The organism is Microbacterium sp. AC215 (genome assembly GCF_979258645.1).
In genome coordinates, this window is the sequence record NZ_OZ409869.1 from 1 (window position 1) to 54072 (window position 54072).

A 54072-nucleotide genomic window follows, 5' to 3' on the forward strand; every position below is an offset into this window, starting at 1 on the left:
GAACCCACGTAACTTATTACTTGTTCGCCCCACAGGGAAGCGGAGGAGCCGAGAGCTTCACCCCCCTCAAGCGGAGAACCACCTCCCGATCCACTCACTTGTGAGAACAGACGCCTGCGTCTAGGATGGGAGATCCACCCCATCTGCGGCTGTCAAGAGCTGCGCAGCGGATCCAAGATCCGCGCGGCGCGCTGATTTGACAAGCGGGACGGGATGGCTAAGATAGAGAAGTTGCCCTTCGGGCCTGGTTGTGATGACTGGGTCGTGGGAGCATCCGATCCTTGAGAACTCAACAGCGTGCACTTGTCAAATGCCAAATAACCTCGATTCAGCTTCGGCTGGATGAGATTCCTTTGGATCAAAGACCAACCTCCTTGTGGGGTTGGCAACGGATAAAGTCAGCAATGATTTGTCTCTTTGGTCAGCATCAAACTCGCTGCGTCACCGTTTTCCCGGTGTCGTATGCATTTCTTTTTTACGGAGAGTTTGATCCTGGCTCAGGATGAACGCTGGCGGCGTGCTTAACACATGCAAGTCGAACGGTGAACACGGAGCTTGCTCTGTGGGATCAGTGGCGAACGGGTGAGTAACACGTGAGCAACCTGCCCCTGACTCTGGGATAAGCGCTGGAAACGGCGTCTAATACTGGATACGAGTAGCGACCGCATGGTCAGTTACTGGAAAGATTTATTGGTTGGGGATGGGCTCGCGGCCTATCAGCTTGTTGGTGAGGTAATGGCTCACCAAGGCGTCGACGGGTAGCCGGCCTGAGAGGGTGACCGGCCACACTGGGACTGAGACACGGCCCAGACTCCTACGGGAGGCAGCAGTGGGGAATATTGCACAATGGGCGCAAGCCTGATGCAGCAACGCCGCGTGAGGGATGACGGCCTTCGGGTTGTAAACCTCTTTTAGCAGGGAAGAAGCGAAAGTGACGGTACCTGCAGAAAAAGCGCCGGCTAACTACGTGCCAGCAGCCGCGGTAATACGTAGGGCGCAAGCGTTATCCGGAATTATTGGGCGTAAAGAGCTCGTAGGCGGTTTGTCGCGTCTGCTGTGAAATCCGGAGGCTCAACCTCCGGCCTGCAGTGGGTACGGGCAGACTAGAGTGCGGTAGGGGAGATTGGAATTCCTGGTGTAGCGGTGGAATGCGCAGATATCAGGAGGAACACCGATGGCGAAGGCAGATCTCTGGGCCGTAACTGACGCTGAGGAGCGAAAGGGTGGGGAGCAAACAGGCTTAGATACCCTGGTAGTCCACCCCGTAAACGTTGGGAACTAGTTGTGGGGTCCATTCCACGGATTCCGTGACGCAGCTAACGCATTAAGTTCCCCGCCTGGGGAGTACGGCCGCAAGGCTAAAACTCAAAGGAATTGACGGGGACCCGCACAAGCGGCGGAGCATGCGGATTAATTCGATGCAACGCGAAGAACCTTACCAAGGCTTGACATATACGAGAACGGGCCAGAAATGGTCAACTCTTTGGACACTCGTAAACAGGTGGTGCATGGTTGTCGTCAGCTCGTGTCGTGAGATGTTGGGTTAAGTCCCGCAACGAGCGCAACCCTCGTTCTATGTTGCCAGCACGTAATGGTGGGAACTCATGGGATACTGCCGGGGTCAACTCGGAGGAAGGTGGGGATGACGTCAAATCATCATGCCCCTTATGTCTTGGGCTTCACGCATGCTACAATGGCCGGTACAAAGGGCTGCAATACCGCGAGGTGGAGCGAATCCCAAAAAGCCGGTCCCAGTTCGGATTGAGGTCTGCAACTCGACCTCATGAAGTCGGAGTCGCTAGTAATCGCAGATCAGCAACGCTGCGGTGAATACGTTCCCGGGTCTTGTACACACCGCCCGTCAAGTCATGAAAGTCGGTAACACCTGAAGCCGGTGGCCTAACCCTTGTGGAGGGAGCCGTCGAAGGTGGGATCGGTAATTAGGACTAAGTCGTAACAAGGTAGCCGTACCGGAAGGTGCGGCTGGATCACCTCCTTTCTAAGGAGCATCTGACTCTTCGGAGTCCAGAACCCAGATCGAAGACGTTCGTTCTTCGCTGGGAGCTCATGGGTGGAACATTTGACATGACATCAGCGCAGCTGAGTCTCGTGAGTACGCTGACCTTCGGGTCGGTTGGAAAGTGGGGCTTCGTGAGCGAGGTGTCTGCACGCTGTTGGGTCCTGAGGGACCGGATGCGATCTTCGGATCGTTTCTGTACCTCTGGGCCTCTTGTTGTTTCCCCTGTGGGGGTGGCGAGAAGGGGTACCGCCCGTACTTTGAGAACTACACAGTGGACGCGAGCATCTTGCAGCCGGCTTCGGTCGGTTGCACAAGATGATCTTAAAGATCATTAGTCAATTTCATGCCAGGCCTTTGGGTCTGGTGTCGATTCTGATTCAAACTCATGTGATTTCAAGTCTTTAAGAGCAAACGGTGGATGCCTTGGCATCTGGAGCCGAAGAAGGACGTAGCAATCTGCGATAAGCCTCGGGGAACTGATAAGCAAGTTTTGATCCGAGGGTGTCCGAATGGGGAAACCCCGCTGGGCGGCGTGCCGACCTAGTGACTCCCGCCTGAATATATAGGGCGGGTAGAGGGAACGTGGGGAAGTGAAACATCTCAGTACCCACAGGAAGAGAAAGCAACCGCGATTCCGTTAGTAGTGGCGAGCGAAACCGGAACAGGCTAAACCTAGCGTGTGTGATAGCCGGCAGGCGTTGCACGTTGGGGGTTGTGGGACTTTTCAGTCATCTCTGCCGAGATGGCGGCGTTACACGATGGTATAGACGAACGGTCTTGAAAGGCCGGTCATAGAGGGTGCCAACCCCGTAGTCGAAATGCCAACCGTGGCGCGAAGAGTATCCCAAGTAGCACGGGGCCCGTGAAATCCCGTGTGAATCTGTCAGGACCACCTGATAAGCCTAAATACTCCCAGATGACCGATAGCGGACAAGTACCGTGAGGGAAAGGTGAAAAGTACCCCGGGAGGGGAGTGAAATAGTACCTGAAACCGTTTGCTTACAAACCGTTGGAGCAGCCTTAGTAGCTGTGACAGCGTGCCTTTTGAAGAATGAGCCTGCGAGTTAGCGATATGTGGCGAGGTTAACCCGTTGAGGGGTAGCCGTAGCGAAAGCGAGTCTGAATAGGGCGATTCAGTCGCATGTCCTAGACCCGAAGCGAAGTGATCTATCCATGGCCAGGTTGAAGCGACGGTAAGACGTCGTGGAGGACCGAACCCACTTAGGTTGAAAACTGAGGGGATGAGCTGTGGATAGGGGTGAAAGGCCAATCAAACTTCGTGATAGCTGGTTCTCTCCGAAATGCATTTAGGTGCAGCGTTGCGTGTTTCTTGCCGGAGGTAGAGCTACTGGATGGCCGATGGGCCCTACAAGGTTACTGACGTCAGCCAAACTCCGAATGCCGGTAAGTGAGAGCGCAGCAGTGAGACTGTGGGGGATAAGCTTCATAGTCGAGAGGGAAACAACCCAGACCACCAACTAAGGTCCCAAAGCGCGTGCTAAGTGGGAAAGGATGTGGAGTTGCCTTGACAACCAGGAGGTTGGCTTAGAAGCAGCCACCCTTGAAAGAGTGCGTAATAGCTCACTGGTCAAGTGATTCCGCGCCGACAATGTAACGGGGCTCAAGCACGCCACCGAAGTTGTGGCATTGACATTATTGGTAGGCCTTCGTGGTCCAGCCGTGTTGATGGGTAGGAGAGCGTCGTGTGGCCAGCGAAGCGGCGGTGTAAACCAGCCGTGGAGGCTACACGAGTGAGAATGCAGGCATGAGTAGCGAAAGACGTGTGAGAAACACGTCCTCCGAAAGACCAAGGGTTCCAGGGTCAAGCTAATCTTCCCTGGGTAAGTCGGGACCTAAGGCGAGGCCGACAGGCGTAGTCGATGGACAACGGGTTGATATTCCCGTACCGGCGAAGAACCGCCCAAGCTAATCCAGTAGTGCTAAGTGTCTGAATCCCAGTGACTGATCCCTTCGGGGTGACGCGTTGGGCCTAGCGCACGACCCCATTCTGGTGCGGTTAGCGTATTAACAGGTGTGACGCAGGAAGGTAGTCCAAGCCAGGCGATGGTTGTCCTGGTGCAAGTGCGTAGGCCGAGAGATAGGCAAATCCGTCTCTCACATAGGCTGAGACACGATGCGGATAAAAAGTGGATGATCCTATGCTGCCAAGAAAAGCATCGACGCGAGGTTCTAGCCGCCCGTACCCCAAACCGACTCAGGTGGTCAGGTAGAGAATACCAAGGAGATCGAGAGAATCGTGGTTAAGGAACTCGGCAAAATGCCCCCGTAACTTCGGGAGAAGGGGGGCCTTCGACGTATTAGGACTTGCTCCGAAAGCGTTTGGAGGCCGCAGAGACTAGTGGGTAGCGACTGTTTACTAAAAACACAGGTCCGTGCCAAGTCGCAAGACGATGTATACGGACTGACGCCTGCCCGGTGCTGGAAGGTTAACAGGACCGGTTAGCCGCAAGGCGAAGCTGAGAATTTAAGCCCCAGTAAACGGCGGTGGTAACTATAACCATCCTAAGGTAGCGAAATTCCTTGTCGGGTAAGTTCCGACCTGCACGAATGGCGTAACGACTTCCCAACTGTCTCAACCGCGAACTCGGCGAAATTGCATTACGAGTAAAGATGCTCGTTACGCGCAGCAGGACGGAAAGACCCCGTGACCTTTACTACAGCTTGGTATTGGTGTTCGGTGTGGCTTGTGTAGGATAGGTGGGAGACTGTGAAGCATGGACGCCAGTTCATGTGGAGTCATTGTTGAAATACCACTCTGGTCACTCTGGATATCTAACTTCGAACCGTAATCCGGTTCAGGGACAGTGCCTGGTGGGTAGTTTAACTGGGGCGGTTGCCTCCCAAAAAGTAACGGAGGCGCCCAAAGGTTCCCTCAACCTGGTTGGCAATCAGGTGTCGAGTGTAAGTGCACAAGGGAGCTTGACTGTGAGACTGACAGGTCGAGCAGGGACGAAAGTCGGGACTAGTGATCCGGCAGTGGCTTGTGGAAGCGCTGTCGCTCAACGGATAAAAGGTACCTCGGGGATAACAGGCTGATCTTGCCCAAGAGTCCATATCGACGGCATGGTTTGGCACCTCGATGTCGGCTCGTCGCATCCTGGGGCTGGAGTAGGTCCCAAGGGTTGGGCTGTTCGCCCATTAAAGCGGTACGCGAGCTGGGTTTAGAACGTCGTGAGACAGTTCGGTCCCTATCCGCTGCGCGCGTAGGAAATTTGAGAGGATCTGACCCTAGTACGAGAGGACCGGGTTGGACGAACCTCTGGTGTGTCAGTTGTTCCGCCAGGAGCACCGCTGATTAGCTACGTTCGGGATGGATAACCGCTGAAAGCATCTAAGCGGGAAGCCGGCCTCAAGATGAGATTTCCATACCTTCGGGTGAGAGGCTCCCAGCCAGACTACTGGGTTGATAGGCCAGATGTGGAAGTGCAGTAATGCATGCAGCTGACTGGTACTAATAAGCCGATGACTTGATAACACACCGTTTGTTGGTGCTACGCGTCCACTGAGTGGTTCTCGATGTACGGTCGAGAACCCTACAGACAACAATGATTTGTCTATAGGTTTGATTGAAACATCAATAGTGTTTCGGCGGCCATAGCGTGAGGGAAACGCCCGGTTTACATTCCGAACCCGGAAGCTAAGCCTCACAGCGCCGATGGTACTGCAGGGGGGACCCTGTGGGAGAGTAGGACACCGCCGGACTTCTTTTAAGCAAATGGCCACCCATCGTTGGGTGGCCATTTTGCGTTAACAACATCTAGAACAGGGAGCATCATGCCGGAAGAGGAAGAGCGCCGTCCGCGTCGCAACAACGACCAGGGATCGCGCAGTAACCGACCTTCCGGAGGACGCTCGGAACAGAATCGCAGCAGCGGTCCGCGTCGCGACGACGCACCCCGCCGCGAGGGCGGTTACAGTCGTGACGGAGGAGCCCCCCGTTCTGGTGGGTACAACCGCGACAACCGCGATGGTGGCGCTCCCCGTTCCGGCGGCTACAGCCGCGATGGTGGTGCCCCCCGTTCTGGTGGGTACAACCGCGATGGTGGTGCCCCCCATTCTGGTGGGTACAACCGCGATAACCGTGATGGTGGCGCTCCCCGTTCGGGCGGCTATAACCGTGATGGTGGCGCTCCCCGTTCGGGCGGCTATAACCGCGATGGTGGTGCCCCGCGCACTGGCGGTTACAACCGCGACGGTGGGGCTCCCCGTTCGGGTGGGTACAACCGTGACAGCCGTGATGGTGGCGCTCCGCGTTCTGGTGGGTACAACCGCGACAATCGCGATGGTGGTGCTCCTCGCACTGGTGGGTACAACCGTGACAGCCGTGACGGTGGTGCTCCTCGCACTGGTGGGTACAACCGTGACAGCCGTGACGGTGGTGCTCCTCGCACTGGTGGGTACAACCGCGACAGCCGTGATGGTGGCGCTCCCCGTACCGGTGGGTACAACCGCGACAATCGTGATGGTGGCGCACCTCGTACCGGTGGGTACAACCGTGACAACCGCGATGGTGGGGCTCCCCGTTCGGGTGGGTACAGCCGTGACAGCCGTGATGGTGGTGCTCCTCGCACTGGTGGGTACAACCGTGACAGCCGTGACGGTGGCGCTCCGCGTTCGGGCGGTTACAACCGTGACAGCCGTGACGGTGGCGCTCCGCGTTCTGGTGGCTACAACCGCGACAACCGTGATGGTGGCGCTCCGCGTTCTGGTGGGTACAACCGTGACAGCCGTGACGGTGGCGCACCTCGTACCGGTGGGTACAACCGTGACGGTGGCGCTCCCCGTACCGGTGGGTACAACCGCGACAGTCGCGACGGTGGTTCTCCGCGTTCGGGTGGCTACAACCGTGACAGTCGCGACGGTGGCGCCCCCCGTACCGGCGGCTACAACCGCGACAACCGTGACGGTGGCGCACCGCGCTCGGGCGGCTACAACCGTGACAGCCGTGACGGTGGTGCTCCCCGCACGGGTGGCTACAACCGCGATGACCGCGCGCCGCGGCAGGACCGCGACTCGTCGCGCTCGTACCCGCAGCGTGGGGGAGTGGACCGTGAGCGTCCGGTGCAGGCAGCGGGCGATCGTCCTCGCTTCAACGACCCGCACATCCCCGATGACGTCACGGCCCGCGACCTGCACACGTCGGCGCGCAATGAGCTGAAGACCCTGAGCAAGGAGAACGCCGACCTCGTCGCTCGTCACCTCGCGATGGCGTCGCGTCTCATCGACGAGGATCCCGCTCTCGCACATGAGCACGCTCTCGCAGCATCCCGCCGTGCCGGCCGCATCGCGATCGTCCGCGAGACCCTCGGGATCACCGCCTATGCGACCGAGGACTTCGCTCTTGCGCTGCGTGAGCTGCGCACGTACCGCCGCATCTCCGGCAAGGACGATCAGATCGCCCTGATGGTCGACAGCGAGCGGGGCATCGGCCGCCCCGACCGTGCGCTCGAGACCGGTCGCGCTGTCGACCGGACCGCTCTGACCACGCCCGTCCGTGTCTCGCTGGCGATCGCCATGTCGGGTGCACGTCTGGATCAGGGCGACCTCGAACTCGCGCTCGGCGAACTCGAGATCCCTGAGCTCGACCCCGACCGCGCATTCGAGTGGAGCCCCGCACTCTTCGCTGCGCGCGCCGCCGTGCTCGAGGACTTGGGGCGCACCGACGAGGCAGAGTTCTGGGCGCATCGCGCCGAGGTCGCTGCGGAAGCGCTGGGCGTCGACGAAGCCGGTGATGAGGAGATCATCATCGAAGACGGTCTCATCGAAGGTGACTTCGATGACGACCATGCTGAAGACGGCCGGTCCGACTCTGAGTCCGACGATTCTGGCTCTGACGATTCTGAGTCCGACCTGGAGCCCGCCGAGTCCGACGAGACCATGGCGGCTGCAGGTGCTGAAGAGGCGGACACCGAGTCCGATATCGAGTCGGAACCGTCGATCGACGACGAGGTGCGTGAGCTTCTCGGCGAGGGCGAGGGCGAGGACGAGGACGAGGACGGCGACCCCGCCGACGCCGACGCGAAGCGCACAGCATCCGAGCCCTCTGAGGAGGCGTAGTGGGGCTGTTCTCCAAGAAGCCCGCGCTGCGCACGCCGCTCGACGGCGTCGACGCCGTGCTCGCTGACCTGGATGGCGTCGTCTATGCGGGCCCTGGCGCGCTGCCCTACGCGGTGGAGAGCCTCAACGCGGCCGGTGAGACCGCGAGACTCGGTTACATCACGAACAACGCGTCGCGCACCGACGCGTCGGTCGCCGAGCACCTGAGCAGCCTGGGTCTCGACGTCGCCCCGGCTGATGTCATCACCAGCCCGCAGGCCGCCATGCGGCTGCTCGCCGGGATCGTGCCCCCTCCGGCGACGCTGCTGATCGTCGGGGGAGCCGGGCTCGTGGACGAGGCCGAGAAGGCCGGGTACACGGTGACTCGCAGTGCAGAGGACGCTCCGGATGCGGTCGTGCAGGGCTTCGCCCCTGAGGTCGCCTGGACGGACCTGGCAGAAGCGGCGTTCGCCCTGAAGCTCCCCGAAGATGAGGGCGGCATCCCGTGGATCGCCACCAACACCGACTGGACGATCCCGCGCGAACGCGGCGTCGCCCCGGGCAACGGGACGCTCGTGTCCGCCGTGCACACGGCGATCGGTCGGCTCGCGACAGTGGCAGGCAAACCGGAGACTCCGATCTTCGAGGAGGCCACGTCGCGCTTCGGCGCGACGAAGCCGCTGTTCATCGGCGACCGTCTCGACACCGACATTCTCGGGGCGGTGAGGGCGGGTATCGACTCCGCGCTGGTGCTCACGGGCATCGACCGGCCGAAGCATGTGCTCGCGGCACCGGAAGGATCCCGTCCGACGTACATCCTGAGCGATCTGCGGGAACTGCACCAGCCGTACCCGGAGCTCACGTCCAAGGACGGCGTCTATTCGGTCAACGGCGCGTCTGTGCGCGTCACCGGTGCGGATGTCGAGATCATCGCCGAGGGCGAGGCGCAGATCGATCTGCTGCGCGCCGGAGCAGCCGCGATCTGGGCTTCCGGGACACCGGTGTTCGTGCTTCGCGTCCCTGAGCGCCTCTACGACGACCCCTTCCACCGGCCCTGACGGGCAGCCGGGCCCTCGCCGTGGCTCCGACGACGTGTCGGCCCTGCCGCGTACAGTAGAAGCGTGAGCGAAGAGACGACGAACGCACCGACCGATGGTCTGTGGAGTCGCCTGCGCCTGATCGAGGGGCAGCCTCTCGCTGCCAGAGCAGACGCGTACTCCGGGCTGCATGACGAGCTGTCCCGCCGCCTCGACAGCGGCGCGAGACTCGATCAGCGCGATGCGCCGGGCGCCCGATGACGCGACTCGACGCTGCCCTCGCCGCGCGAGGACTCGCCCGCTCACGCACCCACGCCGCAACCCTGATCGCCGACGGTCTGGTGAGCGTCGACGGCCGACCGGTCGTGAAGGCGTCGACGCCTGTCAGCGATGAGGCCGAGATCTCCGTCGCGGGTGCCGACCACTATGTCGGTCGCGGCGCGCACAAGCTGGTCGCCGCGCTCGACGGCTTCGGCATCTCTGCCGAAGGGCGCCTGGCGCTCGACATGGGCGCCTCCACCGGTGGCTTCACCCAGGTGTTGCGTGAGCGCGGAGCGCGCCGTGTGCTGGCCGTCGACGTCGGACACGATCAGATGGCCGCTGCCGTGGCATCCGATCCCGGTGTGGTGCGCGTCGAGGGGTACAACGTCCGATACATGACCCCAGAGAACCTGAGGGACGTGACCGGGGAGGACGCAGCCCCCGACCTCATCGTGGGCGACCTCTCGTTCATCTCGCTCGAGCATGTCCTGCCGGCCGTCGCGAGCGTGGCAGCGGCGGGATCCGACATCGTGCTGCTGGTCAAACCCCAGTTCGAGGTCGGTCGAACGGCCGTGCGCGGGGGACTGGTGACAGATCCCGCCACGCGCGCCGACGCCGTCGCGCGGACGGCGTGGAGCGCTTGGGACGCGGGGCTCGGCATGCTCGGCATCCTGTCCTCCCCGATTCTCGGGACCCACGGGAACACGGAATACCTTCTGCACCTCGCACCGGGCCGCGGCAGTGATCCGTCAGAATGGTCGGACCGCATCAACGAACTGACAGGGAGACGATGAACGAGCGCAACATCCTGGTCGTCGCCCATGCCGGCAGGGAAGACACGGTCGAAGCGGCCCTCCGCGTGGTCGATGCGCTGCGTGGCGCGGGGGCGCGCCCCGTGCTCGCCGCCGACGACAGCCTCGACCTGCGTGCCGTCGATGCCCGCTTCGCGGATGTCGACGTGCTCGGCGAGACGGTGCAGCAGGAGCAGCTCGAGCTCGCGATCGTCCTGGGCGGCGACGGCACGATCCTGCGAGCCGCCGAGCTGGTGCGCGGCTGCGCGGCTCCCGTGCTCGGGATCAACATGGGCCACGTCGGATTCCTCGCGGAGATCGACCGCGATGACATGGATGCCGCCATGCGCCGCGTCATCGACCGCGACTACGAGGTCGAAGAGCGTCTCGCGCTGTCCGTCCGGGTCAAGGACGTCGACGGCGAGGTGGTCTACGAGACGTTCGCCCTCAACGAGGCGACGGTCGAGAAGGCGAGTCGGGAGCGCATGATCGAGGTCGTGCTCGAGATCGACGGACGCCCCCTCTCGAGCTTCGGATGCGACGGAATGGTCGTGTCCACTCCGACCGGGTCCACGGCCTACAACTTCTCCGCGGGCGGTCCGGTCATCTGGCCGAGCGTCGAAGCCATCGCGGTGGTGCCGCTCTCGGCGCACGCCCTCTTCGCCAAGCCGCTGGTGGTCAGCCCCGACGCCGCTGTGGCCATCGAGATGCTCGAAGGCACGTCCGGCGCTGGCATCCTCTGGTGCGACGGGCGACGGTCCCACGACCTGCCGCCGGGGGCCCGAGTCGTCGTGCGGCGATCATCGCGCCCCGTGCGCCTCGCGCGTCTGCACCCGACCGCGTTCACCGATCGTCTGGTGCGCAAGTTCCAGTTGCCGGTCGCGGGATGGCGCGGGCAGGGGGCAGCCTCATGATCGAGGAGATGCGGATGCAGGGACTCGGCGTGATCGCCGACGCCGTGCTGCCTCTCGGGCCCGGATTCACCGCGATCACAGGTGAGACCGGTGCCGGCAAGACGATGGTCGTGACCGGCCTCGGCCTGCTGCTCGGTCAGCGCGCCGATTCCGGAGCGGTGCGTGCCGGTGCCACCCAGGCCTCGGTCGCGGGCGTGTGGATCGTCCCCGAGACCGGCGACGTCGCGGACATCGTGGCAGACGCCGGGGGCGAGCTGGAACCCGCCGGTTCCGGTGCCGCAGAGCTGTACGTCTCACGCACGCTGAGCGCCGAGGGACGCAGCCGTGCGAGCGTCGGAGGACGCGCGGCGCCGGCGGGTGTGCTGTCGGCCCTGGCCGAGGAGCTGGTCGTCGTGCACGGTCAGTCCGAGCAGCTCAGGCTGCGCTCTGCCGCTGCGCAGCGCGATGCGCTCGATCGCTTCGGAGGAGCGCCGATCGCCCGGGCGCTCGACGCCTACGCATCGTCGTTCACCCGGTGGCGCGAGCTGGATTCCGAGATCGCGGACATCACCGAGAACCGTGATCGCCGAGCCGACGAGGCCTCCCGGCTTCGGGAGGCACTTGCTCTCATCGAGGCTGCCGCCCCGGAACCGGGCGAGGACGTCGAGCTGTCGGCACGGGCCGAGCGCCTGGCGAACGCCGAGGAGCTGCGCCTCGCGGCCTCGCTCGCCCACGGCGCGCTCTCGAACGAAGAGGGCGAGCCCGACGCATCCGCATTGATCGCCGAGGCGCGTCGCGCGCTCGAACGGGTCTCCGACGCCGCGCTCACCGAGATATCCGCAGGCCTCGCCGACATCGGCTACCGGATCGCCGACATCGCCGGACAGCTCTCCGCCTACCTCGCCGATCTCGACGAATCGGGACCGCACGAGCTCGCGGCTGTCGAAGAACGGCGCGCGGCACTGAGCACGCTCATCCGTGCGCACGGTTCGCTGGACGAGGCGCTCGAGCTGTGGCAGACCGGATCGACCCGGCTCGCCGAACTCGAAGACGACGGCGAGCGGCTCGCACGCCTCGAGGCCGAACGGGACGCCGCTCGCGCTGAGCTGGATTCCCGGGCCGAGGCACTGACCGCGGAGCGCACCGCAGCCGCAGCACGACTGGGCGTCGCCGTGAGCGATGAGCTGCGCGAGCTCGCCATGCCGGACGCGACTCTCGAGGTCGCGGTCACGCCCGGGGCGGAGAGCGCTCACGGCCGCGACGACGTCGCCATCCTGCTCGCGCCCCACCCCGGTGCCGAACCCCGCTCCGTCTCGAAGGGGGCATCCGGCGGTGAGCTGTCGCGCGTGATGCTCGCCATCGAGGTCGTGATCGCCGGCACCGACCCCGTGCCGACCTTCGTCTTCGACGAGGTCGATGCCGGCATCGGCGGTGCGGCGGCGATCGAGGTCGGCCGACGACTCGCCCGACTCGCAGAGAAGTCGCAGGTGATCGCCGTGACCCATCTGGCTCAGGTCGCCGCGTTCGCCAACAACCACCTCTCCGTCGTGAAATCCCACGACGGAGCAGTCACCGCATCGAGTGTCCGCCGTCTCGAAGGCCAGGAGCGCGAGGCCGAGATGGCCCGACTGCTGTCCGGATTGACCGATTCGGATGCCGCGATCACCCACGCCCGAGAACTTCTCAGCCTCGGCGCCCTCACCTCCTGATAGGATCGAAGCCCGTGATGAACTCTTCTTCTGCGGGGCCCAAGAACGACACGACCAAGCACATCTTTGTGACGGGTGGTGTCGTTTCGTCTTTGGGTAAGGGGCTCACTGCCGCAAGCCTCGGCAACCTCCTCACCGCACGCGGACTCCGCGTCGTGATGCAGAAGCTCGACCCGTATCTCAACGTCGATCCGGGCACGATGAACCCGTTCCAGCACGGTGAGGTCTTCGTCACGGATGACGGTGCCGAGACCGACCTCGACATCGGCCACTACGAGCGCTTCCTCGACATCAACCTGTCGCAGGCGGCGAACGTCACGACCGGTCAGATCTACTCGCAGGTCATCGCCCGCGAGCGTCGCGGCGAGTACCTCGGCGACACCGTGCAGGTCATCCCGCACATCACCGATGAGATCAAGCGCCGCATGCGTCTGCAGGCGACCGAGGATCCTCGCCCCGACGTGATCATCACCGAGGTCGGCGGAACGGTCGGCGACATCGAGTCGCAGCCGTTCCTCGAGGCCGCTCGTCAGCTGCGTCACGAGCTCGGACGCGACAGCGTGTTCTTCGTGCACGTCTCGCTGGTTCCGTTCATGGGCGCATCCGGTGAGCAGAAGACGAAGCCGACCCAGCACTCGGTGGCGGCCCTCCGTCAGGTCGGCATCCAGCCCGATGCCCTCGTGCTCCGCAGCGACCGGCCTGTGAGCGAGAGCAACCGCAACAAGATCGCACTCATGTGCGACGTCGACGCCGAGGGCGTCATCAACACGGTCGATCTGCCGAGCATCTACGACATCCCTTCGACGCTCAACGACCAGGGGCTCGACTCGTACATCGTGCGCCGCCTCGGACTCGACCAGAAGGCTGCCGACGAGGTGGACTGGTCGCGCTGGAGCAAGGTCCTCCACGCCGTGCACAACCCGAAGCATGAGGTCACCATCGGCCTGGTCGGCAAGTACATCGACCTGCCGGACGCCTACCTCTCGGTGACCGAAGCGCTGAAGGCCGGCGGTTTCGCACAGGAGACCAAGGTCAACATCCGCTGGATCCCGTCGGACCGCTGCGAGACCCCCGAGGGCGCCCGCGAGCAGCTCGCCGCACTCGACGGCATCTGCGTTCCCGGTGGCTTCGGCATCCGTGGGATCGAGGGCAAGCTCGGTGCGCTGAAGTTCGCGCGCGAGCAGGGAATTCCGACCCTCGGCCTCTGCCTCGGCCTCCAGTGCATGGTCATCGAATACGCCCGTGATGTCGCCGGCATCGAGGGCGCGTCGTCGAGCGAGTTCGACCCCGAGACGACCGAGCCGGTCATCGCCACGATGGCGGAGCAGATCGAGATCCTCGACGGTGGAGACCTGGGTGGCACGATGCGGCTCGGCCTCTACAAGGCGGCGCTGGCGGAGGGCTCCCTGGCGAGCGAGCTGTACGGCGGCCCCGAGGCGTCGGAGCGTCACCGCCACCGCTACGAGGTCAACAACGCCTACCGTGCGCGTCTCTCCGAGGCCGGTCTGGTCTTCTCGGGTCTCAACCCCGAGCTCGACCTGGTCGAGTACGTCGAGCTCCCGCGGGACGTCCACCCGTACTACATCGCCACCCAGGCGCACCCGGAGCTCCGCTCGCGCCCGACCGACCCGCACCCGCTGTTCCGTGGCCTGGTCGGGGCTGCGATCGAGCGTCACCGCTCGAGCGAGCTCTTCGACGTCGAGGCCGATGCCGAGTTCGGCGAAGCAGTCGCCTGAGCGTGGCGAAGCCCATGTCTGAGTTCGATGAGCTGAGAGACGAGCCCTTCCAGCCGGAGGTTCTGCAGAGTGACCTCGTCTACGAGGGTGCCGTCTGGAATGTGCGCGACGACCGTGTGCGTTACGGCGACGGGGAGATCCGCCGTCAGTATGTCGCGCACACCGGCGCCGTAGCGATCCTCGCGCTCGATGACCAGGGTCGCGTACTGCTGATCCAGCAGTACCGGCACCCGATCCGTCACCGCGACTGGGAGCTGCCGGCAGGTCTGCTCGACATGCCGGGGGAGGAGCCTCTCGCGGCAGCTCAGCGTGAGCTGGCGGAGGAGGCCGATCTCGTCGCCGCGCACTGGGAGCCGCTCGTATCGTCGTGGACGACCCCGGGTGGCAACGACGAGGTCATCCACGTCTTCCTCGCGAGTGGCGTGTCGGCGGCGAACGAAGCGCACGCGCGCGTGGACGAAGAGGCTGACATTCGCGTGGAGTGGGTGCCGCTCGATGCCGCGGTCGCCGCGGTGCTCGACGGGCGGATGCGCAACGGCATCCTCAGCATCGGCGTCCTCGCGGCCGCGCAGAGGCTGCGCGACCGGAGCTGAGCATGCAGCTCGACCGAGCGTTGGACACGTATCTGCGCCACGTCACGATCGAGCGCGGTCTCAGCGAGCACACCATCTCGGCGTATCGGCGCGACCTCGACACGTATCTGGAGTGGCTCGTGTCCGAGGGGGTGACGGACACCGCTGAGATCAGCGCTGCGGTCGTCGGACGCTTCATCGCCGATCGCTCCGGGGCCGATCCGGCTCCTGCGGCGACGAGCCTCGCCCGTCTGCAGTCGTCGGTGCGCGGATGGCACCGGTTCCTGGCGCGTGAAGGGATCGAACCGGATGACCCGAGCGGCCGTCTCCGTCCGCCCAAGGCCCCGCGGCGTCTGCCGAAGGCCCTGACGATCGACCAGGTCGAGAGCCTCCTCGGCGCCCCCAGCGCGGAGGACCCTCTGGGCATCCGTGACCGGGCCCTGCTCGAGCTGCTCTACGCGACCGGCGCTCGTGTGTCGGAGGCCGTCGGGCTCGACGTCGACGACCTCGCTCATGGCGATGTCCTGCGCCTCCGCGGCAAGGGGTCGAAGGAACGTATCGTGCCGATCGGCTCGTTCGCCCGCGCAGCGGTGGACGCGTACCTCACCCGGGTCCGTCCCGGGCTCGCAGTGAAGGGTCGGGCGTCGGCGCGGCTGTTCCTCGGCGCGCGCGGCGCGCCCCTGTCGCGCCAGAGCGCCTGGCTGGTCATCCGCGCGGCCGCGGAGAACGCGCACATCACCGCCGATGTCTCACCGCACACGCTGCGGCACTCGTTCGCCACGCACCTGCTGCAGGGCGGCGCAGACGTGCGCGTCGTGCAGGAGCTGCTCGGACACGCCTCGGTCGCGACGACCCAGATCTACACGCACGTGTCTGTCGACACGCTGCGCGACATATACGCGACGTCGCACCCTCGCGCCCGGTGAGCCGAGCTGCGGCCAAAACGCGGGATCGCCGCGGCCGAGGCGTGGAACCCTCCGGGCGATCGGTAGACTCGATCAAGCACGAAACGAGCAGGAGAATCGGTGGCTGAGAACGCGGCGAAGTCCAGGGCGAAGACGTCGAAGACCGACGACACCCCCATGGGACCCACCGGGCGTCCCTATCACGGCTTCGCGACCCCTGCTCCTCTCGCCTCGCATGGTCCGGCCCGCATCATCGCCCTCTGCAATCAGAAGGGCGGCGTCGGCAAGACCACGACCTCGATCAACCTCGCCGCGGCCCTCGCCGAATATGGCCGGAAGGTCCTCGCGGTCGACTTCGACCCGCAGGGCGCACTGTCGGCAGGTCTCGGCATTCAGACGCACGATGTGCCGACGATCTACGATCTGCTGCTCGACACCAAGCGCGACGCACATGATGCGATCGTGCACTCGGGTGTCGAAGGCCTCGACGTCATGCCGGCGAACATCGACCTGTCGGCCGCTGAGGTGCACCTCGTGAACGAGGTCGCCCGCGAGACGATCCTCGCCCGTGTCCTCCGCCAGGTCGCGGGGGAGTACGACGTCATCCTCATCGACTGCCAGCCCTCGCTCGGTCTGCTGACGGTCAACGCGCTGACCGCCGCTCACGGCGTCATCATCCCGCTCGAGTGCGAGTTCTTCGCGCTTCGCGGTGTGGCGCTGCTGATCGAGACGATCGACAAGGTGCGCGACCGGCTGAACCCGTCGATCACCATGGACGGCCTCCTCGCCACCATGTACGACCCGCGCACCCTGCACTCGCGTGAGGTTCTCGAGCGTGTGGTCGAGGCGTTCGGGGACGACGTCCTGGAGACCGTGATCGGTCGAACCGTCAAGTTCCCCGATGCATCGGTGTCCGGTGTGCCGATCACCGAGTTCGCTCCGGAGCACGCTGCCGCGCAGGCGTACCTGCGACTGGCGCGGGAGCTGGTCGCCCGTGGCGCTGTCGCCTGAGCTCGAGCCGCCAGACACCCCGGCTCAGTCCGTCTCGCCTCAGTCCGTCTCGCCTCAGTCCGTCTCGCCCGTTCAGTCCGTCGCGGACATCGGCTCAGACATCGCTGACACCGCACTGCCGGCGGATCCCGGGTTCCGCGTCTCCCTGTCGAACTTCGACGGCCCGTTCGACCTTCTGCTGAACCTCATCTCGAAGCACGAGATGGACATCACCGAGGTGTCGCTGAGCGCCGTCACCAACGAGTTCATCGCTTACCTCAAGGAGCTCGACGACGACGAGGAGCTCGATCAGGCGTCCGAGTTCCTGGTGGTCGCAGCGACGCTGCTCGACATGAAGGTGGCGGGACTGCTGCCTCAGGGCGAGCTGGTGGATGCCGAAGCCGTCGCTCTCCTCGAAGCACGTGACCTCCTCTTCGCGCGACTCCTGCAGTACCGCGCCTTCAAAGAGGTCTCGGCGTGGTTCGCTCGATGCCTGCAGCGCGAGGACCGTCGGCACGTGCGTGCTGTCCGGCTGGATGAGAAGCACAGGCGAAAGACCCCCGAGCTCGTGTGGTCGCTCAGCGCGGATGACTTCGCCGCGCTCGCGCTTCTCGCGTTCGCGCCGAAGGAGATCCCGCATGTCGGCCTCGATCACCTGCACGCTCCGCTCGTCAGCATCCGCGAACAGGCCGCGATCGTGGTCACTCTGCTGCGCGCGGCGGAGTCCGTGAGCTTCCGCGAGCTGGTCGCGGGTGTGAGCGAGCCCGGGATCGTGGTCGCGCGGTTCATCTCCGTTCTGGAGCTCTACCGGCACGCCGCACTCTCCTTCGAGCAACTGGAACCGCTCGGCGAGCTCACGCTGCGCTGGGCAGCCGACTCCTGGTCGGACGAGACACTGGCATCCCTGGGAGCCGACTATGACCGATGACACCGTTGACGCAGCGACCGGAGCCGTGACCGAGCCGGCCGTGCGTGACACGCCCCTCTCCGAGCGCATCGAGGCGATCCTGCTGATCATCGACGAGCCGATCGGACTCGTCGCTCTCGCCGCTGCCGTCGGATCACCGGTCGCGGCCGTCCGACAGACGATCGAGACGCTGGTCGACGATTACGACGGCAAGGGTCACGGACCGCGACGGGGTTTCGAGCTGCGTGAGGTCGGCGGGGGCTGGCGCCTGTACGTCCGGGAGGATCACGACGACGTCGTCGCGGAGTTCGTCGGGGGACAAGCGCCGGCGCGACTCTCGCAGGCGGCGCTCGAGACGCTCGCGGTGATCGCCTACAAGCAGCCCGTCACGCGCAGCCAGGTGGCGTCGATCCGCGCGGTGAACGTCGACTCCGTCGTGCGGACGCTCCTCGCACGAGGTCTCATCACCGAGCTGTTCGCGGACTCCGAGACCGGCGCCATCAACTACGGCACGACCGACGCTCTGCTGCAGCACCTGGGCATCAACTCGCTCGACGAGCTGCCCCCCATCTCTCCTCTGCTCGACGACGGCGCGGACGGCTTCGACGAAGGGACCATCCGATGATCTCGGTCGTCCTGACGGCGGCGACCGGCCGCGTCGGCACGACGCGCAGAATCAGTTTCAACGAAGGGACCATCCGATGAGCGGCTTCGAGACACCAGAGGGCATCCGCCTGCAGAAGGTGCTGTCGGCGGCAGGCGTGGCCTCGCGACGCGTGATCGAGCAGTACATCGTCGAAGGGCGCATCCGTGTCAACGGCGTGACCGTCACCGAGCTCGGCCGTCGTGTCGACCCCGAGACCGATCTCATCGATGTGGACGGCACCGCTGTTCAGCTCGATGTGTCGAAGCGCTATGTGATGCTGAACAAGCCCACCGGGGTCGTCAGCAGCATGCGGGACGAGAACGATCGCCCGGATCTGCGCCGGTTCACCGAGGACTACGAGGAGCGGCTCTACAACGTCGGGCGGCTCGACGCGGAGACCAGCGGGCTGCTCGTGCTGACCAACGACGGAGACCTCGCTCACGTGCTCGCTCACCCGTCGTTCGGGGTGACCAAGGTCTACATCGCCAAGGTCGAAGGCGAAGTGACCGCGCAGACGATCTCGAAGCTCACCCGGGGCATCGAGCTCGACGACGGTCCGATCGCGGCAGACAAGGCGAGGCTGCTCGACACCTCTCGCGGGTCGAGTCTCGTCGAGCTGACGCTGCACTCCGGGCGCAATCGCATCGTCCGACGGATGCTGGCAGCGGTCGGCCACCCGGTGACCGAACTCGTGCGCCGCCAGTTCGGCCCGCTGCACCTGGGAACCCTCCCGGTTGGGAAGACGCGCGAACTGACTAAAATCGAACTCGGCGCACTCTTGACTCTGTCGCGCCGTGATTCCGGTGTCGCCGAGGCGCCAGGCGAGCAACAGGAGAACGAGTGACCGATACGACGAGTGCGCCCACGGGGGCTCGGAGTTCTGTCGCGCCACGAATCGCGGCGAGACTCTCGGGAACCGTTCGCGTCGTCGGCGCCGGGCTGCTCGGCGCGAGCATCGGACATGCCCTTCGTGCGAAGGGTGTCGACGTGGTGCTCGCCGACACCTCGCCCGCCCAGCTGCGTCTCGCGATCGACTACGGGGCGGGCCGCTCGGCCGCCGAGGACGATTCGCCGGTGCTGGTCGTGGTCGCCGTGCCGCCGGACGTCACCGCGGATGTCATCGAGTCGGAGCTGAGTCGTTTCCCTCATGCTGTCGTCACCGACGTGGCGAGCGTCAAGCTCGAGCCTCTGCACAGCCTGCAGCACCGTGGCGTCGACCTCACCCGCTACATCGGCTCGCACCCCCTCGCCGGACGCGAGCGCGGCGGAGCGATCTCTGCGCGCGCCGACCTCTTCGTGGGTCGCCCCTGGGTGGTGTGCCGGGATGCCGACACAACCGCCACGGATCTCGCGCTCGTCGAAGCGCTCGCCCTCGATGTCGGAGCGATGCCGCTCGAGATGACTCCCGAGGAGCACGACCGCTCGGTCGCTCTCACCTCCCACGTTCCTCAGGTCGTCGCGAGCCTGCTCGCCGGCCGTCTCGCCACCGCCGACGAGGGTGCGCTGCGCCTCTCCGGCCAGGGTGTCCGTGACACGACGCGTATCGCGGCATCCGCACCCGAACTCTGGGTGCAGATCCTCGGAGCGAACGCCGGGCCCGTGGTCGAGATCCTCGACGCTCTGGCATCCGATCTCCGCGAGGTGTCGGACGCTCTGCGCGCGCCCGAGGCCCCCGGGGCTCGGCGTGTGGTCGCCGAGACGATCCGGCAGGGCAACGATGGCGTCGAACGTCTTCCCGGAAAGCACGGGCAGAACCAGCGATTCGAGTCCCTGGTCGTGATGGTCGACGACACCGCCGGCCAGCTCGGTCGACTGTTCGGCGAACTCGGAGAGCTCGGCGTCAACGTCGAGGACCTCCGTCTCGAGCACTCGCCGGGCGCGCAGTTCGGCCTGGCCGAGATCAGCGTCGACCCTGCTGCGCTGCACGGGGCGATCACCGGACTTCAGGAACGCGGCTGGCGGATTGCAGGTACCACCAATGACTGATTTCATCGCGATCGACGGGCCCGCCGGCTCCGGCAAGTCCAGCGTGTCCAAGGCGGTCGCTCGGGCTCTGGGCTTCGGCTACCTCGACACCGGCTCCGCGTACCGCGCTCTCGCCTGGCATGTGCTGGATCGAGGCGCCGACACGGCGGATGCCGCGGCGGTGCTCGACGCCGTCTCCGACTTCCCCGTGCGCCTCGGCCTCGACCCCGACGATCGCACCGTGCTCGTCGGAGAGGTCGACGTCACGGACGCGATCCGCGAACCATCGGTCTCGAGCGCGGTGAGCGGCGTCGCCCGTGTGCCCGAGGTGCGGGACCGGGTCAATCGTCTCTTCCGCACCCTCGTCGCCGAGGCGCCGTACCCGGCGGTCGTCGTCGAAGGACGGGACATCACCACCGTGGTGGCTCCCGACGCCCCGGTGCGCATCCTCCTCACGGCTGCGCCCGAGGTGCGCGCCGCACGACGTGCCGGCGAGCTCGCCGGCGAGAACGCCGAGGCCGTCGCGGCCGCACTGCACAAGCGCGACGCATCAGACAGCGCCGTCGTCGACTTCCTGAACGCCGCAGACGGCGTCGAGGTCGTCGATTCGACGGAGCTCGATTTCACACAGACCATCGACGCCGTCCTCGCGGTGATCGAACGAATCCGAGGAGTACACCATGGCTGACGACGAATACGAAGGCGGCCCCGACCAGCTCGCCGAGAAGATGGAGTCGCTCGACGAGCAGCTCGCCGAGGCGCGCGCCGAGACCCTGCGCGCCGGCCTCGCCGACTACGACCTGGACGATGAAGATGCCGCCCTTCTCGCCGGCATCACGATGGGCGAGGACGGGATCCAGTTCTTCCCGGCCCTGCCGGTCGTCGCGATCGTCGGTCGACCGAACGTCGGCAAGTCGGCTCTCGTGAACCGCATCCTCGGCCGTCGCGAGGCAGTCGTCGAGGACACCCCCGGTGTGACCCGCGACCGCGTGACGTACAAGGCCGAGTGGGCGGACCGCCGCTTCTCGCTCGTCGACACGGGCGGCTGGGAGCCCGACGCCCGCGGCATCGACCGCTCGGTCGCCGCGCAGGCGGAGGTCGCGATCGACCTCGCCGACATCGTGCTGTTCGTCGTCGACGCCATGGTCGGCGCCACGTCGACCGATGAGCACGTCGTGAAGCTGCTGCGCAAGAGCGGCAAGCCGGTCTTCCTCGTCGCCAACAAGATCGACGACGCTCGTCAGGAACCTGAGGCTGCGGCTCTCTGGAACCTCGGCCTCGGCGAGCCCTACCCGGTGTCGGCGATCCACGGTCGTGGCGTCGCCGATCTGCTCGACCAGCTGCTGAAGAAGCTGCCGGATGTCTCCGCGGTCGCGAAGGCCGAGATCGGCGGGCCGCGGCGCGTCGCGATCCTCGGTCGCCCGAACGTCGGCAAGTCCTCGCTACTCAACAAGGCGGCCGGCGAAGAGCGCGTGGTCGTGAACGACCTCGCGGGAACCACCCGTGACCCGGTCGATGAGATCGTCGAGCTCGGTGGCAAGCTCTGGCGCCTCGTCGACACCGCCGGCATCCGCCGCCGGGTGCACATGGCGCAGGGTGCTGACTTCTACGCGTCGCTGCGCACGTCCGCTGCTCTCGAGAAGGCGGAGGTCGCGGTCGTCGTCCTCGATGTGTCCGAGACGATCAGCGAGCAGGACGTCCGCATCATCGATCTCGTGCTCGAGTCGGGCCGCTCTCTCGTGCTGGCATTCAACAAGTGGGATCGTCTGAACGATGACGACCTCGAGAACGCCGATCGACGTCGGTACCTCGAGCGTGAGATCGAGCAGGACCTGGCGCACGTCGCCTGGGCGCCCCGAGTGAACATCTCGGCCAAGACCGGTCGTCACCTCGACAAGCTCGTGCCGGCGCTCGAGACGGCGTTGGAGAACTGGGACCGTCGCATCCCGACGGGCAAGTTCAACGCCTTCCTCGCAGAGCTCGTCGCCGAGCACCCGCACCCGCTGCGTGGCGGAAAGCAGCCGCGCATCCTGTTCGGCACGCAGGCATCGACGCGTCCGCCGACGTTCGTGCTGTTCACGACGGGATTCCTCGACCCGGGCTACCGCCGCTTCATTCAGCGTCGTCTGCGCGAGCTCTACGAATTCGACGGAACTCCGATCGTCATCAACATGAGGGTCCGCGAGAAGCGCCAGCGCTGATCGCACCCGATTCGACAGCTGTGCCCGCGCGAATCCGCGCGGGCACAGCTGTTCCCGCGTATGACCCGGCGGATGCCGACAGCCGGATGCTGTGACAGGCTGAAGGGGTGACTGTCGTACCTCCCGCCGCAGGTGAACCCCGCCGCCCAGATGGGCCGCGAAACCCGGGCGACGCCTGGGTGATCGCCCCCTCGGGGGAGAAGTACTGGGGGCGCTTCGGCGCGGCTGGGCTGCTCGCCGTCGATCCGGAACGCGGGATCCTTCTTCAGCACCGGGTGTCCTGGTCGCACTTCGGTGGGACATGGGGGTTGCCTGGCGGCGCCATGCACGAGGGCGAGAGCGCGATCGTGGGCGCAGTGCGCGAGGCGCAGGAAGAGGCCGGGGTTCCGGATGCGGCCGTGCGACCCCGGTTCACCAGCGTGCTCGATCTGGACGTGTGGTCGTACACGACCGTCATCGCCGATGTGGTGCGTCCGTTCGACCCCGTGATCAGTGACCCCGAGAGCGTGGCTCTCGAGTGGGTGCCCGTCGATGAGGTGGACGCACGGCCGTTGCACCCCGGTTTCGGTAGCGCCTGGCCTGCTCTGCGCACCCTGCTCGATGTGCGCCTGTCGCTCGTCGTCGACGCCGCCAACGTGGTCGGCTCTGTGCCGAACGGATGGTGGAGAGATCGTGCCGGTGCGACGGCTCGTCTTGCCTCGCGCCTCGACGGACTCGCTGTGCCCGCGGCCGACCTCGGGGTCGGGGGAGCGACCTGGTTCCCGGAGATCGCTCTCGTCGTCGAGGGACAGGCGCGCGGGATCGTGACTCCGTCGTCGGACGCCGATGCGGAGGTGCCCGAGCTGCTTCCCGCAGGTGGCGTCTCGATCGTCCGCGCCGAGGGGGCCGGAGACGACGCGATTGTGGCCGAGGTGGAACGTCGAACGCGTGCCGGGCAGCATGTCGTGGTCATCTCGAGCGACCGCGAGCTGCAGACCCGCGTCGACGCAGCGGGCGCGGCGCAAGTGCGCTCGGCGGGCTGGCTGTTGAGCGTGCTCCCGCAATAGTCGGGGCCGCTTTCGTCTCAGTGCGTGCTCCGCTCCGTCTCAGCGCGCGCTCCGCTTCGTCTTGGCTGTGCGCCCCCTCGTCCGACGGTGGCTGCGCTCAGCCTGAGGGGTGTTGCGCTCAGCGTGACGCGTGCTGCGCTCAGCGTGAGGATGCTGCGCTCAGCGTGAGGGTGCCGCACTCAGCGTGACGTGTGCTGCGCTCAGACGAACATCACTCTTCGTCGCGGTGGGTCGACATACTCGCGGCCGAGCGGACTCGTCCACGTGAGCGACCCGTCAGAGGTCTGGCGCGCCGTCCACCGATGCCGCTCATGGATGTCCGGATGCTTGAGCGAGTGGTGCGTCGTGCAGAAGTGGCTGAGATTGTCGACGCGCGTGCGTCCACCACGGGCGTGGTCGTGGTTGTGGTCGATCTCGCAACGATGCACCGGCATCCTGCATCCGGGAAACCTGCAGTGCTGATCGCGCGCTCTGAGGAACCGCCGCATCTGCTCTGTCGGGGAGTAGGAGTCGGTCTCCGTGACCAGTCCCTGCGCGTCGAGGAACAGACGCGCCCACCCGGTGCGATGTCCTGCGAGTCCCCGCGCGACGTCGGGATCGAGCGGCCCGTGTCCGTCGAGTTCAGCGGGACGATCGTCCTCCCCGGCGAGAGTGCTTGCAGCGACGGTGACCTGGATGCGGGCGGAGATGTTCTCCAGCCCTGTGCCTGTCGCTTCGCTCGGATCGGCAGTGAGGGGCAGGTCAGCCAGCACATCGGCGCGCATCTGGTCGAATGTGCGAGCGTCGCCGGAGAGGTGCTCGATGTCAGGGCTCGAGGGGTCGGCCATCGGGTCGATCAGTCCGGCAAGCGGGTCGGTGACGAACGTGCCGTCGGCGGCGATCACCGCTGTGTCGAAGTAGGACTCGTATCGGGGATCATCGGGCGAGAGGTCGTCGAGGTAGAGCGAGCCCTCCGGTTCGTCCAGCGGCTCGAGGATAGGCTCCTGCTCGTTGCGGGTGCGAGTGATGTGCCGGGCCATCTGCGTGAGTCGATCGGAGATCGCCACCGCGACCCACTCGGGCAGGATCGCCGTGAGGGCAGCAAGCCCGTCGCCGACGTACTTGACGGTGACACACCGTTCCGCGGCCGCTCGGCGATGCTGCTCGACGACGGTCTCGCCGACGAGAGCTGCCGCCACCTGACGTGCATGGGTCTTCGTTCTCGGTGCCGTGTCGTTCTCAGCGACCACCAGAACAGCAGCCTCGTAGAGGCTCATCGTCTCGGCGTCCACCCGCCCATCGCGGATGGCGTCGTCGACGATCTCGCTCGCACGCACGATCTCACGGACATGACGCACGCTGATCGACCCGACAGAGAAGGCGGTCTGCACGGCCGGGAGCGTGCGCGTCAATGTGCGTGCAGCGGTGAAGGCGTACTCGACCGAACCTTTCGGGATGTGACCGGCCGCGGAGTACTCTGCGACCATCGAGCGGTAGATCGCCTCGCGATGGTGCGGGCTCTCCGAGACGTCGCTGTCGTGCATGCCGATCCGCTCGACCAGCAGCGCGTAGGACTCGGCCTCGAGCGCAGCGATCTGGCGGCGCGTGGCGACCCATTCGTCGAGCAGGCGGCAGCGCTCCTCGAGATCGAGGTCGAAGTCGGTACGCCGGGTCATAGGTCTACATTAGAACCTATGTTCGACAGCATCCAGGCTTAACCCTGGAATATGCCGTCATCCTCGTATCCTCGCCCGCGCAGCTTGTCGATGTCGCGACGCTCACGCTTCGTCGGTCGCCCCGCCCCCCGATCACGCAGTCCGAGAGCCGCCTGCGGTTCGCGCTCCGGTGTGCGGTCCTCATATGCCAGCGCAGCGAGAGGGGCACCGACGCGCTTGACGAGCAGCTGACGCACGATGAGAATCCGATCGAATCCGGCGATCCGGATGCGCAGTTCGTCGCCGACGCGGATGTGCTGAGCAGCCTTCACTTTGTCGCCGTTCACGCGCACATGCCCCGCACGGCATGCAGTGGTCGCGGCCGAGCGCGTCTTGTAGACGCGGATCGCCCAGAGCCAGCTGTCGACCCGTGCTGCATCCGCCATCAGATGTCTCGCTTTCTCAGTGCGATCAGGGTGCCGGCGATGATCAGACCCTGCCCGAGCGTGTAGGTGGCCATGATGGCGGGGCTGCTCCAGTCCGGCAGGGAACCGGGCAGGAAGAGCCGAAGAGCCAAGAGAGTGTCGCTGGCGAGGAAGAAGGCGCCGCCGATCGACACGAGCCCAGAGCATCGAGTGGCGGTGGCCGCTGTGCTCGCGAGGACGAGACCGTAGACAGCCACCGCGATCAGCAGCCCACCGGCGTGCGGACCGATGAACACCAGCATCGCCACCCACCACGCGGCGTAGACGAGCGCCCACCACGGCATCCGCCGCGCGGCGAGACGGCGGATGAAGAGCGCGATGTATGCCAGATGCGCGATGCCGAAGAACAGGAGCATCAGAGGCACTTCTGGCGCCGCGGGGAAGAACACCCCTGCGCTGTCGCCGAGCCACGAGAACAGGAGCGCCGCGATGGTCAACGCCAGCGCGGAGCGCTCCGCGGCGCGACCCATCGACACGAACACGGGCACGGCGAGCAAAGGCATGAGCAGGAGCTTCGTCGGCCCGGCTGCGGGGCTGCCCACGCTCAGCAGCGCCACGTGAGCCGCCGATGCCGCCGCATAGGGCAGAAAGGCCCAGAGAAGCGGGTCGGACGGACGGCGTCGCTGCATCTCACCATCGTAGGGCGGGATCGAACGCGGTCAGCCTCGCTCAGGATTCGACCGTGACCTGGGTGATCTGACCGTCGGCACCGAGGTGCACGGCGGGCCAGTAGCCCTCGGGGAAGTGCTGGCCGCAGGTGTCGATGAAATGGAGCACGACCGTGCCATCGGACGAAGCTTCGAGCGTCTCGAGGGTGAGGTCGGTCGCCGCGTCGTCGAGCTCGTGCTGCTCCGGGGCCGCATTGCTGAAGGCGGCGACGACCGCATCCGTCGCCAGTCGTCGCAGGACGCCGAGGGCGGCTATGGTCTGATGCACATGGGGGAGCAGTGCGGCAGCCTCATCGGCATCGGTGCCCTCGATCATGAGATCGAGAGGGGCGCCGGCGACGACCGTGCCGCCTGCATACCAGTCATGGGTCAGTACCGTTCCGTCGGACAGCTCGGTCGTGGCGCGCGTGAGGGTGCCCAGTTCGGGATCTTCGATGGTCGGGTTCTCGTCGCTCATGTCACCACGCTAGCGCTCGCTCACGGCCCGAGAGTCGAGCCGCGGGACTCGAGGTGCTCGCGCAGGATGCGAATGGCCTTGGGCCCGACTCCGTGGATGGCGAGCAGCGCCGTCTCGGACGCGCCGTCGAACTGGTCGAGACGCGTGAACCCGTGGAGCGCGAGCCCTCGTCGTGCGACCTTGCCCATGGACGCCGGTAGGTCCGTCTCTTCGTTCATGACGACAGATCCAGTGCGACCAGGGTTCGGCCGCGCTTCATCTCCGCGCGTTCTTCGAACCCCGCCGCCAGGAACGTGGCGAGCGTGCCGTGGAACAGATCGTTGGTGCGCTTCTTCTCGCCACGGGTGTCGACGGGGTACCCCTCGACCAGTCTGGCGCCGGAGCGTCGAGCGAGATCGACGGCGGCGCGCAGCAGCTCGAGGGTGATGCCCAAGCCGCGGTGTTCGCGACGGACCACGAAACATGTCACGGCCCATACGGACTCGTCATCGAAGGGTTCGGTTGATGCCGCCGCGATCATGCGCGTGCGCGGCACCCGCTGCTGCAGGGTTCGCGGACCGATCCTGATCCACCCCGCGGCCTCGCCGTCGATGTATGCGATCAGACCAGGTGGAGGGCCCGCCTGGATCTCATCGTGCAACATCTCTGTGCGTTGCGGCGTGGTGGTCTCATTCCACTCCTTGTTCCTCAGCATCGGCCACATGCACTGGCAGCTGGCACCGTCGCCGCCGCCCGTCAGTGCATGCTGAACGTCATCCCATCGGGCGCTGGTCGCCACCTCGGTCGTGATCGTCACCATGGATGCGACCGTACGCCGGGGCTCCGACACCTCGCAACGCCCGGCGCTCACCCGGTTCGCGGAGTTCCGTCGAGTGGGGCTAAGATAGGGGAGTTGCCTGCGCGAGAGTGCAGAACAACGGGCTGTGGCGCAGCTTGGTAGCGCACTTGACTGGGGGTCAAGGGGTCGCAGGTTCAAATCCTGTCAGCCCGACCACAAAGCCCCGGAGAACCGCAGAAATACGCGGAACTCCGGGGCTTTTTTCATGCCCGGATTCGGGTGGAATGGCGCCCGTCTCACATGCGTCTCACATGGGAAACAGCGATGCGCTCAGATCGCGCGCAGCTGCCCGAGGCCGAGAGCCTCCGCGCGCCGCCGTTCTACAGCGTCGATCACCTCGTCAACACGGTTCGGCCAGAGGTGCGAGTAGGTATTCAGGGTCTCGGTTGCATCCTTGTGGCCGAGCATCAGCTGCACGAGCTTCACGTCTGCGCCAGCCGCGATCGCGTTCGTCGCCGCGACGTGCCGAAGATCGTGCACGGAGTACTCGGAGGCGGATCGCACGGCCCGCCGCGCCTTGAGCCAGACACGGTTGTACCAGTTCCCGCCGTCGACCGCCGCGCCTCGAACCGTTACGAAGACGAAGTCATCCGTCTCGCGACCGGCGATGATCTCGCGCAGGCCCTCGACGACGAAGTCCGCGAGGGGAAGCCAGCGCTTCTCCCACGTCTTCACCGGGCCGAGCTTGCGGATCCCCGTGCGATCGGTCGTCCAGGTGCGGTGGATACGGGCGCGCTTGTTCTCCAGGTCGAGATCCTTGATCTTCAGCGCAGTCGCTTCGCCGATTCGCGGCCCGCTGTGCGCGAGGACGTTGAACAGCACGCCGTCGATGGGGCGTCGGGCGATCGTAGCCACGGCGGATGCCAGGACGTCGAGCTGGACGTACGTCAGCGAGGGGAGGTCGTTTTCGATGTCGCCCTCATCGCGAGGAAACTCCACCTTCGCGAGCGGGTTGCGCCCGATCCACTGCTCGGCGACGGCGTAGCGGAGCGCCCCGCCGAACGTCGCGCCGACGACGTGTCGCAGGTAAGCGGCACTCATCTGCACGGGCTTGCGGCCGCTGCCTGTGAGGTGATTGTTCTTGTCGAACTCGAACACTGCTGTGCCGGCGCGCAGCTCAGAGATCCATTCGTCGATCTGGGGTCGCGTGATGCTGCCGACGGCGCGAGAGCCCCACCGTGGCAGCACGTAGTTGTCGAGCTCTCGTCGGTAGCGGCGCCAGCTCGAGTCCTTGATGCGGTTCTTTGAAGCGAGCCATGCCTCGGCCGCGGCCGAGAATGTGCGCTCGCGCGCGGAGGGGTCGATGTAGCGGTCGGAGCGTATGTCGTCCTCAATGCCGGCGACGAAAGATTCTGCATCGCTGCGTCGGGCGAAGAGCCGCTTCTTCTGGATCCCGTCCGGGTCGTACCATCCGGCTTCCCATCGCGAGCCTTTGCCGAACTTTGCGGTTCGGAAGTGCTCGGGGAGGGTCTTGAGCGACTTCATCTGCGCGCTCGTTGGACTGATCTTGGTGGCGGTGCCGTCGGGCATCGTCACCTTCGCATCCTTCACCCACCGGTCGGTGATCCAGGCTTTCGCCATTAGCCGACCTCGATGCGGTGGGTGAACTGTCCGGCGCCCATGCGGGGATCGACGTAGACGGCGCCGTCGGTGCGCAGCAGCAGGCTCCGGAAGACGACGACGAGCTCGTCGGGGACGTTGAGTGCGATCGCGATCGACGTGACATGTCCGTTGTGGTGTTGCTCCGCCTCCGCGTATGCCGCGGGCGTGATCAGCGTCTGCGCAGCCCACACGTTCGCCGCGGCTTCCTGCCGCTTCCGGATCAGTCCGAAGTCGGTGGGACGGTGCCCGAGCACGTGGTGCGCAATCTCATGGCACATGACGCCCCGGAGAACGCGACCTCGCATGCCAGGCGTCAGGTCGATGTGATTCGCGTCAGGTGCGTAGCCACTGCGGTGCACGCCGCGGCGTTCGCGGACGGTCAGCCCTAGATCGGCTGCCAGGTTCCAGATGTCCATGCGGGACCCCCTCGGTTGAGCATGGTTATGCGTGGTCGTAGTCCGCGTCGTTGCCTTCGGGGAACTCGTTGATGGATTCGTTCGCGACCAGTTCGTAATCCTGTCGCTGGCGTGCGACATTCTCTGCTCGCTCGACGAGCTCGGATGCTGAGAGACCCACGGCAGAACCGAGGAGGCCGATCTCGCCGAGCGTCGCCGGCGGGGACTCCTGTCGCAGAATGATGCCGATCCGATTGATCGACATCCCGGTGTCGGAAGCGATCTGCCTATAGGTGAGGCCGGAGGCCTGAATGGCCTCGAGCAGGTAACCGGCGATCAGCGCGTCCATGGGGAGCAAGTTTTTAGCCACCTGGCGAGTGTACCCATTTCGGTTCACTTGGTCTAGCGAACTTGACATTGAACCGAGATCGGTTCACCCTGAGTCTATGGACATGAACCGAATTGGGTTCACCGGACTCGACGCCGGTGTAGCCGCAGAAGTGCGTTCTGAGATCGCACGTAGTCGAACGGTATCGGTCAAGGGGATCGCAGAGAAGCTCGGAATCCGGCGCGCGACATTGTCGTCGCGTGTCAATGGACACGCCCCCTTCACGCCGTCCCTTCTCGCGGCGGTGGCCGCCGAACTGGGAACGACCGCGTCTGCGATCATCGCGCGTGCTGAGCGCAGGATCGCGGCATCTGATGTGGCGGTTGCATCATGAGCATCATTGCCTTCCCGGGGGAGGCTGAAGCCGAGGCTCAGGCTGAAGCGACGTGCGTCGGCTTCGAGCAGATGCCGATGATCATGTCGCCGAAGGTGCTCGCCGAGATCCTCGAGGTGAGCATGAAGACGCTCGAGCGCTGGCGAATTGCTCGTGAGCGTGACGGGGAGACGGGGCCGGCATGGCACAAGATCCCCGGTTCTAGCCTGATCCGCTACTCGCGCACCGACGTCGTCTCGTGGTTCGCTGCCTGCCGTGAAGCCGAGGCCGCCTCGTGAGCGAGCATCTCCTCGATAGCGTCCCGCATGATGATGGCCGCAGCGGTGATCCGCTCCTCGCGCGTCATGGTCATGTGGCAGAGCCTACGACGCTGAGCGTCGACACCAACTCCCGGTCTGGGGACCGGGTGCCCGCTGGGGTATCGGGCCAGGCGGGTCGGGGCGCCGTGGGGACGGCTGCCCCGACCACGCCGAGACACTCGCGTCTGCGCGACGGACTTATCCAGGAGATCGACGACACGCACCCGAACGCGGTGTCGCGTCTCGACCGCCTGGACGGCGTCGGCCGCAAGCACCGGGCGATCGTTGAGGGCGAGATCCGCGGACGGCAGCTGCGCGCTGCGTGCATCTGTGGATGGCGCGGAGAAGACCTCGAAAGGTACGGCACCGCGGAGAACGCCGAGGGCCGCACGGTCACCGCCCGCGAAGCTTCCCTGCAGATCGCGCGCGCAGAGATCGCCGCGCACCTTCGCGACGTCGGGGAGCTCGCATCATGAGCGCGCTCGAGACGTTCGCGTTCGGCGACCTTCAAGTGCCGCTGCGTGTCGACATCCGCGACGGCGAGCCGTGGTTCATCGCCGCCGACGTCGCCTTCCTCCTCGGCTACTCCGAAGCATCCGCAATCACCCGCACACTCGACGACGACGAGAAGGGTCTGCAGATTGTGCAGACCCCCGGCGGCCGGCAGCAGATCGCCGTGATCTCCGAAGCCGGACTGTTCTCCGCGATCCTCCGCTCTCGCGTCCCCGGTGCGAAGGCGTTCAAGCGCTGGGTGACGCACGAGGTGCTGCCGAGCATCCGCCGCACCGGCGCCTTCTTCGCCCCCGAGACTCCGGAGCAGTTCATGGCCCGCGCGGTCATGCAGGCGCAGGGCATCATCGCTCGCAAGGACGAGCAGATCGCCGAGCTCGCACCGCGCGCTGAGGCATGGGACGAGATCGCCGACGCCGGAACCGACTATGCGATCCGCGACGTCGCCCCGATGCTCTCCCGCGCCGGCATTGAGACCGGTCCGCAGCGCCTGTTCGAGACGCTCCACCAGCTCGGCTGGATCTACCGCGGCGAGAAGCAGCGGTGGACGCCATACGCGAAGACGGTCGACGCCGGATATCTCAAGGTCCGCGCGATGCCGCCGTACCGCGATCGCGACACCGGCGATCTCGTGCCCGCCGTTCCGCAGGTGCGCATCACGCCTCGCGGCATCGAACGCCTACGCGTCCGCCTCGGCGCGGGCGCACTCACTACCTGACCCCACACATACGAAAGCGGGGCGCCCGTTGCACCGGGCGCCCCACTCAAAACGAAAGGCAAGCACATGCCTCAGACACAGGATATCGACGAGAACGTCGAACCGGTGGACGAGTTCGTCCCGATGACCTCAGACATGCACGTCAGCGTCATCGAGCGCACCGAGCCGGCGATCGTCGGCCCGATCGCCACCGACCGCCGCACTCTATGGCCGCTCGCGCCGTGGCGCATGGCGCTCGTGGTCGTCGCGCTCCTCGGTGCGGCCGTCTGCGGGCCGCCCGCAGCTGACCCGAGCACTGGGTTCAACGGCGCCGACCTCGGCGTCGTGATCAGCCTCGGCGTCTTCGTCGCCGCGTTCGTGCGGGGAGGGAAGTCGTGAGCCAGTCACTCGACGTCATCACCGCACTCGTCGCCGAGGGCATCCGCAAGCAGATGGCCGCGAACAAGAAACGCTACGTCGCACCGCGCGACCGCCGCGAGATCGCCGAGGACGCAGCCGCCGTCGCGATCGCCGTGCTCGTCGACGTCACCGGCGGCCACGACCACATCGTGCGCGCCGAGGGCGACACGTTCACCCTGCAGCACCCGCTCGCCGAGCGCCTCACCGACGACCTCTTCGACTGCGAGGTGCACGCGCACATCGCCGCCGGTGAACCGCTCGAGGACGGCCGATACAAGGTCGTCGCCACCGACTCCCACTCGTTCGACCTCATCCCCGTGAAGGACCAGCCATGACCATCACCGAGACTTCGATCAGCCTCCCCTTCCGGGTCGTCGCCGACGACTCGCTCGGATCGGAAGAGGGCCTCGCGGCACGCGCCGCCGGCACGACGGCATCCGAGCTGCACGACATCGCCCAAGGCGGACGCGGCACGCACCAGCGCATCCTGCAGGACAAGCTCAACGGGGCGAAGTTCACCGGCAACGCGCACACGCGCCGCGGCCACGAGCGCGAGGACTTCCTCGTCAGCTGGGCGGGCGTGACGCTCGAGCCGTGCAACGCGAACATCGCGCTCCTCGGCCACCTCGACCTGCCGTGGCTGCTCGCCACACCGGACGGGCTCGGTGAAGACTTCGGCGTCGAGGTCAAGTCCCACGATCACGAGTGGGGCGACCGCGACGACATCCCGGCCGACCACTACGACCAGATGCAGGGCGGTATGGCCGTCACCGGCTTCGACCGCTGGCTGTATGTCTGGGAAGTCATGGGTGAAGACGGAACGCCCACGCTCGCCGCACCGAGATACCTGTGGGTGGCCCGCGATGAGAAGCGCATCGCGCGGCTCATCCGAGAGGCCGAGAAGTTCATGGCCTGGCGTGAAGCCGGGGCCCCGGTCGCCGATGACCTGCCGGTCGAGGTCGACGCCGCGCTCGCGGTTTGGGCTTCCGCCCGTGAACGCAAGTCGGCGGCCGAGCGCGACGAAAAGGCCGCGCTCGCGGTGATCCGCCCGTTCGCAGAGGAGCAGTCCGACGACGACGGCGCGAAGGGTGCCGGGCTGCGTGCGCACTTCACGTTCGCGAAGTCGACGGCCGAGGTGCTCGACGAGGCCGCATGGGCAGATGCCGAGCCCGAGTCATACGCCGAGTACCTGCAGCTGCGCACACGGGTCGCTGCAGCGGAAGCTGCAGCTGCCGTCCTCTACTCCACGCCGAAGACGTCAACCCGCCTCAACATCTACGCATCGAAGGACGCAGCATGAGCACCCCGAACATCGACGACGTCGCGCAGACCCTCGCCGAGTACGAGAGCCTGGCGATCGGCACGGGCGCCGCAGTCCGCATCGAAGCGCCGGAGTTCTCATCCGGTGAGGCCGTGCTCCTCGGCAGCCCGTGGGCGCCGTTCTGGATCGGCGACGAGCCGCCGAAGGTCGCACGCGTCACTGTTCACCGCGACGGCATCCCCACCGAGGTCTATGTCGCCTGGGATGAGGCGTTCCCTGCCGAGGAGAGTTGGCGGTCGCTCTGGCTCGCGAAGCCGATGAAGCTGTTCGGCGCCTACGTTGTGCGCGCCGCACTGCGCCGTGCGTTCCGTGACGCGATCGGCGACCGCCGTGAGCCCGACGAGCAGCTGCCCTCACCCAAGACCGTCACCGAGACGGCGCGGGACTGGGATGCCGAGATCCTCGCAGCCACGACGGCCGACGCCGTGAACGCTCTGCACGTCGAGATGAAGCAGCACCGCGTGATGACCGTCGCCCGCGAGATCGCCCTCGGCGAGCAGCTGCGGAAAGCCGCCGCTGATGCGTGGGATCTTCCGATCGATCTCCCGCCGACGCCCGACGAGGCGGCACCGGCTGAGAAGCCGGCGCGTCCCGAGACGCGTGATCACCTGCCGCCGGCGAATCGCGCCGCTCGTCGCGCGAACGCCCGCAAGAAAGGCGGCCGTCGATGATTGTCGATGACGCGACCGGGACGGTCGCCGAGGGCGGCGTCGAGCTCGTGCCGCTGGATCTCGCCGCACTGGACGAGGACGAGCTCCTCGGCCTGTTCCCGACACCGGTGCAGTGCGCGGGTGCGCTGCTGAAGGCGCGGGCCATGATCGCTCACGCGCCCGCCGTGCTCGCCGCTCGCTCGAAGGCTGTGAAGGACGCGAAGCGGAACCTGATCGTCGCCCGCGGCTACGCCCGCCAGACCGCTGCGGGCCGAGACGCCGAGACTCGCCGCCTCGTCGCCGAGAGCGATGCCGAAGTGCTGAAGGCATGGGAGGCGATCGATGTCGCCGAGCTCGCTCTCGAGTACGCGCGCGAGATGCGCAAGACCCTGAGCGAGGACATCGAGATCCTGCGCTCGCTGAACGCGAACTTCCGAGGGGAGCACCGATGAGCAAGCCGACTGAGGCAACGCGCCAAGCGGTCTACCTCCGCGATGGGTACAGGTGTGCCGCGTGCGGCCGCCCCGAGGCGCTCACGTTCCAGCATCGCCGAGCGGTCCAGATGGGCGGCTCGAAGATCCCGCCGCCGCCGATCGACGGGCTGACGCTCTGCTCGATCTGCAACGAGGGCTGCGAACACGAGATGCAGACGCAGGCGCTCGCCAGCGGGTGGAAAGTCCGCAAGTGGGTCACGTGCCCCGAGCGCGTGCCGGTCTACGTCGCACACGAGCTCACCTGGTATCGGCTCGAGGGGACCATCCGCATTCGGATCTCAACGGCCGTGGCGATGGAAATGGGCTGCTCGGTGTACGGCGACCAGTGGATGCAATGGCGCACAAGGACCGCGGCATGAGCATCGTCAGCGAGGCATTCAACGCGTGGCGCGAGTGCCGTGCCGAGTACGACGACACCCTCTATGCGCAGTTCAACGCGGCTGAGGAGGCGACGAACGGCGCGATGCTGAACGCCCGCGGCCGCGAGAAGAAGATCGACCCGTTCACCCTCTTCATGGGGAACGAGACCCGAGCCCGCGCGTACGCATCTGAGGAGCTCATCGAGCACTGGGAGAAGCACCCGCGGATCACGTTCGCGATGTTCGAGCGGAAGTGGCAGCAACAGCGCGAGGCCGAACTCATCGAGGACGCCGCATGAGCGCGATCCTCGAGGCGAACATCGCCCACTCGCTCGCGACGGTCGAGGAGAAGGAATGGACCCCGAACCGCGCCGTCGCCCTCGAGCGTCTCCGCATCGTCGACATGATCCACGAGGGCAAGCCGCAGTGCCGCCTGTGCGGGCAGATCGTGAATCGTCTCGACGGCTTCGGCCTCTGCTCGAAGACCACAGAACTGCACCGGCAGCGTCGCGGCGACATGACGCCCGCGAAGAAGGCGAGGACGCGATGAAGCGGCCCACGATCGGCACGGTGTACGCCGTGTACTGGCCTGCCGAGCAGGTGCTGAAGGTCGGCATCATGTGGCGCGACTCTCGCATCCGTCACATGGTCGACACCGGTGGCGAGGTGCTGATGATGATGCGCGATAGTCCGGCCGGGTGGGAGCCGTACGCGCTCCGCGAGCTCGCGAAGACCTGGCCGCGCGCCTTCGCCACAGCCGACGATTCCGAGATCATCCTGCGCCGCGGCCGCGGGTACACCGAGTGCTACCGGATTCCGCTCGACGAACTCCCGGCAGCAGTAGACGCAATCCTGAGGGGCACGATCCGCCATGACGCTGAGCAGACCAAGAACGATGACGGTCGAGGCGTTCCGGCAGATCCGTCGACTCTCGCCGGCGCTGAGAGCGACCGCCGAGGGTCTTCGGATGCATGCCGACGACCACGGCCGCGGCCGCGTCGAGTTGAGGCAGATCCTCGCCGACGTGTATCCGGAGCAGTCCGACGTGACGGAGTCCGTGCTGGTGGATCACCTGCTCGAGCTGGCCGAGGCGGATGTGCTGACGCTGTACGAGGACCGGGGCGTCTCGCTGTACGTGTTCACGCACTGGGGGCGCATCGACCGGCCGACGAAGTCCGAGCTGCCGGAGCCGCCACCATTCGCGAGGCGCTCGCGAGAGGCTCGCGAGTCACTCCTGGCGGGGGAGAGAGGGAGCGAGCGGGAGAGCGAGAGCGAGGGTGCGCGGGAGAGCGAGCGTGCGAGCGAGGGCGAGACTCCGTCAGCCCGCATGTCGCGAGAAGTGCTCCCACCGAACCCCTTCTGCGAAGACCATCCCGGGGGAGTGCTGGAACCCTGCATCGCCTGCCAGAACGCACGGCTACGCAACAAGCACTTCCTCGACATTCGTCGCTGGGACATGAGACAGGGAGAGGGGTGGAGTGATGAGCCGTTCTGAGCAACTGAATGGGCCGGTGACGCGAGGGCGTGCGGTGTTCGTTCCCGAGGCGATCTGGGGCCGCCTGGCGACCATCGCCGACGACCGGGGCGTGTCGGTTGAGGACATCCTCGTCGCCGCGATCACCGATCTCACCGCACCGGCAACCGTCGAAGAACGGATCGTGCAGCTCGTGCGCTCCGGATTCACCGACGCAGCGATCGCCGGAAAGACCGGCGAGTTCGTAGCCCGCGTACGTGTCGTGCGCCGAGCCGCTCACCTACCTGCGAACAGATTCACCCGTGGAGGCATCCACGACCACGAGAGGAAGACAGCATGAGCAAGGACACACAGATTCCGGTCGGGGAGTTCATGGAGATCCGCGACGCCGTCGCCGGTGAGCTCCGGAAGGGTGCGAGCTCCCAGACACAGAAGACGACGTTGGTTCGCCAGGCAGAGGGGCTGATCCTCGCCGGGTACGTCGACATCGACGCCGTCCGCACCGATCAGCGCTTCGGCCCGGTGCTGGCAGAGATCCTCGCTGAGGCCACGCGATCGATCGAGAAGCATGGTGAGCAGCGTCACCTTCCGATGGGAACGGGTGCCGACGAGCACCCGCTCGCAACGATCGCCACTCTCGACGGCGCCACCGGCCTGCACCCTCACATGGATGCGGAGGAGATCGCGTCGGTCGCAACACTCGACACGAAGGCGCACTCGGAGAACGAGGGCGGCGACGGCACAGTGACCTGGTGGCAGATCCTCCGGGAAGAGGTATTCGAGGCCGCTGCTGAGAACGGAACCCGCGAGCTGCGGGCCGAGCTCGTCCAGGTTGCCGCGGTCACGCTCAAGATGATCGATGCACTCGACGCGAAGGTGCGCAGCTGATGGCTGGCGAGACCGTGATCACCGTCGTCGGTAATCTGACGGCGGACCCGGAGCTGCGCTACACGCAGAACGGCCTCCCGGTGGCGAACTTCACGATCGCGAGCACGCCCCGGTCGATGAAGGACGGCGAGTGGAAGGACGGCGACCCGCTGTTCCTCCGGGCCTCGTGCTGGCGTGAGTTCGCCGAGCACGTCGCCGGCAGCCTGACGAAGGGCATGCGGGTGATGGCTCAGGGTCGTCTCCGCCAGCGTTCGTATCAGGACCGTGAGGGCAATCAGCGGACGGCGATCGAGTTGGAGGTCGACGAGATCGGTCCGAGCCTCCGCTACGCGACAGCACAAGTCACTCGTGCCGCGTCGAACGGTCAGCAGCGGCCGGCGGCATCCGCTCCGGCGCAGGAAGAGCGGTGGGCGCCGTCTGAGCCGCCTACGGATGGGGGATGGGGCAATGCCGACGACACACCGTTCTGAGCTCGTCACGAAGGTCGCCGATGCGTTGACCGATGAGGCGTACGACGGCGGCATGGGACCGATGAGCGAGGCCGAATTCCCGCGTCACGTCCTTCGCCTCGCCGAAACCGCGGTGGAGGTGGTGTTGACCGTGGCTGAGGAGAATCCGGCAGAGAAGGAAGGCGATTGGGCGCGGGAGTACCGCCAGGGACGTGCAGCGCAGGTCGAACAGCAGCGCATCGCGAACCTGATCGCGTTGGCGCAGCTGCCGAACGTGGGCACGGCGCGGCGGAATCAGGCGGCGAACGCTGCGGCCGATGCCCTCCTCGCCGGGATGCCAGCCGCGGTCGAGGTGATCTATGTCTGATCGCTACTGCATCCGTGGGTGCACGGTCCGCGGTGATCATTACGCCGCGTGCGCGCACAGCGGCCCGGACTACAAGGGAGAGACCCCGTGCCCTGGGTGCGTGCAGGTCGAGGCGCGCGACGGCGTGATGCTCTGCGAGCGCTGCTACCGCCGTCTGCGTCGTCACATCGAGGACGCTGCGGATCTCGTCGGTCACCTGCGTTCGATCGCGGACCCGACGAAGGCCGCAGCGTACGACCGGATCCGGGTGCAGTCGTCGTCGATCGAGATCCCGGCACCCGTGGCCGCCGACCTCATCGACGCATCGAACGACATCACGACGACGCTGAACATGTGGGCGAATCACGTCGCCGGAGAGGACCGGCCCGGCGCGGGGCTCTCGGCGGGCGCGATGGCTGACGAGGCTCACGATGTGGTGCAGCTCGCCGCTGACGTGATCCTCGAAGACCTCGACGTGCTCGCGAACGACTCGCATCAGATCGAGGCACTGTGGGAGGGCGTGTGCACGCCGAACGGCGACGCACCTGAGGTGTGGTCGGTCGCGGATGCGTCGATGCGGTGGCCGCTCGAGGATGAGCCTCGGTGGGCGCAGGCGGCATGCCCGAAGTGCGACCTGATGGCCGTGCGGGTGCAGCCTGGTCGCAACGGTCGGCCGTCGCGGTACCGGTGCACGACGTCGGACTGCGACTGGGAGGCGAACTCGAAGGACGACGGCGGCCTGTGGGCGTCCGTGTTCGCTGAGTCGGCGCCGCCGGAGGTCCGACCGCACGACTCGCGCTGGCTGACCCTCGTGGACGCTGCGCGCCTCGTGCAGCGCACACCGGGCACGGTCCGCAACTGGGTGACGCAGGAGCTGCTCGAGCCGCAGCTCGGCCGCTACTGGCAGGACGACGTGCTCGCCGTCGCGGCGGCGAAGCGGGGTGAGGCGGCATGAAGACCTGGCTGACTCTCACGGAGGCTGCACAGCGCATTCAGGGTGAGGCGGCGCTCGCGTCTGCTGAGCGCCGCATCCGCCGGTGGGTGGAGTCCGGCGACCTGAAGCCGCTGGCCGGCCGATTCCGTGCCGCGGACGTTCTCGCCACGGAGAAGAAGATGCGGTCGCGCCGCGGCCGCCCTCGCAAGAACATGCACAGATAGGGAATTAACCGATGGATATTCATTCTGAAGGCATGACCGGGGCGCCCGCTCCGACCGGCAAGGCGAAGCTGATCGAGCAAGCTCGCAACTGGGGCCAATCGGAAATTCTGAGCGCACCAGTCACCACCGAGGCGCTGATCAAGAACCTCGTGCTCGCTCTGCGTGATGCCGAGAAGGTGCACACCCCGCTCGTCGGGGGCCGCGGGTTGAGTGCGCATCTCCGGCGCTATCAAGACCAGGCAGCGCGCCTGTGTGGGTGCCTCTCATGCCAGGAGTGGCTAGCTAGGTCAGCCAGTCTGTCCGAGACGCAGGGCGAGCCGTCCGAAGCGACGGTGATGATCGCGGCAAAGGCGATCCGCGCAGACCTTGCGCGTCAGAACGAAGCGCGGCACGACGGACCGTACACGGCATCCGAAGACGGCGACGAGGGATGCCTGGTGGACGGCGTGGTGAACCTCGTCGAAGCCGCCCGTGCCGATCTGCGTGCTGCTGGGGGTGTGCGATGAGCGCATTCAGCCCGCGGCAGATGTTCCTGCTCGACGAGGCATGCCGGCCGATCGCGGAAGCGTTCGATGAGGCACCGTTCCTCGTCGGGACCGCGGCCACTCGACAGGACTACCGAGACGTGGACGTGCGCCTGATCCTCGATGACGAGACATATGCGCGTCTCGTCGAGGTGGTCGACACCCCTCTCCGGGAGTTCCTCGGGCTCGCGATCGGCGAATACCTCGCCGCACGCACCGGGATGCCGATCGACTTCCAGATTCAGCAGCAAACCGCTGCGAACGATCTGCACAACGGCAGCCGCAATCCGCTGGGGATACGCACGCTCCACAACTATGCCGGTGACGGCCAACCGAAGAGGGGCAGGTAGAGCGATGAGCGACCCAATCAAGGTCACCGTGAGTGACCCCGCATCGGGCGAGGTGCTCGAGGAACGGATCGTCGACAACGACTTCATGCTCATATGCGCCGGAAACCGCTACCTCAACGGGTGCAGGCGTATGGCAACGGCACCCAGGTGCTCACCGTCAAGTGCGGCGCCGTCGGACAGGCAGGGTGAGGCCAGTGAAGCTCTCAGGTGAGTGGGGTCGCGTGGTGCGTTCGCCGATTCCGAAGCGCGACGAGCTGTTCCTGATGGCCGGGGATCAGTTCGCCGATGGGCAGTACCGCGTCGTCGTGGGCCTTGACGTCCCGCAGTCGGCCGTGACCGAGCTCGAGCAGCTCATGGACAGCGAGGTCGGTGAGGAGATCGGCGGGCGGATCGAGCATCAGCAGATGGTGTCTCGGGCGGTCGCCGCGGTCGACGCACTGCTCCGAGTTGGCAGGAAGAACGCGGCCGAGGCGCAGCGTGCCGATCAGACCTGAGAGGATACCGATCATGAGTGAGACGGCAGTCGTAGGTATCGCGGGCGTAATCGGTACTCTGCTCGCTGCGGTGGTTGGCGCGTGGATAGCCGGACACTTCACCAACAAGCTGCGAGACAGGCAGCGTGCCGATCAGGAACGCGACCTCCTGAGAACGTCGATGGTGGACCTGATCACCGCCTCGCGAAACTGGATCGACAGCGTTTCACCCATGTCGATTGTGGCCACTTCACAGATTGGGAAGGGCGAGCTGCATCATTGGGCAACGAAGGTCTTTCCTGGCATGGATGAAGCGAAGCAGACAGCTACCGCTCGTGAGAGAGTCCAGCGAGAACTCTCAAACGCCCGCCTTGTTGCGACAGATCCGGAACTCGCGGACTGGCTCGCCCGCCTCGAGAAGCATCAGCGGAACTGGTGGCACGACATCGTGTCAGTAGCCCTGGATCCCGATGTCGACGAGGATTTTCTGCGCTGGATTGCATACCGGGATCGGTTTACTGAGCTGTTTGGGGGAACCCAGGAAAGGGCCCGCGAACTGATCGTCGGAAGAAAAGTGTCAAACATGTCCAGGTGACGTGTTAAGCTGTGCTTGCACCTGAACCATGACCGAAGCCTCGCCCTACTAGTCGGCGGGGCTTTCGTCATGTCTGGGTGCGCCCCGCCGCCACACGCTCACAACCCTCTGCAGAGCGACCGCTCCTGCCGCCATGACCCCTCCACCTCCGCGTAACGCCCGACTCGCTCGGGGATCGGAGAAGGGATAGCGGCCTCGTCTCAGGTCGCATGATGCGCAAACTCGAGCGGTGATGGGCAGGCGGGGCGCAGTCTTCTCGCGAGAGGCGATCGTGTCTGACGTCATCCATTCGCGTGCGTACAAGGATCTGCGGTCGACGCTCAAGTCTGAGTGGCGCGCACGCAACGCCGCGTGCGCGCTGTGCGGTCAGGCTGACATCGAATACGACGGCCCGCGGAACGCGTCGAACAGCTTCGAGCTCGATCACAAGATCAGCCGGAAGCGATGCCTTGCCATGGGGAAGCCTGAGATGCTCCTCGATCCCACGAACTGTCAGCCATCGCACACGCGATGCAACCGGTCGAAGCAGGCCGGTGAAGGTAAGCCCACGATGGGCGAGACGAGCGAGGAGTTCTGATGGACAGCATGCGCAAGATCGCGATCGGTGGCGGCCCGCTGAAGGGCACGACTGTCGAGGTGCATGTCAACGCGGAGACGTTCACCACGCCCGCAGGTGACGGTCACTACGAGGTGACGGGGGACGGTGCACGCTGGCATGGTCGCAAGCCCGCCGAGTCGGAGCCCTCGACGAAGGTCACTCGCAAGCCTGCACATAAGACCGCAGTGAAGCCGCAAGCACCAGCCCCGGCCGACGCACCGGTCGAGACAGCATCGCCAGCCGTCCCGGGTGACGCAGATGGAGCGACGGGGACTGTGGCCTCCAGCCAGTCTCAAACGACAAGTGCACCTGTGCCCGTCGCTCCCCGGGGTAAGGGCGTCCCAATCTCTACAGACTGACGACCGAGGCCACTTCTCCGGCAGTGATCTCTCTCCCCCGCACCGTGAGGAGGGGGTCGCGCGCGGTAAAGGAGTATCCCCGATGCGAGTGATCGTCATGGCCGCCACGAAAGCGTCCGGATTGATGGAGGCGAAGAACCTCGACATCGACCCTGTTGCCATCGTGACACCGCGCTCGCCGGATGCTGCTCGAGGTGTCGTCGCCGACCGCATCATGGAGGCGTCGTCGCTGACGCCCGAGATGCGCGAGAAGCTGATCGAGGGCGTGCTGCCCTCGATCGTCACGACCCGTGACGCGGTCGACATGGTCGCCGCGACCGAGAAGTCGCTCGACGCCGCGTCGAAGATCCTGACCGACATGGATGCCGGCGCGGTCGAAGCGCTGCGCGCGCTCGCGCGGAAGATCGACGCGTGGGATCAGATCGTCGACTGGGCGCTCGAAGATGCCGCCGAGACGAAGGGCGCTCGCCCGACTGTGCCGCAGAACGACAACGTCTCGATCTCGGCGTACCTCAAATACTGCGATCAGCTCGGCCTCACTCCGACCGGCCGGAAGGCGCTCGGGGTGAAGGACGGGGGCGAAGGTGGCAAGAAGGCTAAGCTCACCGCCCTCCGCGCGGGCCGTTCGGCGTAGCGCGACCAAGGGGCCGGGCGCCGCATACCTCAAGGCCGTCGGTGGACCGACGCGCTCCGAGTCTTTCCGTCGGCGCGTGGGATGCACCGAGCCGCGCATCTGCACGCCGCCTCTGCGTGAGCTCACCCCGGCGACGTCGAAGGGGTTCGCCTGCATCGAGTTCGCCGAGGACATCCTCGAGATCACGCTGCTGCCGTGGCAGCGCGCGCTGCTGATCCGGGCTCTCGAGCTGAACCCGGACGGCACCTACCGTTTCAAGACCATCCTGCTGCTCGTCGCTCGCCAGAACGGCAAGTCGACACTGATGCAGGTGCTCGCCCTGTGGCGCATGTTCGCTGAGGGTGCACCGCTCGTCATCGGCACGGCGCAGTCGCTCGACATCGCCGAGGAGCAGTGGGCCGGCGCCGTCGAGATCGCCGAGGGCATCCCCGAGCTCGCCGAGCTCATCGAGCATGTCGACCGCACGAACGGCAAGAAGGCGCTGCGCCTCGACTCGGGCGAGCGGTACAAGGTCGCAGCGGCATCGCGTCGTGGCGGCCGTGGCCTCTCTGGTGACCTCGTGCTGCTCGACGAGCTGCGCGAACATCAGAACTGGCAGGCGTGGGGCGCGGTCACCAAGACCACGATGGCCCGCAAGCTCGCACAGATCTGGGCCGCCTCTAACGCCGGCGACATGGCATCCGTGGTTCTCCGTCGTCTCCGCTCGCTCGCGCACCGCGCGCTCGGCTGGCCGGACGGCAAGGACGGCATGGACGACCTCGACAAGCTCGGGGACTCACAGGACGAGACGACCGAGGTCGACGACTCTCTCGGCATCTTCGAATGGTCATCGGCGCCCGGCCGCGGCGTGTGGGATCGCGAAGGCTGGGCCGAGGCAAACCCCTCGCTCGGCTACACCATCGACCTGCGCTCGATCGCCGCAGCCGCTTCGACGGACCCCGAATGGGTGTTCCGTACCGAGGTGATGTGCCAGTTCGTGAACATGCTCGGAACCGGGCCCTTCCCGACCGGCTCATGGGCCGCGACCCTCGACGCGAAGAACGACCGCGCCGAGCGCGAGGTGACCCGCGATCTCGATCGCCCTGCCTGCTACGGCATCGATATGTCGCACGACCGCACGATGGTCTACATCGCGCTCGCGTTCTGGGACACCGAGGGACGCATCCGCGGCGAGATCGTCGCGCAGCGCGCCGGTCCCGACTGGGTGCTGCCATGGCTGCTGTCTCCGGCGAGGAAGATCGCGCCGACACACGTGGCATTCCAGCGACGCGGCGCACCGATCTCGTCGATGTGGGGCGAGTTCGAAGACGCCGGCATCGAGGTCACGCCGTGGGGCGAGGACAAGCTCGCCGGATGGCACGGCGCCGTCTACGACATGATCCGCAAGGCCGCGACCGACGAGTCGCCGAAGGGCGAAACCGAGGACGAGTTCCGCGATCGCGTCCGCATCTCGCACGGCGCGCAGCCTGTGCTCGATGTCGCAGCGTCGACCGCGCAGATCAAGCCTGTCGGTGACGGCTGGGTCATCGACCGCAAGGCATCCCCGGCGGATGCCTCGCCGCTGCTGGCGTTCATCGCCGCGGTCGGCCTGCTGCAGACGAACCCGGCGCCGCCTTCGGCATCGGCCTACGAGAGCAACGACCTCATGGTCGTCTGACGAGAGGTGCTGACATGGGCGCATTCCGCAAGGTGCTGCTGCACCGAACCGTGATCGTGAACCTCACCGACGGATCGTCCATCTCGGGCGTGCTGTACCGCGATCCAGGGAATCTGATCGTCCTGAAGAACGCGACGTACTTCGAGCCTGGCGCGGAACCGGCCGCACTCGATGGCGACACCGTCATCGACCGCGCGCAGGTGCTGTTCGTGCAGGCGCCGTAGGGGAGGGGCCACGATGGTTTTCACCGTCTCCGAGGGCAAGCTCCTCGCCGTTCAGAAGCCGACCTATCAGGCGCCGACAGCGCTGCGCATCAGTGACAACCTGTCGCAGGACTATTCCGCGATCTACCGGCAGCAGCCGTCGGTGCGCACGGTCGTCGACTTCCTCGCCCGAAACGTCGCGCAGCTCTCGCTGCACACGTTCCGCCGCCTGGACGACTCGGACCGCGAGCGCGTCACCGATCACCCATTCGCGAAGATGATGCGCGCACCGAACCCCTACACGACCGGATACCGGCTGATCTTCTCTCTCATCGCAGACCGCGGCATCTACGACCGTGCACTGTGGGTGAAGACGTTCCAGGACGGACGGTCGATGCTGGTGCGGATCCCGCCGCGCCTGTGGACGATCAAGGACGACGACAACTGGCTCGCGCCGACACGGTTCGAGATCAAGGGCAACCGCGGAACGACGACTCTGGACGCAAAGGACGTCGTCTACTTCCGGGGCTACAACCCCGAGGACGAGCGCTACGGGCTCTCGCCGATCGAGTCTCTTCGTCGCGTGCTGTCGGAGGAGTACGCCGCAGGGCAGATGCGCGAGCAGGCCATGCGCAACGGCGCCCGCATCGGCGGGTACATCCAGCGTCCGAAGGATGCGCCCGCATGGACGGATCCAGCGCGTGCGCGATTCGCTACGGGGTGGCGTTCTCAGTACGCCGGGCAGACCGCGACCGAGGGTGGCGGCACGCCGATCCTCGAGGACGGCATGACGTTCGTGTCCGCCGGTCACTCGGCGAAGGACATGCAGTACATCGAAGCGCGCAAGCTCTCCCGCGAGGAGGCTGCCGCGGCGTACTTCATCCCGCCGCCCATGGTCGGCATTCTCGATCACGCGACGTTCGGCAACATCGAAGAGCAGCACAAGATGCTCTACCAGGACACCCTCGGGCCGATCCTGCAGGAGGTGCAGCAGGAGATCGCGCTGCAGATCCTGCCGGACTTCGGCGACGCCGACGACCTCTACAACGAGTTCAACATGATGGAGAAGCTGCGCGGCTCGTTCGAAGAGCAGGTGTCGCAGCTTCAGACGTCCGTCGGCGCACCGTTCCTCACCCGGAACGAGGCACGCGCGAAGGTCAACATGCCGCGCATCGAAGGCGCCGACGATCTCGTCGTGCCGCTGAACGTGCTCGTCGGCGGCCTCGCCTCTCCCACCGATCAGGTGTCGGCGGGATCGGGTGGCGGTTCGCTGCCCGAGCTCGAGGCGACGACCTCTGATGCGCTCACCGCAGACGAGATTCAGACCCTCGTGAACGCCGCGGCGACGCTGATCCGCTCGGGCTTCGACCCGGTCGAGGCGCTCGTCGCTGTCGGCCTGGATCCGATCAAGCACCTCGGGCTGCTGCCCGTCACCGTGCAGCGCCCGCAGGAACCGGAGAACGTCGACCAGGAAGCGGTCGACGATCTCAAGGCCAGCCGGTGGGTGCGTCCAGTCCCGCGTGCGAAGGCACGCGCGACAGAGCCTCAGATCGCGAAGGCGACTCAGGTGCTCTCGGACTTCTTCGCCCGGCAGGAGCGCTCGGTGCGTTCCGCGCTCGGCGCGAAGGCGGCCGAGTGGTGGGATGGCGAACGGTGGAACCGGGAGCTCGGCGACACTCTCCTGGCGTTGTCGTCGTCGATCACGGTCGACGTCGCTCGCAAGCAGCTCGAGCAGCTCGGCGTGGACCCTGACGAGTACGACGTCGACAAGACCGTGGCGTGGATGCGCACGGTCTCGACGTCCAACGCGAAGAGCATCAACGCGGCGACCGAAGCGTCGATCGTCGCAGCGCTTGACTCTGACGACGGGCCCAGCGCTGTCGATCAGGTCTTCGAGGTCGCCAAGTCGGCCCGCGCACAGCAGGGCGGTCAGACCCTCGCAACGTCGCTCGCCGGCTTTGCATGCGTCGAAGCCGTCAAGCAGGTGCGCGGTTCCCGCGGGGCGACGAAGACGTGGATCGTCACGTCCAGCAACCCGCGCGCCTCGCACGCCCAGATGTCGGGCGAGACGGTGCCGATCGATTCCGTGTTCAGCAATGGCGCCAAGTGGCCGGGCGACAGCTCGGCGCTCGACGTCGACGAGGTCGCCGGGTGTTCCTGCGACGTCGATATCAAGTTCGAGTAGGAGGAGCCATGTTCACCAAGGCATGCGACGTGCGTGTCAAGGCGGTCGGCGTCGATGACAACCTCGACGACGGCGTCTTCGAGGCGATCGTGTCCGTGTTCGGAAACGTGGACAGCTACGGCGACCGCGTCGTCAAGGGCGCATTCGCTGACACTCTCGCCGAGTGGGAAGCCTCCGGCGACCCGATCCCGGTCTACTGGTCGCACCGCATGGACGACCCGGATTACAACATCGGGCACGTGATCGAGGCGAAGGAAACCGACGACGGCCTCTGGGTGAAAGCCCAGATCGACCTCGAGGGGCCGAAGGCGCAGCAGGTGTATCGACTGCTGAAGGGCCGCCGCGTCACTCAGTTCTCGTTCGCGTACGACATCGAGGCGTACACGATCGTGAAGACCGAGGGCGACCCGGACTCGGTCTGGGAGCTCACGAAGCTGAAGCTCTACGAGGTCGGCCCGACGCCCATCGGCGCGAACCAGGAAACAGAACTGCTCAGCGTGAAGTCCGCGGCGCACCACGCCGACCGGATCGCCGCTGAGGTCAAGGCTGGCCGAGTCATCTCGGCCAAGAACGAGAACGAGCTGCGCACTGCACACGAGTCCATCGGGCGCGTGCTGGCTTCTCTCGAACCCGACGAGGACAGCAAGGCCAGCGCGCCTGCACCGGTCAAGGCAGCCGAGGAGCCCGCAGGGGCCAAGGCCGCCGACGAGCCCGCGCAGATGTCGTCCGCCCGCGCCCGTCAGCTCATGGAACTCGAACCCGAGTTCTGACCCCTCTGATCCCCTGCGGGGGAGGAAGGAGAGACGTCATGTCGACGACTCTCGAAGAGCAGATGCGCACGGAGCTCAAGGCTGCGCGCGACATCTCGCTGAAGTACGGCGATGGCGACATCGTCGGCGACGACCTCGCGGCCGTCACCGCACACCTGAAGGCCTACCAGGATCTGAAGGTGAAGTTCGAGAAGGGCAAGGAGTCCGCCGACGTCAAGGCACGCCTCGACGCGATCGGCTTCGACCTCGGCCTCGAGCGCACGCCCGACGGCGAGAAGCAGGCGCCCGGTGCGTTCCACCAGCCGACGAAGCTCAAGAGCATCGGCCAGATGTTCGTCGAGTCCGCCGAGTACAAGGGGCTGATGGGCCAGTTCGGCGGCCACATCAACGAGAAGGCGCGGGTGCAGTCCTCGCCCTTCGGTCTGAAGAGCCTCGTCACCGGCGCCGCTGACGCGTCCGCCGGTGCGTTCGTGAACACGGACCAGACGGGGATCTACGAGGGCCTCGGCCGCCGCCCGCTCACGATCCGCGACCTCGTCTCGATTCGCCAGACGGAGTCCGACACGGTCGAGTACGTGCGGCAGCTCACCCAGCCGTCGAGCGCGGCCGTCGTGCCGGAGGCCACCACGGCCGCCGCACCGACCGCGCCCGGCACCGCTGGCGCCCTCGTGCCGGCCGCAGGTGGCGGCTACAAGCCTGAGGGAGCGATGACCTTCGAGAAGGTCACCGCGGCCGTGAAGACGATCGCGGAGTGGATCCCCGCCACCAAGCGCGGCCTCGCCGACGCGAAGCAGCTGCGTGGTCTGATCGACGACGAGCTGCGCGCGGACCTTGCGGAGGAGGAAGAGGACCAGATCCTCAACGGCAACGGATCCGGTGAGAACTTCACCGGCATCCTGAACACCTCCGGCACGCAGGCGCAGGCGTACTCGGCAACGGTCGCAGGTCTCGACCCGCTGATCGAGACCACGCTCAAGGCGAAGACGAAGGTCCGCACCGGCGGCCGCGCCGTCGCATCCGGCTACATCTTCAACCCGGAGGACTGGGAGAAGATCCAGCTCGCCCGCCTGGCGAAGAACCCGAACAACGAAGCAGTCGCCGGCGCCGTGCCGACGCTGCACGGCCTGCCGGTCGTCGAGTCGGAGGCGATGCCCGCGGGCACCGGTCTCACGGGCGACTACCGCAAGGCGGTCATCTGGGACCGTGAGCAGGCGTCCATCACCGCCACCGACTCGCACGCGGACTTCTTCATCCGCAACCTCGTCGCCATCCTCGGCGAGCAGCGCGAGGCGTTCGGCGTCACCCGACCTTCGGCATTCGTCGAGATCGATCTGAGCGCGTAAGTCGAGAGGGGATCACCGTGGCGAAATGCAAGGTCTGCGGTGCACCGCACCGGTCCTGCGGACCGAGCACCACGGTGATCCCCGTCGATGAACGCATCGAGACAAGGGAGCAAGGGGACATGAGCCTCAAGCGATACACGATCACCTCTGGGCGTCGCGGCGAGCACACCGTCACGGTCAAGCTCAGCGACGACGAAGCGAAGCGCCTCGGCGTCTTCGACCAGTCGACGGCGTCCGAGGGCAAGCCGGCCACCAAGAAGGCGCCGGCGAAGACGAGCGCGCCCCGCAAGGCGCGCACGCCCCGCAACAAGGCTGCGAAGCCCGCAGCCGACAAGTCCGCTCCGGCGGAACCCGTGACGCCGCCCGCGGGCAGTGTCGAGGACGCGTCCGACCCGGACGCAAGCGAGTAGCAGGGGGTGGCGGGGATGGCGCTTCAGACCGAGTCGTTCGCGACAGCGCAGGAAATGGCTGATCGGTCGCAGGGCGCGATCCCCGTCAACCACCCGTTCCTCGAGAAGGAACTGCAGGCCGCAACCGAGACGATCCGCAACGCCTGCGGCTGGCACATCGCGGAGGCCGAGACGCTCACGTTCGAGCGCGTCGGCCCGTTCGCGGAGCACGTCTGGCTGCCTGCGATGGCGATCGCATCCATCACCGCCGCGACGATCGACGGCACCGTGCTCGCCGTGGACTCGATCGAGTTCGACAAGATGACCGGCTGGACGAACCTCTGCGGTCGTCGCCGGTCCGTGACTTTCACCGCAGGATTCGTGGACGTGCCGGCGGATCTCGTCACACTGACGCTCGAGCTCGCCGCCGGTGCACTCGGCTCGCCTACAGGCATCACCAGGGAGCAGGCAGGCGGGGTGTCCGTCACCTACGCCCGCAGCTCCGGTGCGCTGCAGGCCGCCGACCACGACCGGATCGCCGCCTACAAGATCGGGTGGCTGCCGTGATCGGCGGGATCGTCGCCCGGCACACGCTCGTGCGCGAACGACCGGACATGGTCGACAACGGACGCGGCGGCACCGAGGCGAACTTCACCAACACGACCCCCGCCGACCTGCCCGGATGGGCGCTCGACGCCGGCAACACGGTCGCCGACCTGCAGAACCGCGACGGCGCATCCATCCGGTGGACCGCGCGCGGCCCGTTCGACGCCGACGTCGAACGACACGACCGCATCACCGTCTTCGGTGAGCAGTGCAAAATCGACGGCGCCGTGGTCCGACAGCCCGGACCGTCGCCGCGCACGTCGCACACGATCCTGCTGCTCGTGAAATGGGAGGGCTGATGGCTGTCAAGGGACTGCGCATCAAGCTCAACCGCGCCGGCGTGCAGCAGCTGCTCGCCTCGCAGGACGTCGCCGACGATCTCACCAAGCGCGGGAACCGGATGGCTGACGCCGCCGGCGAAGGCGTCGAGGTGACGACGACCCGCAACCGCGACCGCGCGGTCGTGTTCGTCCGCACGGCGACCTTCGACGCGATGAAGGCCGAGGCGGAGGACCGGACGCTGACGCGCTCGATCGACGCCGGGAGGTGACCGTGGAACTCCTCATCCCCGAGGACGTCGAAGTCCGCGCCCTCGCCGAGCTCTCGAGCGTGCTTCCCGCGCACGGCTTCCCCAACCTCACGTCGGCCGCTCAGAGCCTCGGCACGAAGCTCCCGACCCAGACACCCAAGCCTGACGTGTTCGGCCGCGTGTTCGCCTCTGGTGGCGTTCCACGCGATCTCGTCACGGACTCCGCGACGTTGAACCTCGAGGGCTACGCCGTCAAGGAGCAGCAGGCGCGCGACCTGTGCGCGTACATGATCGCGATCATCGAAGCCGCAGGCCGGGTCGGATCGCTCGGCGGGGCCACCGTCTACCGCGCCCGCGCCGCATCGCTGCCTGTCAGCCTGCCGCACCCGCTGGTGCCGACGCATTTCCGCTTCACCGCCATGATCTCCGTCGACCTGCGCAGGACGACGGCCTAGGTTCCTCAACCCCGCATCGCCCGACCGGGCGCTGCTTTCGTCATGCCTGAAAGGGGCAACTGAAATGACAGTGAAGAGCAAGGACGTTTTCGTCGGTGCCCCCGATCAGGCGGTCACCGGCGCGATCCTCACCGGACCCGAGACCGACGTCATCCCCGAGACCATCGACGACTTCGTCTACACGGGTCTCTCGGACTCCGGCTACGTCGGTGAGGACGGAGTGACGATCACGCCGACCGAGTCGACCGAGTCGATCCGTGACTGGTCGCTGAAGGTCATCCGCAAGGTGCTCACCGAGTTCGACGCGTCGCTCGCATGGGCGCACCTCGCGCTCGACGAGTTCTCGCTGAAGAACTACATGGGCGACGACAACGTCGAGGTGACCGGGCCGACCGCGACGAAGGGCACGCTCACGCGCGCCGCGATCGCTGGGGAGTCCCGGCCGACCAAGGCCTGGTACTTCAAGATCAAGGACGGCAACCGCCGCGCCGTGGTCTTCGTGCCCCACGGCCAGATCACCGAGCGCGGCGAGATCGCCCTGCTCGCGTCCGCCGCAATCACCCTGCCGGTGACGCTCACGACCTACCCGGACACCGCCGGAAAATCGATCTACATCTACCTGGATGATGGCGTCGTCTCTGCCTGAGGCTGAGACGAAGACCTGCCGAGATTGCGGCGCCGAAAAGTCGCTCGACGACTTCTACGTGCGCAGCGACACGGGTCGACGGCGGAACGCGTGCAAAGCGTGCGACATCGATCGGATGCGGGACGCGCCCTCTGCGAAGGGGCCGGCCGAGTACCGGGCGAAGTACCTCCGGTCGAAGTTCGGCCTCACGCAGGCGGACTACGACGCGATGCTCGCCGTGCAGGACGGGCTCTGCGCCATCTGCCATCGACCGGGTGAGCAGAGCTACAAGGGCCTGCACATCGACCACGACCACGAGTCGGGGCGTGTGCGGGGTCTGCTCTGTCACCGATGCAACATGGCGCTCGGCCTCCTCGGCGACAGCGTCACCGTGCTCGCGGAAGCGATCGCGTACCTCGACCGCGCTCGGAGTTCTGAGCGCGCCTGACTGAAAGACCGGCGCGGCCGAGCGACGGGAACCCGCTTGGCCGCGCCGCCCAACCCCCTCGGTTCCCAGAGAGAAGGTTCCCGTGATGGAGAAGTTTCACCACACCCTGCCCGACGGGCACGAGCTCGTGCTCCCGCGCTTCGAGAACGTCCCGGTCGGAGTGATCCGCAAGACGCGACGTCTCGACCAGGCAGATCAGGTGTTCACGATCCTCGAAGAGATCATGTCGCCCGCCGACCTCGAGCACGTCGACAAGCTCGACCGCTCCGAGTTCAACGTGGTTGTACGTGCGTGGCGCGAAGGGTCGTCGATCGAGCCGGGGGAATCTTCGGCCTCCTCGACCTCGTAGACGAGCATCAGGAGGCCATCGAGTTCGAGCTGCTCGTCATCGGCCGTCGTCTCGACGAGCTGTCGACAGCGACGCTCTCCTGGCGTGATCTGTTCGTGCTCCTGCGCCGCTGGCAGAAGACACCCGGCAACGCGTTCGCTGCCGTGATGCACGGGGGTGAGGTGCCGTTCTGGTCCGAGCAGGTGCTCGCGGTCATCGTCGACATGCTGAACGGCATCGCGTTCATCCTCCGCAAGGGCAAGGGATCCCGACCGAAGCGTCTTCCGCGCTGGTGGGAGAAGCGCAAGCAGCAGAAGTTCGGCCGCGAGCCGATCCCGCTGTCGAAGTTCGACGCCTGGTGGGAGTCCGCCAGCAAGAAGTAATCGGGGGTGTCGGATGCCTGAAGGCGTCGAGCTCGCAACCGCATGGGTCCGTCTGGTCCCGACGGTCGAGGGCATCACCGAGCAGCTGACCAAGGAGTTCGCACCGGCCGAGCAGGCCGGTGCGGACTCCGGCAAGAAGGCGGGCTCCGCCTGGTCGGCTCAGGTCAAGGGCGCGATCGGCGTCGCCGCGATCGGCACTGCTGTCGTCGGCGCGTTCAAGGGCCTCTATGAGGTCGGCGCCGTCTTCGACGACGTCACCGACACGATCCGCGCCGGGACTGGCGCGCAGGGCGAGGCGCTCGACGGGCTCGTGCAGGTCGCGAAGAATGTCGGCACCTCGGTGCCCGCATCCTTCGACCAGATCGGCGGCACGGTCGCCGATCTGAACACCCGACTCGGCCTGAGCGGCGAGACCCTCACGACGGTCGCCGCGCAGTACCTCGAGGCGGGTCGCATCCTCGAGCAGGACGTCGACATCGCCGGCACGACGGCCGCGTTCAATGCGTTCAAGATCGAGGGTGACGCCGTCTCGGGCGCGATGGACACCCTGTTCCAGGTGTCGCAGGCGACCGGTGTCGGCATGAACGAACTCGCCGCCGGCGTGCAGTCCGCAGCGCCCGCGCTGCAGAACCTGGGCTTCACGTTCGAGGACTCCGTCGCTCTGATGGGGTCGCTCGACAAGGCGGGTCTGAACAGTCAGCAGGTGCTCGCGTCCCTCTCGAAGGGGCTCGTCACCCTGGCGAAGGACGGCGAGGAGCCGCAGGCCGCGTTCGAGCGCGTCACCGGCGAGATCCAGTCGTTCGTCGACCAGGGCAACACGGCCGCCGCGCTCGACCTCGCCTCGCAGGTGTTCGGCACCCGCGGCGCATCCCAGTTCATCGGCGCGCTGCAGTCCGGTGTCGTCAACCTCGAAGACATGCAGGCCGCCGTCGGCGCGACCGGCGACACGATCCTCGGCGTCGCCGGCGAGACGGCGGATGCCGCCGAGCAGTGGCAGATGCTGAAGAACAAGGCGC

General features: G+C 66.2%; 67 protein-coding genes, 1 tRNA gene and 3 rRNA genes (1 of these 71 only partly in view). 61 read left to right on the top strand and 10 right to left on the bottom strand.

Annotated elements, in window-relative coordinates:
• The first annotated feature begins 474 nt into the window (after window positions 1-474).
• From ACZZZF_RS00005 to rrf, 3 genes are all read left to right on the top strand, one after another.
• Window positions 475-1999 (top strand): 16S ribosomal RNA (locus tag ACZZZF_RS00005).
• Between the two features lie 412 nt (window positions 2000-2411).
• Window positions 2412-5516, top strand: a 23S ribosomal RNA gene (locus tag ACZZZF_RS00010).
• 109 nt (window positions 5517-5625) lie between these two features.
• Window positions 5626-5743, top strand: a 5S ribosomal RNA gene (gene rrf / locus ACZZZF_RS00015).
• Together the 16S, 23S and 5S rRNA genes form the textbook arrangement of a ribosomal RNA operon.
• Window positions 5744-5788: 45 nt before the next feature.
• On the opposite strand, the gene ACZZZF_RS00020 is transcribed toward rrf, so the two are convergent.
• The gene (locus tag ACZZZF_RS00020; RefSeq protein ID WP_463496531.1) at window positions 5789-7144 is read right to left on the bottom strand and encodes a hypothetical protein; all 1356 of its coding nucleotides are present in this window, start codon (window positions 7142-7144) and stop codon (window positions 5789-5791) included.
• Here ACZZZF_RS00020 and ACZZZF_RS00025 point away from each other — a divergent pair.
• The 17 genes from ACZZZF_RS00025 (at window position 7085) to ACZZZF_RS00105 (ending at window position 23736) form a co-directional block, all read left to right on the top strand.
• A complete protein-coding gene (locus ACZZZF_RS00025) occupies window positions 7085-8098 on the top strand; it encodes a hypothetical protein (RefSeq protein ID WP_463496533.1) in 1014 nt (337 codons plus the stop codon). The two genes, ACZZZF_RS00020 and ACZZZF_RS00025, sit on opposite strands and share 60 nt — an antisense overlap.
• Window positions 8098-9135 (top strand): HAD-IIA family hydrolase, encoded by a 1038-nt coding sequence (locus tag ACZZZF_RS00030; RefSeq protein ID WP_463496535.1) that lies wholly within the window; start codon window positions 8098-8100, stop codon window positions 9133-9135. The genes ACZZZF_RS00025 and ACZZZF_RS00030 overlap by 1 nt, the downstream gene beginning before the upstream one ends.
• Before the next feature lie 63 nt (window positions 9136-9198).
• Complete coding sequence (locus ACZZZF_RS00035; protein ID WP_171821925.1) at window positions 9199-9375, top strand: hypothetical protein; 177 nt, start codon at window positions 9199-9201, stop codon at window positions 9373-9375.
• Entirely contained in the window at window positions 9372-10169 is a 798-nt protein-coding gene (locus ACZZZF_RS00040; protein WP_053096856.1) for a TlyA family RNA methyltransferase, read from the top strand. The genes ACZZZF_RS00035 and ACZZZF_RS00040 overlap by 4 nt, the downstream gene beginning before the upstream one ends.
• Complete coding sequence (locus ACZZZF_RS00045) at window positions 10166-11080, top strand: NAD kinase (protein ID WP_053096854.1); 915 nt, start codon at window positions 10166-10168, stop codon at window positions 11078-11080. The genes ACZZZF_RS00040 and ACZZZF_RS00045 overlap by 4 nt, the downstream gene beginning before the upstream one ends.
• Complete coding sequence (recN, locus tag ACZZZF_RS00050; RefSeq protein WP_463496537.1) at window positions 11077-12768, top strand: DNA repair protein RecN; 1692 nt, start codon at window positions 11077-11079, stop codon at window positions 12766-12768. The genes ACZZZF_RS00045 and recN overlap by 4 nt, the downstream gene beginning before the upstream one ends.
• A gap of 17 nt (window positions 12769-12785) precedes the next feature.
• Window positions 12786-14504 (top strand): CTP synthase, encoded by a 1719-nt coding sequence (locus ACZZZF_RS00055; protein WP_053096852.1) that lies wholly within the window; start codon window positions 12786-12788, stop codon window positions 14502-14504.
• A gap of 14 nt (window positions 14505-14518) precedes the next feature.
• Complete coding sequence (locus tag ACZZZF_RS00060) at window positions 14519-15097, top strand: NUDIX domain-containing protein (RefSeq protein WP_394195476.1); 579 nt, start codon at window positions 14519-14521, stop codon at window positions 15095-15097.
• 2 nt (window positions 15098-15099) lie between these two features.
• The gene (gene xerD / locus ACZZZF_RS00065; RefSeq protein WP_463496539.1) at window positions 15100-16002 is read left to right on the top strand and encodes a site-specific tyrosine recombinase XerD; all 903 of its coding nucleotides are present in this window, start codon (window positions 15100-15102) and stop codon (window positions 16000-16002) included.
• A gap of 156 nt (window positions 16003-16158) precedes the next feature.
• Entirely contained in the window at window positions 16159-16992 is an 834-nt protein-coding gene (locus tag ACZZZF_RS00070; protein ID WP_053099169.1) for a ParA family protein, read from the top strand.
• A gap of 88 nt (window positions 16993-17080) precedes the next feature.
• Complete coding sequence (locus tag ACZZZF_RS00075; RefSeq protein WP_295105834.1) at window positions 17081-17899, top strand: segregation and condensation protein A; 819 nt, start codon at window positions 17081-17083, stop codon at window positions 17897-17899.
• A complete protein-coding gene (scpB, locus tag ACZZZF_RS00080; RefSeq protein ID WP_056278994.1) occupies window positions 17889-18503 on the top strand; it encodes an SMC-Scp complex subunit ScpB in 615 nt (204 codons plus the stop codon). The genes ACZZZF_RS00075 and scpB overlap by 11 nt, the downstream gene beginning before the upstream one ends.
• A 76-nt stretch (window positions 18504-18579) precedes the next feature.
• On the top strand, window positions 18580-19368 hold the full coding sequence (locus ACZZZF_RS00085) for a pseudouridine synthase (protein ID WP_056278993.1): 789 nt from the start codon (window positions 18580-18582) through the stop codon (window positions 19366-19368).
• Window positions 19365-20510 carry a prephenate dehydrogenase gene (locus tag ACZZZF_RS00090; RefSeq protein WP_083569352.1) on the top strand — a complete coding sequence of 382 codons (1146 nt, stop codon included), beginning with the start codon at window positions 19365-19367 and terminating at the stop codon, window positions 20508-20510. Before ACZZZF_RS00085 ends, ACZZZF_RS00090 begins: the two co-directional genes overlap by 4 nt.
• Window positions 20503-21177 carry a (d)CMP kinase gene (gene cmk / locus ACZZZF_RS00095; protein WP_187249859.1) on the top strand — a complete coding sequence of 225 codons (675 nt, stop codon included), beginning with the start codon at window positions 20503-20505 and terminating at the stop codon, window positions 21175-21177. The genes ACZZZF_RS00090 and cmk overlap by 8 nt, the downstream gene beginning before the upstream one ends.
• Window positions 21170-22690 (top strand): ribosome biogenesis GTPase Der, encoded by a 1521-nt coding sequence (der, locus tag ACZZZF_RS00100; RefSeq protein ID WP_053096842.1) that lies wholly within the window; start codon window positions 21170-21172, stop codon window positions 22688-22690. Before cmk ends, der begins: the two co-directional genes overlap by 8 nt.
• Before the next feature lie 107 nt (window positions 22691-22797).
• Window positions 22798-23736 carry an NUDIX domain-containing protein gene (locus ACZZZF_RS00105; protein WP_463496540.1) on the top strand — a complete coding sequence of 313 codons (939 nt, stop codon included), beginning with the start codon at window positions 22798-22800 and terminating at the stop codon, window positions 23734-23736.
• Window positions 23737-23936: 200 nt separating this feature from the next.
• On the opposite strand, the gene ACZZZF_RS00110 is transcribed toward ACZZZF_RS00105, so the two are convergent.
• The 6 genes from ACZZZF_RS00110 to ACZZZF_RS00135 are packed head-to-tail and all read right to left on the bottom strand — an operon-like array spanning window position 23937 to window position 27779.
• Window positions 23937-25391 (bottom strand): HNH endonuclease signature motif containing protein, encoded by a 1455-nt coding sequence (locus ACZZZF_RS00110; RefSeq protein ID WP_463496542.1) that lies wholly within the window; start codon window positions 25389-25391, stop codon window positions 23937-23939.
• A 38-nt stretch (window positions 25392-25429) separates the two neighbouring features.
• On the bottom strand, window positions 25430-25816 hold the full coding sequence (locus ACZZZF_RS00115; protein ID WP_053096838.1) for an RNA-binding S4 domain-containing protein: 387 nt from the start codon (window positions 25814-25816) through the stop codon (window positions 25430-25432).
• On the bottom strand, window positions 25816-26484 hold the full coding sequence (locus ACZZZF_RS00120; protein ID WP_463496543.1) for a lysoplasmalogenase family protein: 669 nt from the start codon (window positions 26482-26484) through the stop codon (window positions 25816-25818). The genes ACZZZF_RS00115 and ACZZZF_RS00120 overlap by 1 nt, the downstream gene beginning before the upstream one ends.
• Before the next feature lie 40 nt (window positions 26485-26524).
• Complete coding sequence (locus ACZZZF_RS00125; RefSeq protein WP_053096834.1) at window positions 26525-26980, bottom strand: hypothetical protein; 456 nt, start codon at window positions 26978-26980, stop codon at window positions 26525-26527.
• 20 nt (window positions 26981-27000) lie between these two features.
• The gene (locus ACZZZF_RS00130) at window positions 27001-27198 is read right to left on the bottom strand and encodes a helix-hairpin-helix domain-containing protein (protein WP_053096832.1); all 198 of its coding nucleotides are present in this window, start codon (window positions 27196-27198) and stop codon (window positions 27001-27003) included.
• On the bottom strand, window positions 27195-27779 hold the full coding sequence (locus ACZZZF_RS00135; protein WP_463496544.1) for a GNAT family N-acetyltransferase: 585 nt from the start codon (window positions 27777-27779) through the stop codon (window positions 27195-27197). The genes ACZZZF_RS00130 and ACZZZF_RS00135 overlap by 4 nt, the downstream gene beginning before the upstream one ends.
• Window positions 27780-27897: 118 nt before the next feature.
• Here ACZZZF_RS00135 and ACZZZF_RS00140 point away from each other — a divergent pair.
• Window positions 27898-27974, top strand: a tRNA-Pro gene (locus tag ACZZZF_RS00140).
• A gap of 114 nt (window positions 27975-28088) precedes the next feature.
• Here the strand turns inward: ACZZZF_RS00140 and ACZZZF_RS00145 are convergent.
• Genes ACZZZF_RS00145 through ACZZZF_RS00155 form a run of 3 tightly spaced genes read right to left on the bottom strand, consistent with a single transcriptional unit; the run spans window position 28089 to window position 30185 of the window.
• The gene (locus tag ACZZZF_RS00145; protein ID WP_463496546.1) at window positions 28089-29399 is read right to left on the bottom strand and encodes a tyrosine-type recombinase/integrase; all 1311 of its coding nucleotides are present in this window, start codon (window positions 29397-29399) and stop codon (window positions 28089-28091) included.
• Window positions 29399-29836, bottom strand: coding sequence for an ImmA/IrrE family metallo-endopeptidase (locus ACZZZF_RS00150; RefSeq protein ID WP_463496548.1), 438 nt, complete (start codon window positions 29834-29836; stop codon window positions 29399-29401). Before ACZZZF_RS00150 ends, ACZZZF_RS00145 begins: the two co-directional genes overlap by 1 nt.
• Before the next feature lie 25 nt (window positions 29837-29861).
• Window positions 29862-30185, bottom strand: a complete 324-nt coding sequence (locus tag ACZZZF_RS00155) for a hypothetical protein (protein WP_463496550.1) — start codon at window positions 30183-30185, stop codon at window positions 29862-29864.
• 76 nt (window positions 30186-30261) lie between these two features.
• Here ACZZZF_RS00155 and ACZZZF_RS00160 point away from each other — a divergent pair, with 76 nt between their 5' ends.
• From ACZZZF_RS00160 to ACZZZF_RS00355, 40 genes are all read left to right on the top strand, one after another.
• Entirely contained in the window at window positions 30262-30537 is a 276-nt protein-coding gene (locus ACZZZF_RS00160; RefSeq protein ID WP_153302222.1) for a helix-turn-helix domain-containing protein, read from the top strand.
• Window positions 30534-30815, top strand: a complete 282-nt coding sequence (locus ACZZZF_RS00165) for a hypothetical protein (RefSeq protein WP_463496552.1) — start codon at window positions 30534-30536, stop codon at window positions 30813-30815. The genes ACZZZF_RS00160 and ACZZZF_RS00165 overlap by 4 nt, the downstream gene beginning before the upstream one ends.
• Before the next feature lie 167 nt (window positions 30816-30982).
• A complete protein-coding gene (locus ACZZZF_RS00170; protein ID WP_463496554.1) occupies window positions 30983-31312 on the top strand; it encodes a hypothetical protein in 330 nt (109 codons plus the stop codon).
• Complete coding sequence (locus tag ACZZZF_RS00175; RefSeq protein ID WP_463496556.1) at window positions 31309-32064, top strand: phage antirepressor; 756 nt, start codon at window positions 31309-31311, stop codon at window positions 32062-32064. Before ACZZZF_RS00170 ends, ACZZZF_RS00175 begins: the two co-directional genes overlap by 4 nt.
• Window positions 32065-32130: 66 nt before the next feature.
• Complete coding sequence (locus ACZZZF_RS00180; RefSeq protein ID WP_463496558.1) at window positions 32131-32442, top strand: hypothetical protein; 312 nt, start codon at window positions 32131-32133, stop codon at window positions 32440-32442.
• Window positions 32439-32798: a DUF6085 family protein gene (locus tag ACZZZF_RS00185; RefSeq protein ID WP_042540807.1), complete on the top strand. Its 360-nt coding sequence runs from the start codon at window positions 32439-32441 to the stop codon at window positions 32796-32798. The genes ACZZZF_RS00180 and ACZZZF_RS00185 overlap by 4 nt, the downstream gene beginning before the upstream one ends.
• Complete coding sequence (locus ACZZZF_RS00190; RefSeq protein WP_463496560.1) at window positions 32795-33763, top strand: YqaJ viral recombinase family protein; 969 nt, start codon at window positions 32795-32797, stop codon at window positions 33761-33763. Before ACZZZF_RS00185 ends, ACZZZF_RS00190 begins: the two co-directional genes overlap by 4 nt.
• A complete protein-coding gene (locus tag ACZZZF_RS00195; protein ID WP_463496562.1) occupies window positions 33760-34455 on the top strand; it encodes a hypothetical protein in 696 nt (231 codons plus the stop codon). Before ACZZZF_RS00190 ends, ACZZZF_RS00195 begins: the two co-directional genes overlap by 4 nt.
• Window positions 34452-34886, top strand: a complete 435-nt coding sequence (locus ACZZZF_RS00200) for a hypothetical protein (protein WP_463496563.1) — start codon at window positions 34452-34454, stop codon at window positions 34884-34886. The genes ACZZZF_RS00195 and ACZZZF_RS00200 overlap by 4 nt, the downstream gene beginning before the upstream one ends.
• Window positions 34883-35287: an HNH endonuclease gene (locus ACZZZF_RS00205; RefSeq protein WP_463496565.1), complete on the top strand. Its 405-nt coding sequence runs from the start codon at window positions 34883-34885 to the stop codon at window positions 35285-35287. The genes ACZZZF_RS00200 and ACZZZF_RS00205 overlap by 4 nt, the downstream gene beginning before the upstream one ends.
• A complete protein-coding gene (locus tag ACZZZF_RS00210) occupies window positions 35284-35586 on the top strand; it encodes a hypothetical protein (RefSeq protein WP_463496566.1) in 303 nt (100 codons plus the stop codon). The genes ACZZZF_RS00205 and ACZZZF_RS00210 overlap by 4 nt, the downstream gene beginning before the upstream one ends.
• Window positions 35583-35837 (top strand): hypothetical protein, encoded by a 255-nt coding sequence (locus ACZZZF_RS00215; protein WP_463496568.1) that lies wholly within the window; start codon window positions 35583-35585, stop codon window positions 35835-35837. The genes ACZZZF_RS00210 and ACZZZF_RS00215 overlap by 4 nt, the downstream gene beginning before the upstream one ends.
• A gap of 321 nt (window positions 35838-36158) precedes the next feature.
• Window positions 36159-36782, top strand: coding sequence for a hypothetical protein (locus ACZZZF_RS00220; protein ID WP_463496570.1), 624 nt, complete (start codon window positions 36159-36161; stop codon window positions 36780-36782).
• Window positions 36769-37101: a hypothetical protein gene (locus ACZZZF_RS00225; RefSeq protein ID WP_463496572.1), complete on the top strand. Its 333-nt coding sequence runs from the start codon at window positions 36769-36771 to the stop codon at window positions 37099-37101. Before ACZZZF_RS00220 ends, ACZZZF_RS00225 begins: the two co-directional genes overlap by 14 nt.
• The gene (locus ACZZZF_RS00230; protein WP_463496574.1) at window positions 37098-37649 is read left to right on the top strand and encodes a hypothetical protein; all 552 of its coding nucleotides are present in this window, start codon (window positions 37098-37100) and stop codon (window positions 37647-37649) included. Before ACZZZF_RS00225 ends, ACZZZF_RS00230 begins: the two co-directional genes overlap by 4 nt.
• The gene (locus ACZZZF_RS00235) at window positions 37649-38119 is read left to right on the top strand and encodes a single-stranded DNA-binding protein (RefSeq protein ID WP_463496575.1); all 471 of its coding nucleotides are present in this window, start codon (window positions 37649-37651) and stop codon (window positions 38117-38119) included. The genes ACZZZF_RS00230 and ACZZZF_RS00235 overlap by 1 nt, the downstream gene beginning before the upstream one ends.
• Before the next feature lie 25 nt (window positions 38120-38144).
• On the top strand, window positions 38145-38465 hold the full coding sequence (locus ACZZZF_RS00240; protein ID WP_463496577.1) for a hypothetical protein: 321 nt from the start codon (window positions 38145-38147) through the stop codon (window positions 38463-38465).
• Window positions 38458-39399, top strand: coding sequence for a hypothetical protein (locus ACZZZF_RS00245; protein ID WP_463496578.1), 942 nt, complete (start codon window positions 38458-38460; stop codon window positions 39397-39399). The genes ACZZZF_RS00240 and ACZZZF_RS00245 overlap by 8 nt, the downstream gene beginning before the upstream one ends.
• Complete coding sequence (locus ACZZZF_RS00250; RefSeq protein WP_463496580.1) at window positions 39396-39602, top strand: hypothetical protein; 207 nt, start codon at window positions 39396-39398, stop codon at window positions 39600-39602. The genes ACZZZF_RS00245 and ACZZZF_RS00250 overlap by 4 nt, the downstream gene beginning before the upstream one ends.
• 32 nt (window positions 39603-39634) lie before the next feature.
• Entirely contained in the window at window positions 39635-40108 is a 474-nt protein-coding gene (locus ACZZZF_RS00255; protein WP_463496581.1) for a hypothetical protein, read from the top strand.
• Window positions 40105-40476 carry a hypothetical protein gene (locus tag ACZZZF_RS00260; protein WP_463496582.1) on the top strand — a complete coding sequence of 124 codons (372 nt, stop codon included), beginning with the start codon at window positions 40105-40107 and terminating at the stop codon, window positions 40474-40476. Before ACZZZF_RS00255 ends, ACZZZF_RS00260 begins: the two co-directional genes overlap by 4 nt.
• A 194-nt stretch (window positions 40477-40670) precedes the next feature.
• Entirely contained in the window at window positions 40671-40970 is a 300-nt protein-coding gene (locus ACZZZF_RS00265; protein WP_463496584.1) for a hypothetical protein, read from the top strand.
• A gap of 13 nt (window positions 40971-40983) precedes the next feature.
• Window positions 40984-41544 (top strand): hypothetical protein, encoded by a 561-nt coding sequence (locus ACZZZF_RS00270; protein ID WP_463496585.1) that lies wholly within the window; start codon window positions 40984-40986, stop codon window positions 41542-41544.
• 271 nt (window positions 41545-41815) lie between these two features.
• A complete protein-coding gene (locus tag ACZZZF_RS00275; RefSeq protein ID WP_463496586.1) occupies window positions 41816-42121 on the top strand; it encodes an HNH endonuclease signature motif containing protein in 306 nt (101 codons plus the stop codon).
• A 462-nt stretch (window positions 42122-42583) separates the two neighbouring features.
• Window positions 42584-43135, top strand: a complete 552-nt coding sequence (locus ACZZZF_RS00280; RefSeq protein WP_463496588.1) for a terminase small subunit — start codon at window positions 42584-42586, stop codon at window positions 43133-43135.
• A 76-nt stretch (window positions 43136-43211) separates the two neighbouring features.
• Window positions 43212-44792: a hypothetical protein gene (locus tag ACZZZF_RS00285; RefSeq protein ID WP_463496589.1), complete on the top strand. Its 1581-nt coding sequence runs from the start codon at window positions 43212-43214 to the stop codon at window positions 44790-44792.
• Between the two features lie 14 nt (window positions 44793-44806).
• A complete protein-coding gene (locus ACZZZF_RS00290) occupies window positions 44807-45016 on the top strand; it encodes an LSm family protein (RefSeq protein ID WP_463496591.1) in 210 nt (69 codons plus the stop codon).
• Between the two features lie 13 nt (window positions 45017-45029).
• On the top strand, window positions 45030-47180 hold the full coding sequence (locus ACZZZF_RS00295; protein ID WP_463496593.1) for a phage portal protein: 2151 nt from the start codon (window positions 45030-45032) through the stop codon (window positions 47178-47180).
• Between the two features lie 8 nt (window positions 47181-47188).
• A complete protein-coding gene (locus tag ACZZZF_RS00300) occupies window positions 47189-47950 on the top strand; it encodes an HK97 family phage prohead protease (RefSeq protein WP_463496594.1) in 762 nt (253 codons plus the stop codon).
• Between the two features lie 38 nt (window positions 47951-47988).
• Window positions 47989-49293: a phage major capsid protein gene (locus tag ACZZZF_RS00305; RefSeq protein WP_463496596.1), complete on the top strand. Its 1305-nt coding sequence runs from the start codon at window positions 47989-47991 to the stop codon at window positions 49291-49293.
• Between the two features lie 119 nt (window positions 49294-49412).
• Window positions 49413-49703, top strand: a complete 291-nt coding sequence (locus ACZZZF_RS00310) for a hypothetical protein (protein WP_463496597.1) — start codon at window positions 49413-49415, stop codon at window positions 49701-49703.
• Window positions 49704-49718: 15 nt separating this feature from the next.
• Window positions 49719-50249 (top strand): hypothetical protein, encoded by a 531-nt coding sequence (locus ACZZZF_RS00315; RefSeq protein ID WP_463496599.1) that lies wholly within the window; start codon window positions 49719-49721, stop codon window positions 50247-50249.
• Window positions 50237-50587 carry a hypothetical protein gene (locus ACZZZF_RS00320; RefSeq protein ID WP_463496601.1) on the top strand — a complete coding sequence of 117 codons (351 nt, stop codon included), beginning with the start codon at window positions 50237-50239 and terminating at the stop codon, window positions 50585-50587. Before ACZZZF_RS00315 ends, ACZZZF_RS00320 begins: the two co-directional genes overlap by 13 nt.
• A complete protein-coding gene (locus ACZZZF_RS00325) occupies window positions 50587-50838 on the top strand; it encodes a hypothetical protein (protein WP_463496603.1) in 252 nt (83 codons plus the stop codon). The genes ACZZZF_RS00320 and ACZZZF_RS00325 overlap by 1 nt, the downstream gene beginning before the upstream one ends.
• A 2-nt stretch (window positions 50839-50840) precedes the next feature.
• Complete coding sequence (locus ACZZZF_RS00330; RefSeq protein ID WP_463496605.1) at window positions 50841-51272, top strand: hypothetical protein; 432 nt, start codon at window positions 50841-50843, stop codon at window positions 51270-51272.
• 64 nt (window positions 51273-51336) lie between these two features.
• Complete coding sequence (locus tag ACZZZF_RS00335; RefSeq protein ID WP_463496607.1) at window positions 51337-51918, top strand: phage tail tube protein; 582 nt, start codon at window positions 51337-51339, stop codon at window positions 51916-51918.
• Window positions 51919-52033: 115 nt separating this feature from the next.
• Window positions 52034-52345 carry an endonuclease VII domain-containing protein gene (locus tag ACZZZF_RS00340; RefSeq protein WP_463496609.1) on the top strand — a complete coding sequence of 104 codons (312 nt, stop codon included), beginning with the start codon at window positions 52034-52036 and terminating at the stop codon, window positions 52343-52345.
• Between the two features lie 85 nt (window positions 52346-52430).
• Window positions 52431-52694 carry a hypothetical protein gene (locus tag ACZZZF_RS00345; protein ID WP_463496610.1) on the top strand — a complete coding sequence of 88 codons (264 nt, stop codon included), beginning with the start codon at window positions 52431-52433 and terminating at the stop codon, window positions 52692-52694.
• On the top strand, window positions 52637-53056 hold the full coding sequence (locus ACZZZF_RS00350; protein WP_463496612.1) for a hypothetical protein: 420 nt from the start codon (window positions 52637-52639) through the stop codon (window positions 53054-53056). The genes ACZZZF_RS00345 and ACZZZF_RS00350 overlap by 58 nt, the downstream gene beginning before the upstream one ends.
• Before the next feature lie 13 nt (window positions 53057-53069).
• On the top strand, window positions 53070-54072 hold the 5' portion of the coding sequence (locus tag ACZZZF_RS00355; RefSeq protein ID WP_463496614.1) for a phage tail tape measure protein. It continues 977 nt past the right edge of the window; 1003 of the gene's 1980 nt are visible here — the first part of the coding sequence; the start codon lies at window positions 53070-53072; its stop codon lies beyond the right edge, outside the window.

Excerpts from the sequence above, each read along its gene's own strand:
- ACZZZF_RS00040 (WP_053096856.1), top strand. The coding sequence starts at position 9,372 with ATGACGCGACTCGACGCTGCCCTCGCCGCGCGAGGACTCGCCCGCTCA.
- ACZZZF_RS00045 (WP_053096854.1), top strand. The coding sequence starts at position 10,166 with ATGAACGAGCGCAACATCCTGGTCGTCGCCCATGCCGGCAGGGAAGAC.
- recN (WP_463496537.1), top strand. The coding sequence starts at position 11,077 with ATGATCGAGGAGATGCGGATGCAGGGACTCGGCGTGATCGCCGACGCC.
- ACZZZF_RS00055 (WP_053096852.1), top strand. The coding sequence starts at position 12,786 with ATGAACTCTTCTTCTGCGGGGCCCAAGAACGACACGACCAAGCACATC.
- ACZZZF_RS00060 (WP_394195476.1), top strand. The coding sequence starts at position 14,519 with ATGTCTGAGTTCGATGAGCTGAGAGACGAGCCCTTCCAGCCGGAGGTT.
- xerD (WP_463496539.1), top strand. The coding sequence starts at position 15,100 with ATGCAGCTCGACCGAGCGTTGGACACGTATCTGCGCCACGTCACGATC.
- ACZZZF_RS00070 (WP_053099169.1), top strand. The coding sequence starts at position 16,159 with ATGGGACCCACCGGGCGTCCCTATCACGGCTTCGCGACCCCTGCTCCT.
- scpB (WP_056278994.1), top strand. The coding sequence starts at position 17,889 with ATGACCGATGACACCGTTGACGCAGCGACCGGAGCCGTGACCGAGCCG.
- ACZZZF_RS00085 (WP_056278993.1), top strand. The coding sequence starts at position 18,580 with ATGAGCGGCTTCGAGACACCAGAGGGCATCCGCCTGCAGAAGGTGCTG.
- cmk (WP_187249859.1), top strand. The coding sequence starts at position 20,503 with ATGACTGATTTCATCGCGATCGACGGGCCCGCCGGCTCCGGCAAGTCC.
- der (WP_053096842.1), top strand. The coding sequence starts at position 21,170 with ATGGCTGACGACGAATACGAAGGCGGCCCCGACCAGCTCGCCGAGAAG.
- ACZZZF_RS00110 (WP_463496542.1), bottom strand. The coding sequence starts at position 25,391 with ATGACCCGGCGTACCGACTTCGACCTCGATCTCGAGGAGCGCTGCCGC.
- ACZZZF_RS00115 (WP_053096838.1), bottom strand. The coding sequence starts at position 25,816 with ATGGCGGATGCAGCACGGGTCGACAGCTGGCTCTGGGCGATCCGCGTC.
- ACZZZF_RS00120 (WP_463496543.1), bottom strand. The coding sequence starts at position 26,484 with ATGCAGCGACGCCGTCCGTCCGACCCGCTTCTCTGGGCCTTTCTGCCC.
- ACZZZF_RS00125 (WP_053096834.1), bottom strand. The coding sequence starts at position 26,980 with ATGAGCGACGAGAACCCGACCATCGAAGATCCCGAACTGGGCACCCTC.
- ACZZZF_RS00130 (WP_053096832.1), bottom strand. The coding sequence starts at position 27,198 with ATGAACGAAGAGACGGACCTACCGGCGTCCATGGGCAAGGTCGCACGA.
- ACZZZF_RS00135 (WP_463496544.1), bottom strand. The coding sequence starts at position 27,779 with ATGGTGACGATCACGACCGAGGTGGCGACCAGCGCCCGATGGGATGAC.
- ACZZZF_RS00145 (WP_463496546.1), bottom strand. The coding sequence starts at position 29,399 with ATGGCGAAAGCCTGGATCACCGACCGGTGGGTGAAGGATGCGAAGGTG.
- ACZZZF_RS00150 (WP_463496548.1), bottom strand. The coding sequence starts at position 29,836 with ATGGACATCTGGAACCTGGCAGCCGATCTAGGGCTGACCGTCCGCGAA.
- ACZZZF_RS00160 (WP_153302222.1), top strand. The coding sequence starts at position 30,262 with ATGGACATGAACCGAATTGGGTTCACCGGACTCGACGCCGGTGTAGCC.
- ACZZZF_RS00165 (WP_463496552.1), top strand. The coding sequence starts at position 30,534 with ATGAGCATCATTGCCTTCCCGGGGGAGGCTGAAGCCGAGGCTCAGGCT.
- ACZZZF_RS00175 (WP_463496556.1), top strand. The coding sequence starts at position 31,309 with ATGAGCGCGCTCGAGACGTTCGCGTTCGGCGACCTTCAAGTGCCGCTG.
- ACZZZF_RS00180 (WP_463496558.1), top strand. The coding sequence starts at position 32,131 with ATGCCTCAGACACAGGATATCGACGAGAACGTCGAACCGGTGGACGAG.
- ACZZZF_RS00190 (WP_463496560.1), top strand. The coding sequence starts at position 32,795 with ATGACCATCACCGAGACTTCGATCAGCCTCCCCTTCCGGGTCGTCGCC.
- ACZZZF_RS00195 (WP_463496562.1), top strand. The coding sequence starts at position 33,760 with ATGAGCACCCCGAACATCGACGACGTCGCGCAGACCCTCGCCGAGTAC.
- ACZZZF_RS00200 (WP_463496563.1), top strand. The coding sequence starts at position 34,452 with ATGATTGTCGATGACGCGACCGGGACGGTCGCCGAGGGCGGCGTCGAG.
- ACZZZF_RS00205 (WP_463496565.1), top strand. The coding sequence starts at position 34,883 with ATGAGCAAGCCGACTGAGGCAACGCGCCAAGCGGTCTACCTCCGCGAT.
- ACZZZF_RS00210 (WP_463496566.1), top strand. The coding sequence starts at position 35,284 with ATGAGCATCGTCAGCGAGGCATTCAACGCGTGGCGCGAGTGCCGTGCC.
- ACZZZF_RS00215 (WP_463496568.1), top strand. The coding sequence starts at position 35,583 with ATGAGCGCGATCCTCGAGGCGAACATCGCCCACTCGCTCGCGACGGTC.
- ACZZZF_RS00220 (WP_463496570.1), top strand. The coding sequence starts at position 36,159 with ATGACGCTGAGCAGACCAAGAACGATGACGGTCGAGGCGTTCCGGCAG.
- ACZZZF_RS00225 (WP_463496572.1), top strand. The coding sequence starts at position 36,769 with ATGAGCCGTTCTGAGCAACTGAATGGGCCGGTGACGCGAGGGCGTGCG.
- ACZZZF_RS00230 (WP_463496574.1), top strand. The coding sequence starts at position 37,098 with ATGAGCAAGGACACACAGATTCCGGTCGGGGAGTTCATGGAGATCCGC.
- ACZZZF_RS00235 (WP_463496575.1), top strand. The coding sequence starts at position 37,649 with ATGGCTGGCGAGACCGTGATCACCGTCGTCGGTAATCTGACGGCGGAC.
- ACZZZF_RS00245 (WP_463496578.1), top strand. The coding sequence starts at position 38,458 with ATGTCTGATCGCTACTGCATCCGTGGGTGCACGGTCCGCGGTGATCAT.
- ACZZZF_RS00250 (WP_463496580.1), top strand. The coding sequence starts at position 39,396 with ATGAAGACCTGGCTGACTCTCACGGAGGCTGCACAGCGCATTCAGGGT.
- ACZZZF_RS00255 (WP_463496581.1), top strand. The coding sequence starts at position 39,635 with ATGACCGGGGCGCCCGCTCCGACCGGCAAGGCGAAGCTGATCGAGCAA.
- ACZZZF_RS00260 (WP_463496582.1), top strand. The coding sequence starts at position 40,105 with ATGAGCGCATTCAGCCCGCGGCAGATGTTCCTGCTCGACGAGGCATGC.
- ACZZZF_RS00270 (WP_463496585.1), top strand. The coding sequence starts at position 40,984 with ATGAGTGAGACGGCAGTCGTAGGTATCGCGGGCGTAATCGGTACTCTG.
- ACZZZF_RS00280 (WP_463496588.1), top strand. The coding sequence starts at position 42,584 with ATGCGAGTGATCGTCATGGCCGCCACGAAAGCGTCCGGATTGATGGAG.
- ACZZZF_RS00290 (WP_463496591.1), top strand. The coding sequence starts at position 44,807 with ATGGGCGCATTCCGCAAGGTGCTGCTGCACCGAACCGTGATCGTGAAC.
- ACZZZF_RS00295 (WP_463496593.1), top strand. The coding sequence starts at position 45,030 with ATGGTTTTCACCGTCTCCGAGGGCAAGCTCCTCGCCGTTCAGAAGCCG.
- ACZZZF_RS00300 (WP_463496594.1), top strand. The coding sequence starts at position 47,189 with ATGTTCACCAAGGCATGCGACGTGCGTGTCAAGGCGGTCGGCGTCGAT.
- ACZZZF_RS00305 (WP_463496596.1), top strand. The coding sequence starts at position 47,989 with ATGTCGACGACTCTCGAAGAGCAGATGCGCACGGAGCTCAAGGCTGCG.
- ACZZZF_RS00310 (WP_463496597.1), top strand. The coding sequence starts at position 49,413 with ATGAGCCTCAAGCGATACACGATCACCTCTGGGCGTCGCGGCGAGCAC.
- ACZZZF_RS00315 (WP_463496599.1), top strand. The coding sequence starts at position 49,719 with ATGGCGCTTCAGACCGAGTCGTTCGCGACAGCGCAGGAAATGGCTGAT.
- ACZZZF_RS00325 (WP_463496603.1), top strand. The coding sequence starts at position 50,587 with ATGGCTGTCAAGGGACTGCGCATCAAGCTCAACCGCGCCGGCGTGCAG.
- ACZZZF_RS00335 (WP_463496607.1), top strand. The coding sequence starts at position 51,337 with ATGACAGTGAAGAGCAAGGACGTTTTCGTCGGTGCCCCCGATCAGGCG.
- ACZZZF_RS00340 (WP_463496609.1), top strand. The coding sequence starts at position 52,034 with ATGCGGGACGCGCCCTCTGCGAAGGGGCCGGCCGAGTACCGGGCGAAG.
- ACZZZF_RS00345 (WP_463496610.1), top strand. The coding sequence starts at position 52,431 with ATGGAGAAGTTTCACCACACCCTGCCCGACGGGCACGAGCTCGTGCTC.